This window comes from Xanthomonas populi (assembly GCF_002940065.1).
In the GTDB taxonomy this organism is placed as follows: domain Bacteria; phylum Pseudomonadota; class Gammaproteobacteria; order Xanthomonadales; family Xanthomonadaceae; genus Xanthomonas; species Xanthomonas populi.
In genome coordinates, this window is sequence record NZ_MDEJ01000011.1 from 1 (window position 1) to 53097 (window position 53097).

The 53097-nt window shown below is 63.1% G+C and carries 41 protein-coding genes, 1 other RNA gene and 6 pseudogenes; 21 read left to right on the plus strand and 27 right to left on the minus strand.

The window, feature by feature from the left end; translation table 11 throughout:
• Window positions 1-54: 54 nt before the first annotated feature.
• Window positions 55-825, minus strand: a pseudogene (locus tag XpopCFBP1817_RS03030) (integrase); the annotation flags it as partial.
• A gap of 309 nt (window positions 826-1134) precedes the next feature.
• Window positions 1135-1531, minus strand: a transfer-messenger RNA (tmRNA) gene (gene ssrA / locus XpopCFBP1817_RS03040).
• 131 nt (window positions 1532-1662) lie between these two features.
• Here ssrA and XpopCFBP1817_RS03045 point away from each other — a divergent pair.
• A pseudogene (locus tag XpopCFBP1817_RS03045) lies at window positions 1663-4114 on the plus strand (S8 family serine peptidase).
• 132 nt (window positions 4115-4246) lie between these two features.
• Here the strand turns inward: XpopCFBP1817_RS03045 and smpB are convergent.
• The gene (smpB, locus tag XpopCFBP1817_RS03050; RefSeq protein WP_128415931.1) at window positions 4247-4750 is read right to left on the minus strand and encodes an SsrA-binding protein SmpB; all 504 of its coding nucleotides are present in this window, start codon (window positions 4748-4750) and stop codon (window positions 4247-4249) included.
• A gap of 60 nt (window positions 4751-4810) precedes the next feature.
• Between smpB and XpopCFBP1817_RS03055 the strand changes: the two genes are divergently transcribed.
• Both XpopCFBP1817_RS03055 and XpopCFBP1817_RS03060 read left to right on the plus strand, forming a co-directional pair.
• On the plus strand, window positions 4811-5242 hold the full coding sequence (locus XpopCFBP1817_RS03055) for a type II toxin-antitoxin system RatA family toxin (protein ID WP_128415932.1): 432 nt from the start codon (window positions 4811-4813) through the stop codon (window positions 5240-5242).
• Between the two features lie 3 nt (window positions 5243-5245).
• Window positions 5246-5521: an RnfH family protein gene (locus XpopCFBP1817_RS03060; protein WP_128415933.1), complete on the plus strand. Its 276-nt coding sequence runs from the start codon at window positions 5246-5248 to the stop codon at window positions 5519-5521.
• A gap of 173 nt (window positions 5522-5694) precedes the next feature.
• On the opposite strand, the gene XpopCFBP1817_RS03065 is transcribed toward XpopCFBP1817_RS03060, so the two are convergent.
• Complete coding sequence (locus tag XpopCFBP1817_RS03065) at window positions 5695-6090, minus strand: outer membrane protein assembly factor BamE (protein WP_128415934.1); 396 nt, start codon at window positions 6088-6090, stop codon at window positions 5695-5697.
• A gap of 103 nt (window positions 6091-6193) precedes the next feature.
• Here XpopCFBP1817_RS03065 and fur point away from each other — a divergent pair, with 103 nt between their 5' ends.
• Entirely contained in the window at window positions 6194-6604 is a 411-nt protein-coding gene (fur, locus tag XpopCFBP1817_RS03070) for a ferric iron uptake transcriptional regulator (RefSeq protein ID WP_167393810.1), read from the plus strand.
• A gap of 112 nt (window positions 6605-6716) precedes the next feature.
• On the opposite strand, the gene recN is transcribed toward fur, so the two are convergent.
• The gene (gene recN, locus XpopCFBP1817_RS03075) at window positions 6717-8381 is read right to left on the minus strand and encodes a DNA repair protein RecN (protein ID WP_128415935.1); all 1665 of its coding nucleotides are present in this window, start codon (window positions 8379-8381) and stop codon (window positions 6717-6719) included.
• Window positions 8382-8518: 137 nt separating this feature from the next.
• On the opposite strand from recN, the gene hrcA reads away from it, so the two are divergent.
• The 6 genes from hrcA (at window position 8519) to XpopCFBP1817_RS03105 (ending at window position 15821) form a co-directional block, all read left to right on the plus strand.
• Window positions 8519-9550: a heat-inducible transcriptional repressor HrcA gene (hrcA, locus tag XpopCFBP1817_RS03080; RefSeq protein WP_167393811.1), complete on the plus strand. Its 1032-nt coding sequence runs from the start codon at window positions 8519-8521 to the stop codon at window positions 9548-9550.
• A 99-nt stretch (window positions 9551-9649) separates the two neighbouring features.
• A complete protein-coding gene (grpE, locus tag XpopCFBP1817_RS03085; protein WP_167393804.1) occupies window positions 9650-10168 on the plus strand; it encodes a nucleotide exchange factor GrpE in 519 nt (172 codons plus the stop codon).
• A 142-nt stretch (window positions 10169-10310) separates the two neighbouring features.
• On the plus strand, window positions 10311-12236 hold the full coding sequence (dnaK, locus tag XpopCFBP1817_RS03090) for a molecular chaperone DnaK (protein WP_128415938.1): 1926 nt from the start codon (window positions 10311-10313) through the stop codon (window positions 12234-12236).
• A gap of 159 nt (window positions 12237-12395) precedes the next feature.
• Window positions 12396-13523, plus strand: coding sequence for a molecular chaperone DnaJ (dnaJ, locus tag XpopCFBP1817_RS03095; protein WP_128415939.1), 1128 nt, complete (start codon window positions 12396-12398; stop codon window positions 13521-13523).
• Window positions 13524-13788: 265 nt separating this feature from the next.
• The gene (gene pdxY, locus XpopCFBP1817_RS03100) at window positions 13789-14697 is read left to right on the plus strand and encodes a pyridoxal kinase (protein WP_128415940.1); all 909 of its coding nucleotides are present in this window, start codon (window positions 13789-13791) and stop codon (window positions 14695-14697) included.
• On the plus strand, window positions 14694-15821 hold the full coding sequence (locus XpopCFBP1817_RS03105) for a prephenate dehydrogenase (RefSeq protein ID WP_128415941.1): 1128 nt from the start codon (window positions 14694-14696) through the stop codon (window positions 15819-15821). The genes pdxY and XpopCFBP1817_RS03105 overlap by 4 nt, the downstream gene beginning before the upstream one ends.
• Before the next feature lie 364 nt (window positions 15822-16185).
• Here XpopCFBP1817_RS03105 and XpopCFBP1817_RS03110 read toward each other — a convergent pair whose 3' ends face one another.
• The 15 genes and pseudogenes from XpopCFBP1817_RS03110 to XpopCFBP1817_RS03180 all read right to left on the minus strand — a co-directional run bounded on the left by XpopCFBP1817_RS03110 (window position 16186) and on the right by XpopCFBP1817_RS03180 (window position 36534).
• Window positions 16186-17589, minus strand: a complete 1404-nt coding sequence (locus XpopCFBP1817_RS03110; protein WP_128415942.1) for a TolC family protein — start codon at window positions 17587-17589, stop codon at window positions 16186-16188.
• Complete coding sequence (locus XpopCFBP1817_RS03115; RefSeq protein ID WP_128415943.1) at window positions 17586-18671, minus strand: efflux RND transporter periplasmic adaptor subunit; 1086 nt, start codon at window positions 18669-18671, stop codon at window positions 17586-17588. Before XpopCFBP1817_RS03115 ends, XpopCFBP1817_RS03110 begins: the two co-directional genes overlap by 4 nt.
• Window positions 18655-20343: an ATP-binding cassette domain-containing protein gene (locus XpopCFBP1817_RS03120; protein WP_128415944.1), complete on the minus strand. Its 1689-nt coding sequence runs from the start codon at window positions 20341-20343 to the stop codon at window positions 18655-18657. The genes XpopCFBP1817_RS03115 and XpopCFBP1817_RS03120 overlap by 17 nt, the downstream gene beginning before the upstream one ends.
• Before the next feature lie 88 nt (window positions 20344-20431).
• On the minus strand, window positions 20432-21331 hold the full coding sequence (locus XpopCFBP1817_RS03125) for a hydrogen peroxide-inducible genes activator (RefSeq protein WP_128415945.1): 900 nt from the start codon (window positions 21329-21331) through the stop codon (window positions 20432-20434).
• A 118-nt stretch (window positions 21332-21449) separates the two neighbouring features.
• Window positions 21450-23219, minus strand: coding sequence for an ABC transporter transmembrane domain-containing protein (locus tag XpopCFBP1817_RS03130; protein WP_128415946.1), 1770 nt, complete (start codon window positions 23217-23219; stop codon window positions 21450-21452).
• Window positions 23216-23818, minus strand: a pseudogene (locus tag XpopCFBP1817_RS03135) (IMPACT family protein). The gene XpopCFBP1817_RS03130 and the pseudogene XpopCFBP1817_RS03135 overlap by 4 nt, the downstream one beginning before the upstream one ends.
• A gap of 117 nt (window positions 23819-23935) precedes the next feature.
• Window positions 23936-24529, minus strand: coding sequence for an LOG family protein (locus XpopCFBP1817_RS03140; RefSeq protein ID WP_128415947.1), 594 nt, complete (start codon window positions 24527-24529; stop codon window positions 23936-23938).
• Window positions 24530-24676: 147 nt separating this feature from the next.
• Window positions 24677-26113: a dihydrolipoyl dehydrogenase gene (lpdA, locus tag XpopCFBP1817_RS03145; RefSeq protein ID WP_128415948.1), complete on the minus strand. Its 1437-nt coding sequence runs from the start codon at window positions 26111-26113 to the stop codon at window positions 24677-24679.
• Between the two features lie 260 nt (window positions 26114-26373).
• Entirely contained in the window at window positions 26374-27543 is a 1170-nt protein-coding gene (sucB, locus tag XpopCFBP1817_RS03150) for a dihydrolipoyllysine-residue succinyltransferase (RefSeq protein WP_128415949.1), read from the minus strand.
• Window positions 27544-27585: 42 nt separating this feature from the next.
• A complete protein-coding gene (locus XpopCFBP1817_RS03155) occupies window positions 27586-30414 on the minus strand; it encodes a 2-oxoglutarate dehydrogenase E1 component (RefSeq protein WP_128415950.1) in 2829 nt (942 codons plus the stop codon).
• Window positions 30415-30595: 181 nt separating this feature from the next.
• Window positions 30596-31528, minus strand: a complete 933-nt coding sequence (locus tag XpopCFBP1817_RS03160) for a GNAT family N-acetyltransferase (RefSeq protein ID WP_128415951.1) — start codon at window positions 31526-31528, stop codon at window positions 30596-30598.
• Window positions 31525-33048 carry a ribosomal protein uL16 3-hydroxylase gene (locus XpopCFBP1817_RS03165; protein WP_128415952.1) on the minus strand — a complete coding sequence of 508 codons (1524 nt, stop codon included), beginning with the start codon at window positions 33046-33048 and terminating at the stop codon, window positions 31525-31527. The genes XpopCFBP1817_RS03160 and XpopCFBP1817_RS03165 overlap by 4 nt, the downstream gene beginning before the upstream one ends.
• A 254-nt stretch (window positions 33049-33302) precedes the next feature.
• The gene (locus tag XpopCFBP1817_RS03170; RefSeq protein WP_128415953.1) at window positions 33303-33746 is read right to left on the minus strand and encodes a hypothetical protein; all 444 of its coding nucleotides are present in this window, start codon (window positions 33744-33746) and stop codon (window positions 33303-33305) included.
• A 37-nt stretch (window positions 33747-33783) separates the two neighbouring features.
• On the minus strand, window positions 33784-35151 hold the full coding sequence (purB, locus tag XpopCFBP1817_RS03175; protein ID WP_128415954.1) for an adenylosuccinate lyase: 1368 nt from the start codon (window positions 35149-35151) through the stop codon (window positions 33784-33786).
• A gap of 36 nt (window positions 35152-35187) precedes the next feature.
• Window positions 35188-36534: pseudogene (locus XpopCFBP1817_RS03180) on the minus strand (hemolysin family protein).
• 262 nt (window positions 36535-36796) lie between these two features.
• Between XpopCFBP1817_RS03180 and XpopCFBP1817_RS03185 the strand changes: the two are divergent.
• On the plus strand, window positions 36797-38203 hold the full coding sequence (locus tag XpopCFBP1817_RS03185) for a class II fumarate hydratase (RefSeq protein WP_128415955.1): 1407 nt from the start codon (window positions 36797-36799) through the stop codon (window positions 38201-38203).
• 126 nt (window positions 38204-38329) lie between these two features.
• Here XpopCFBP1817_RS03185 and XpopCFBP1817_RS03190 read toward each other — a convergent pair whose 3' ends face one another.
• The 7 genes and pseudogenes from XpopCFBP1817_RS03190 to XpopCFBP1817_RS03220 form a co-directional block, all read right to left on the minus strand.
• Window positions 38330-38752, minus strand: coding sequence for a hypothetical protein (locus tag XpopCFBP1817_RS03190; RefSeq protein ID WP_167393805.1), 423 nt, complete (start codon window positions 38750-38752; stop codon window positions 38330-38332).
• A 204-nt stretch (window positions 38753-38956) separates the two neighbouring features.
• A pseudogene (locus XpopCFBP1817_RS03195) lies at window positions 38957-39492 on the minus strand (DUF2884 family protein).
• Window positions 39493-39519: 27 nt separating this feature from the next.
• Window positions 39520-40350: a DUF4097 family beta strand repeat-containing protein gene (locus tag XpopCFBP1817_RS03200; RefSeq protein ID WP_128415958.1), complete on the minus strand. Its 831-nt coding sequence runs from the start codon at window positions 40348-40350 to the stop codon at window positions 39520-39522.
• 13 nt (window positions 40351-40363) lie between these two features.
• Entirely contained in the window at window positions 40364-41350 is a 987-nt protein-coding gene (locus XpopCFBP1817_RS03205; RefSeq protein ID WP_128415959.1) for an ABC transporter permease, read from the minus strand.
• Window positions 41347-42222 (minus strand): ABC transporter ATP-binding protein, encoded by an 876-nt coding sequence (locus XpopCFBP1817_RS03210; RefSeq protein WP_128415960.1) that lies wholly within the window; start codon window positions 42220-42222, stop codon window positions 41347-41349. The genes XpopCFBP1817_RS03205 and XpopCFBP1817_RS03210 overlap by 4 nt, the downstream gene beginning before the upstream one ends.
• Window positions 42219-42581 (minus strand): GntR family transcriptional regulator, encoded by a 363-nt coding sequence (locus XpopCFBP1817_RS03215; RefSeq protein WP_003483692.1) that lies wholly within the window; start codon window positions 42579-42581, stop codon window positions 42219-42221. The genes XpopCFBP1817_RS03210 and XpopCFBP1817_RS03215 overlap by 4 nt, the downstream gene beginning before the upstream one ends.
• A gap of 2 nt (window positions 42582-42583) precedes the next feature.
• A complete protein-coding gene (locus tag XpopCFBP1817_RS03220; RefSeq protein ID WP_128415961.1) occupies window positions 42584-42832 on the minus strand; it encodes a hypothetical protein in 249 nt (82 codons plus the stop codon).
• A 134-nt stretch (window positions 42833-42966) separates the two neighbouring features.
• Here XpopCFBP1817_RS03220 and XpopCFBP1817_RS03225 point away from each other — a divergent pair, with 134 nt between their 5' ends.
• The 10 genes and pseudogenes from XpopCFBP1817_RS03225 to XpopCFBP1817_RS03270 all read left to right on the plus strand — a co-directional run bounded on the left by XpopCFBP1817_RS03225 (window position 42967) and on the right by XpopCFBP1817_RS03270 (window position 52828).
• Window positions 42967-43524 carry a glutathione peroxidase gene (locus XpopCFBP1817_RS03225; protein WP_128415962.1) on the plus strand — a complete coding sequence of 186 codons (558 nt, stop codon included), beginning with the start codon at window positions 42967-42969 and terminating at the stop codon, window positions 43522-43524.
• Between the two features lie 90 nt (window positions 43525-43614).
• Window positions 43615-44586 carry an FKBP-type peptidyl-prolyl cis-trans isomerase gene (locus XpopCFBP1817_RS03230; protein ID WP_167393806.1) on the plus strand — a complete coding sequence of 324 codons (972 nt, stop codon included), beginning with the start codon at window positions 43615-43617 and terminating at the stop codon, window positions 44584-44586.
• Window positions 44587-44610: 24 nt separating this feature from the next.
• A complete protein-coding gene (locus XpopCFBP1817_RS03235) occupies window positions 44611-45960 on the plus strand; it encodes a UDP-glucose dehydrogenase family protein (protein WP_128415964.1) in 1350 nt (449 codons plus the stop codon).
• Entirely contained in the window at window positions 45953-46189 is a 237-nt protein-coding gene (locus XpopCFBP1817_RS03240; RefSeq protein ID WP_128415965.1) for a SlyX family protein, read from the plus strand. Before XpopCFBP1817_RS03235 ends, XpopCFBP1817_RS03240 begins: the two co-directional genes overlap by 8 nt.
• A gap of 18 nt (window positions 46190-46207) precedes the next feature.
• Window positions 46208-46945: a DUF2058 family protein gene (locus tag XpopCFBP1817_RS03245; protein WP_167393807.1), complete on the plus strand. Its 738-nt coding sequence runs from the start codon at window positions 46208-46210 to the stop codon at window positions 46943-46945.
• Window positions 46946-47187: 242 nt separating this feature from the next.
• Window positions 47188-48032, plus strand: a pseudogene (locus tag XpopCFBP1817_RS03250) (transporter).
• 96 nt (window positions 48033-48128) lie between these two features.
• Window positions 48129-49319 (plus strand): LacI family DNA-binding transcriptional regulator, encoded by a 1191-nt coding sequence (locus XpopCFBP1817_RS03255; protein WP_167393808.1) that lies wholly within the window; start codon window positions 48129-48131, stop codon window positions 49317-49319.
• A 13-nt stretch (window positions 49320-49332) separates the two neighbouring features.
• Window positions 49333-50643 carry an L-fucose:H+ symporter permease gene (gene fucP / locus XpopCFBP1817_RS03260; RefSeq protein ID WP_128415967.1) on the plus strand — a complete coding sequence of 437 codons (1311 nt, stop codon included), beginning with the start codon at window positions 49333-49335 and terminating at the stop codon, window positions 50641-50643.
• Window positions 50640-51626 carry a carbohydrate kinase family protein gene (locus XpopCFBP1817_RS03265; RefSeq protein WP_167393809.1) on the plus strand — a complete coding sequence of 329 codons (987 nt, stop codon included), beginning with the start codon at window positions 50640-50642 and terminating at the stop codon, window positions 51624-51626. Before fucP ends, XpopCFBP1817_RS03265 begins: the two co-directional genes overlap by 4 nt.
• The gene (locus XpopCFBP1817_RS03270; protein ID WP_128415969.1) at window positions 51623-52828 is read left to right on the plus strand and encodes an AGE family epimerase/isomerase; all 1206 of its coding nucleotides are present in this window, start codon (window positions 51623-51625) and stop codon (window positions 52826-52828) included. The genes XpopCFBP1817_RS03265 and XpopCFBP1817_RS03270 overlap by 4 nt, the downstream gene beginning before the upstream one ends.
• Window positions 52829-53097: the final 269 nt, after the last annotated feature.

The following is a 53097-nucleotide window of genomic DNA, read 5'->3' on the forward strand; positions in this document are numbered from 1 at the left end:
CTATCGACAACAGGCCGGCCGGTTACGCCGAAGCGGCGTGACTCAAACCAAACAGCCTCCCATATTCCCGGAGCGGTTCATGTCGTCGACATAGAGCTGGGCGACCTCATTGACCCGAGCACCGGTCGCAAATCCCAACAGCGTGCCAAACCACCGATGTGAATACTTGCTGGCCCAGGAAGTGAACGCATTCAGTTCAAGCAGCGCTTCAAGCTCGGCTTGGCTAAACGGATCACGACTCGGCTCATCGGTGAGCGACTTGGCGCGATTGAGGATGGCTTTGTGAGGCGCCTTGCTAATCAGGTCTTCGTTCGCCAAGGCGTTGAAGAAGGACGCAATACGATCCCGATGCTTTTCCTTGGTGCGCATGCTCAGCAGTTCATGACCACCTTGCCGCGCCTTGCTCAGGATTTCGACAGGGGTGAGGCCGGCGAACACCGCCTTCTTGGTGGCGTTGCTCGGGTAGTGTTCGAGGGCATCCAGGAACTTTCGGACATCATCGGTCTTGTAGTCCTCGACCGGTTTGTCGCCGACAAGCGCCACAAACAGACCCAGGCTGTGCTCGGTATCAAGCACGTTTTTCGCGCTTCGCCCCACGCGCCGCATTTCACTGATGTGGATGGTGGCGCGCTCTGACAGCAGCGGTCCGGCGCTCTTCACAGAAGCCAGTTGCTGAAGAGGGAGGTGTTTCAGTGCGTCCAGCAGCCGAGCATGATCGTCCGCTCCGTTGGCAGAGAGCTCCACGCCACCGACCTTGATGGTGTAGGGGCGGGCTTCGTTCCCTTGCAACGCGGCCAGCGCCTGGCTCAGCAAATCGTCCCGCATGCCCGCTCCTTGCCGCATCTGATCGAATGCTTCCGAGAGTGCCACAGCAGTTCGTGCCACGGCCAGACGGGCAGCATCACCAAAGGGTCAAGCGAACGGGACGGACAAGGTAGCGCGAGCCAATGAGGGCTTGCAGGTCGGTCGGGACGAAGAAGCGCACATACAGCCCAGCGGGGCGGCGCAGAAAATAAGGCTTCGGCACGGGGTTTGATACCTCGTTTGATACCTAATGCAGGCTCAAACTGAACATCAAACCCCGGGCCTAACCTTCGCAGAATCAAGCACTTACTGCTCTTTTCCGCGATCAGATGGTGGAGGTGGGCGGAATCGAACCGCCGTCCGGAAGCACTCCATCCCCAGCACTACATGCTTAGCCCCCCGTTAGATCTCATTTCCAGGCAGCACGGTTGGCAAAGCGCACCTGGAAACCAGCCTGCTTTATCTAACCGGTAGCTGACAGGCAGCCACTACCGACGGTTCCGTGATAATGACCCTACATCTACGAGCACGGGCACAAGTAGGTTCGGGGGTTCGCCTTAGGCGGCTATAGAACTAAAACTAAAGCCAGTTAAGCGGCGATAGCGTAGTCCGAACCGTAGTTGTCATCGTTGGCAACTAAAAGTTTGCTGCTGGATTAACGAGGAAAGCTGCCCCCTCGGCATGCGCCAAGCGACTTCGCGACCCCCGTCGAAACCAGTGCACCCCCCGGGGAAATCATCAAAACGCTGACATTTCAAGTGTAAGGATTGGCGCGCCCTGTCACAAGTGGTGATAGACGCAGCGCTTACAGTGGTTTCATTTCCGTACAGAAAAATCTGTAAATGAATGAGTTAAGCGATGGCGACCAGCAAGCCCCCACGTCCAAGGTCGGTGCGTGCAGCGCCCCGCAAACCAGCGACCAGCACCGATCAGCCCGCGCGCAAACGTACAGCGCGCATTGCGCAGCCGCAGGCCACTGCAAAGAGTCGCGTGCAAGGTACGGCGCGTACGGTGATCTACATCCATGGCATCGGCAACAAACCGCCTGGCGAGGTGTTGCGCTGCCAGTGGGACAAGTCCTTGTTCGGGCGGCCGATGGGCGAACGCACGCGCTTGGCGTACTGGGTCAATCGCGTGCGTTATCCGGTTGCCGAGCCGGGCAGCTGCGATGCGCGCGATGTCGGCCCTGCACTCAAATCAGAGCGTGCAGCGCGCCTTGAGTACGCTTGGGTTGGTGCCGGGCGAGCAAGATGTGCATCTGCTCGCCGACGCCTTGGCGCAGAGCGAGCAGGAACGCACCGATCTGCATCGGTTGCTGGACGAGTTAGACGCCGCGTCTGTCATCCCATCTGCGGGTGACGTGCAGGCGAAAGGCCCGATCGATGCGATCAACCGCGTGCTGCTGCGCCTGATCGCTGCCGCGCTGCTGCAGGATGTGCACGATCTGTTCTTCGTGCCCCAGCGTGCAGCTTTGATGCGTGAGAGCCTGGCGCAGCGCTTGCGCTCGGGCGGCGGGCCGTTTGTGGTGGTTGCGCATAGCCAGGGCTCGATGATCGCCTTTGATGTGCTGCGCCAGCTGCAGGCCGCAGACTGCAAGGTCACATTGTTTCTGACCATTGGCTCGCCGCTCGGCTTGCCGCAGGTACGCAGCATGTTCAAACGCTGGACAGGCACGCGCAAGCTGCCGTTTCCCGAGTGCGTGCTGCGCTGGATCAATGTTGCCGAAACACATGATCCGATCGCGCTGTACCCAGATCTCAGCGACGACATCGCCAATGCGAAGGGGCGTTTCGAAAACCTCTCGGGCGCGCACTTGAATCCGGATTGGCAGCACAACCCGCATTCGGGCTCGGGCTATCTGTCGATTCCGCAGGTGCGCGCGGCGGTGCGCGAGGCGGCGGGGGTTGGCTTCGATCAGCCGGTTTCCAACGCGGTGTTGATCAAGGATCTCAGCGAGCAACTCGAAGCACACGGGTCCGAGTATCGGCACGAAGTGTTGATCGAACTGGATCGACTTCTGCTGGGTAACGATCTTGCCGCGACACGTGCGCTGTTGTTGGCGCAGCTACGCGAGGCCGCTGCACGCAGCACTGGCTTGAGCGGCGAAGCGTTGGATGAGGCGATCGAACTGGAAGACGGCTTGCAGCGTTTTGTCTCTGCGCGGCTGACGCGCTTCGAGATCGAATCGCTGCAGGACCGCTACCGTACCTTGGGATTCCGGCGCGTGTGGCGCGATGCCGGCAAGCGCGCGCTGATCAACGTCTCCGGCAACGTCCTGCATGTCGATGCTGCGCGCACGGCGTACCGTGCGCGTGGGCAGCAGATCGGTTGGGCGGTGCTGGATACCGGCATCGCGGCCAGTCACCCGCATTTTTTTGTGCAGGGCGAGCGCGACAGCGTGGTGGCGCAGTGGGATTGCACGCGGCGTGGCGCAGCCAAGCGACTGACGCGCACAGAGGGCGACGCATTCGCCCGGCTGGATCGGCATGGGCACGGCACGCATATCGCCGGCATCATCGCCGGCCAATCTCGCGCAGTGATTCCGGATGCGCAGGGCGATCCCGGTAGGCCACTGGAGTTTGCCGGCATGGCACCCGACACCCAGTTGTACGGTTTCAAGGTGCTCGACGACACCGGAAACGGCCGCGATTCCTGGATGATCAAGGCGGTGCAGCACGTGGCGGAGATCAACGAACGCTCGGGCGAGTTGGTCATCCACGGCGTCAATCTGAGCCTAGGCGGTTACTTCGACCCGGAGAGTTACGGCTGCGGTTTTACGCCGTTGTGCAACGAGTTGCGCAGGCTATGGCGGCAAGGCGTGCTGGTGGTAGTCGCGGCCGGCAACGAGGGCATGGCGTGGTTGATGCGTAACGATGGCGATGCGTATCCGGCCAACATGAATCTATCCATCAGCGATCCGGGCAATCTGGAAGACGTCATCGTTGTCGGCTCGGTGCACAAGAGCAGCCCGCACAACTACGGCGTGTCGTACTTCTCTTCGCGTGGCCCGACCGCCGATGGCCGCGGCAAGCCGGATGTGGTCGCGCTGGGCGAAAAGATCCTCTCGGCCTATTACGACTTCGACCCGAACGATGCGGCCAGCCTGATGGTGGAGATGAGCGGCACCAGCATGGCGGCACCGCACGTCTCCGGCGTACTGGCCGGATTCCTCTCGGCGCGCCGCGAGTTCATCGGTTTCCCGGATCGGGTCAAAAAGCTGTTGCTGGAGACCAGCACTGACCTCCAACGCGATCGCTATGTGCAGGGGAGCGGTGTGCCGAATTTGATGCGTATGCTCGGGAAGACGTGAGGAATCGGGAGTGGGGAATCGGGAATCGTAAAAGCTAAGATGCCGCGCGCCGAGCCAGTTTGTGCTCGTGCAGAAGCTAAGTTAAGCCCGAAGCAGGCAGCAACCCAGCGCTTGCGATTCCCGATTCCCAATTCACGCATCACGGTTATGCCGCCGCATCACGCGCTGCTTGTCGCGCTGCCAGTCGCGGTCTTTGGCAGCGTCGCGCTTGTCGTGATTCTGCTTGCCCTTGGCCAGTGCGATTTCCAGCTTGACCTTGTTGTTGCTCCAGTACAGCGCGGTGGGCACCAGGGTGTAGCCATCGCGCTCGACGCTGCTCAGCACTTTATCGATCTCGTTCCGATGCAGCAGCAGCTTGCGGGTGCGGCGCTCCTCGGGGATCGTATGGCTGGAAGCCTGGAGCAGCGGGGTGATCTGCGCGCCGATCAGAAAAATCTCGCCGGACCGCACATAGGCGTAGCCGTCGATGATATTGGCGCGGCCGGCGCGAATCGCCTTGACCTCCCAGCCCTGCAGGGCCAGGCCGGCTTCGTAGCGGTCCTCAAGGTGATATTCGTGGCGCGCACGCTTGTTCAACGCGATGGTTTTCGTGGCCGTCGCGCGGTTTGCTTTATCCTTGGCTGGTTTCTTGCTCATGCTGCAATTGTCGCCGATTCGGTGTCTTCAAACGATCTTATGTCTTTCACAAGTTAGAGAATGCCTACCATCCGTCGCAGCGCACTGGTCGAACACAGCGCCACCCGCATGTTCGATCTGGTCAATGATATCGCCGCCTATCCGCGCCGTTTTGGCTGGTGCGACGCTGCCCATGTGCTTGAGCAGGACCAGGCGCATATCGTGGCGCGCCTGGATCTGGGGCTTGGTTCGTTCCGCACCTGGTTCACCACCGAAAATCTTCTTGAACGCCCGGAACGCATCGTCATGCATCTGCGCGACGGCCCGTTCAAGCGCCTGGAGGGGCTGTGGGAATTTCAGTCGCTGGGCGAAAACGCCTGCAAGGTCAGTTTGACGATGGAAGTGGAAACCAGCTCGCGCCTGCTGGGTCCGGCGCTGGCGCTGGGCTTTCAGGGTCTGGCCGATCGCATGGTCAACGACTTTGTGCGGGTTGCCGACCGCAGTGACGTGTAAGCCATGCAGGTCGAAGTAGTGCTGGCCTGGCCGGATCGCTACAGCGCGGCGCAACTGAATCTGCCTGACGGCGCTACGGTAGCCGAGGCAATTGCCGCTTCTGGTCTGGCGGTGGATCAGCCACTGGCAGCGCAGGCGATTCATGGGGTGATCGCGCGACCGGATCACGTGCTGCGCGATGGCGACCGGGTCGAATTGCTCAGGCCGCTGTTGCTGGATCCCAAAGAGGCGCGTCGTCGGCGCGCGGGGCCGAGCAAGAAGGCGGAGCGCAACGTTTAGCCATCGAAAGCCTTGAGGCAGCACCACGGCGAGGGCGCGCTTTGAGATAAATGTCCAACAATTCCTGCAGCTGCGCTTTCGCCAAGCAAAAAACACAGTCTGCGTCGTGACCCGCTAGTAGGTATCACTTTTGGGCGGCGGTCAGGCCATCGATCGACACCTGACCACACGCATCAACGGCCGCGCTGCTTCTTCTTCTCGCGTGCCAGATTACGGCCGAACTGCTTGGGCGCCGACTTGGCGAGCTGCTCGTCCTGGGCCGGGAAATAATCGCCTTCCCACCTTGCGACCTGCTCGTTTTCGAAGTAAACGACGAAATTCTTTACCTCGGTGTGCGCCAGACGGTCCACGCGCTGGGTGGAGGTGTAGTCCCAACGCTGTGCATGGAACGGGTCGGGGATCGAGGGGGTACCCAGCAACGCGTTGACCTGCTGCTTGCTCTGTCCGACCTGCAGTTGCTCCACGGCATTCTGTTTGATCAGGTTGCCTTGGTAGATCGGCTGCTTGTAGATAATGCCGCAGCCAGCGGTGGAAAGAACAACGGCGGCGACCAGCAGGAGATTGCGCATCGTGGATTAAGTGCTGAGGAAATCAGGCCGATGATACACTCCCGGCGGTCGCCGCGACCGTTTGAAGGCAGCTGGCGCTAAATCGCCAATGAACGGAGAACATATGGAAACCCACGACCTGCGCAAAGTCGGGCTCAAGGTGACCCATCCGCGGATGCGGATACTTGAATTGCTCGAACAAAAGAGCAATCACCATCACCTCAGCGCAGAAGACATCTATCGCCAGCTCCTCGACCATGGCGACGAAATCGGTCTGGCCACGGTGTATCGGGTGCTGACCCAGTTTGAGGCCGCCGGCTTGGTGCTGAAGCACAATTTTGAAGGCGGCCAAGCCGTGTACGAGCTGGATCGCGGCGGCCACCACGACCATATGGTCGATGTGGGTACCGGCCACGTGATCGAATTCGAAAGCGAAGAGATCGAGGCGCTGCAACGTCAGATCGCCGCTCAGCACGGCTACGAGTTGGAAGAGCACTCGCTGGTGCTGTATGTGCGTAAGAAGCGTCCGCGCTGAAGCTGCGTTGCAGCAACGGTGGCAACGATAAGGTGGCTTCGGCCACCTTGTTCGTTTGCAGACGGTAGCCGCCTAGACAATGCCGACGCGGGTCGCCCAGCAGTCAGGCCGATTACGCGCTCTGCAACAGCTTGCGTGCAGCCGCGCGGGCCTCTTTGCTGACTTCCACGCCGCCCAGCATGCGCGCCAGTTCTTCCTGGCGTGCCTGCGGGCCGAGCAGCTCGACCGCGCTCTGGGTCATGCCATCCACCGGCGCCTTGCTGACCCGGTAGTGCGCGTGGCCCTTGGCGGCGACCTGCGGCAAGTGGGTGACGCACAGCACCTGGCGCTCTTCGCCCAGGGCGCGCAGCTTTTGCCCGACGATATCGGCCACCGCGCCGCCGATGCCGGAATCGACCTCGTCGAAGACCATGGTCGGCACGCTGTCCAGCCCGAGTGCGGCGACTTCAATTGCCAACGAAATCCGCGACAGCTCGCCGCCGGAGGCGACTTTGCGCAGTGCGCGCGGTGGTTGCCCGGCGTTGGCGGCGACCAGAAATTCCACCCGCTCGGCACCGTTCGGATCCGGGCGCAGGGTTTCCTGCGGCTGCAACTGGATCAGGAATTGCCCACCGCACATGCCCAGCTCGCCGATCAGGGTGGTGGTGGCGGCCGACAAGGATTCGGCCGCGATGGTGCGGCTGGCGCTGAGGGTGGCCGCTGCGCTGCGCCAGGCCCCGGTTGCGGTCGCGATGTGCTTATCCAGCTGCTGCAGGCGTTCGTCTGCGCCGCGTAGGCTTTCCACTTCCAGGCTCATACGGTCGCGCTGCGCGGCCAATTCGTCCGGGGCCACGCGGTGCTTGCGCGCCAGATCGTGCAGGCGCCCGAGCCGGCGTTCCATGGCCTCTAACTGGGTCGGGTCGGCGTCTAGGTCGTCGCGTACGCGGTCAAGTAACGCCAGCGCTTCGTCGATCTGGATCGCGGCGCTGTCCAGCAGTGCGTCCACTTCGCCCAGGCGCGGTTCGTGTTCGGCGACGCGGGCTAGATCGTGGCGGCTGCCCTGCAACAGGCCCAGCGCCGATGCGCCATCGTCGCCGTTGAGGTGCTGGACGATGCTTTCGCAGGCGCCGATCAGCGCGGTGGCGTGCGCCTGGCGGCGGTGATTGACGTCCAGCGCGGCGATTGCGGCCGGGTCCAGGTCTTCGCGTTCTAGTTCGCCCAGTTGGTGTTCGAGGAATCCAATACGGTCGGAGACATCGCCCTGCGCCGACAGCGCATCGCGTTCGTCCAGCAGCGCCTGCCAATGCCGGCTCGCCTGACGCACCTGTTCGCGCTGCGCGCTGTTGCGTGCGTAGGCGTCAAGCAGCGTGAGCTGACTGTGGCGTGCCATCAACGCCTGGTGTTCGTGCTGGCCGTGGATTTCCACCAGCCGCGAGGCCAGTTCGGCCAGTTGCGAGGAGGTGACCGGGCGGCCATTGATCCAGGCGCGCGAGCCGCCATCGGCGCGGATGATCCGGCGCAGCTGGCATTGCGCGTCGTCGTCCAGCTCGTTGTCAACCAGCCAGGTCAGGCCCGGATGTTCGCTGGGCAGCTGGAATTCGGCCGAGAGCTCGGCGCGGTCGGCGCCGTGACGGACCACGCCGCTGTCGGCGCGCAGGCCGGACAGAAAGCCCAGCGCGTCCACCATCAAGGACTTGCCGGCGCCGGTTTCGCCGGAGACCACGGTCATGCCCGGGCCGAATTCCAGTTCGGTGGCGCGGACGACGGCGAAATCCTTGATGGAGAGGTGTCTGAGCATGGGATCGAGTGTGAACGCTTTGGGCAAGCTTAGGGTGATAGTGGCGGCGAGGGAATGAGGCGCTTGCCAAGCACGGGGCCAGAGATTATCTATGCCCAGTCTCACCGGATGATCCCATGCGCGCGTCACAGTCCCCAATGCTCGACCCCCGCGCACGCCAGCTGCTACGGACGCTGATTGCCCGCTATATCCGCGATGGCGAGCCGGTGGGCTCCAAGACGCTGGCTCAGCACGCGGGGCTGGATGTCAGCCCGGCCACCATCCGCAATATCCTGGCCGATCTGGAGGATGTGGGGCTGCTCAGCTCCCCGCACACCTCGGCCGGTCGTATTCCCACCGCACACGGATACCGGGTGTTCGTCGACAGCCTGGTGCAGATGCAGCCGCCGGGCGAGGAAGAGGTGCGCCGCCTGCGTGCGGAGCTTGCCAGCGGTAACGGCACTCAATCGTTGCTGGGCAGCGCCTCGCAGATGCTGTCGGCGATGAGCCATTTCGTTGGCGTGGTCAGCGCGCCGCGGCGCGAGCAGTTCGCCTTCCGGCATATCGATTTCGTGCCGCTGGATGCGCGGCGGGTGCTGGCGATTCTGGTATTTGCCGACAACGAAGTGCAGAACCGGGTGATCGAGCCGCGCCGCGCCTACGAGCCGGCTGAGCTTGAACGGGTGGCCAATTATCTCAATGCGCAATTTGCCGGGCGCGCGTTGTCGGACATCCGCGCCTGCCTGCTGCGCGAGCTGCGGATGGCCAAGAACGAAATGGAGCAGTTGCTGGCGCACAGCGTGGACCTGGCCAGCGAGGCGCTGGTGCCTGCCGAGGCGGACGACATGGTGATGGCCGGGCAGACCCGGTTGATGGGCGTGCAGGATCTGTCGGACCTGGACCGCCTGCGCGAGCTGTTCGAAGCCTTTGCCAGCAAGCGCGAGATCCTGCAGTTGCTCGAACGCACCATCCAGGCGCCGGGCGTGCGCATCTTCATCGGCGAGGAAACCGGCATGGTGTCGCTGGACGACGTTTCGCTGGTCACCGCACCCTATGTCGCCAATGGTCAGGTGCTGGGCGTGCTGGGGGTGATCGGGCACAAACGCATGGCGTACGACCGGCTGATTCCGCTGGTGCAGACCGCCGCGCAGGTGCTGGGCGCGGCGATGGAAACGCCCGCAACGCGATAACCGGCGTCGATCGGGGCGATCGTTTTGCTTGAAACGCGCGCACGCGCCCACATACGGGGTGACGTTGGGGCGGGCGTTCCGCTTGCCCGGGAACTGCACATGAACCAAGACCACTCCGAATTCGACTCCGAAGACCTGTCCCAGAACCCGCCCGAGACCGATCCGCTCAAGGCCGAGATCGAATCGCTGCGCAGCGAGATCGCACTGGTCAAGGCCGATGCCCTGCGCGAGCGCGCCGATCTGGAAAACCAGCGTAAGCGCATCGCCCGCGATGTCGACAACGCGCGCAAGTTCGCCAACGACAAGCTGCTGGGCGAGTTGCTGCCGGTATTCGACAGCCTGGATGCCGGGTTGACCGCCGCCGGCAGCCAGCCCAGCCCGCTGCGCGATGGCCTGGACATGACCTTCAAGCAGCTGCTCAAGGTTGCCGCCGACAACGGCCTGACCCTGCTCGATCCGGTCGGCCAGCCGTTCAACCCGGACCAGCACCAGGCGATCAGCCAGGGCGAGGCCCAGGGCATCGCACCGGGCCACGTGGTGCAGGTGTTCCAGAAGGGCTATCTGCTCAACGAACGCCTGCTGCGTCCGGCCCTGGTGGTCGTGGCCAAACACGACTGAACGCCGGTGCCCGGCTGAACTGCCGGGCGACCGCACGGAACGCAGATTCGCGCGGGTGGCTTGAACACCTGCGCACCACCCCCACATCTCAGCCAGACCCGGCGTCGCCGGAAACAGCTACAGAATCATCAGGAGCGTATCCATGGGCAAGATCATTGGTATTGACCTCGGCACCACAAACTCGTGCGTGTCGATCATGGACGGCGGCAAGGCCCGCGTCATCGAAAATTCCGAGGGCGATCGCACCACGCCGTCGATCGTCGCCTACACCAAGGACGGCGAAGTGCTGGTCGGCGCCTCGGCAAAGCGCCAGGCGGTGACCAACCCGAAGAACACCTTCTACGCGGTGAAGCGCCTAATCGGCCGCAAGTTCACCGACGCCGAAGTGCAGAAGGACATCTCGCACGTGCCGTACGGCATTCTTGCCCACGACAACGGCGATGCCTGGGTGCAGACCAGCGATGCCAAGCACATGGCGCCGCAGGAAATCTCCGCACGCGTGCTGGAAAAGATGAAGAAGACCGCCGAGGATTTCCTGGGCGAGAAAGTCACCGAAGCGGTGATCACGGTGCCGGCGTACTTCAACGACAGCCAGCGTCAGGCCACCAAGGACGCCGGCCGCATCGCCGGTCTGGACGTCAAGCGCATCATCAACGAGCCCACTGCCGCAGCCCTGGCTTATGGCTTGGACAAGAACGGCGGCGACCGCAAGATTGCCGTGTACGACCTGGGAGGCGGCACCTTCGACGTGTCGATCATCGAAATCGCCGAAGTCGATGGCGAGAAGCAGTTCGAAGTACTGGCCACTAACGGCGACACTTTCCTGGGCGGCGAAGACTTCGACAACCGCGTCATCGAGTACCTGGTCGACGAATTCAACAAGGATCAGGGCATCGATCTGCGCAAGGATCCGTTGGCGCTGCAGCGCCTGAAAGACGCCGCAGAGCGCGCCAAGATCGAGCTGTCGACCAGCCAGCAGACCGAAGTGAATCTGCCGTACGTCACCGCCGATGCGTCGGGCCCGAAGCACCTCAACATCAAGTTGACCCGCGCCAAGCTTGAAGCGCTGGTGGAAGACCTGGTCAAGAAGTCGATCGAGCCGTGCCGCACCGCGTTGAACGACGCCGGCCTGCGCGCCAGCGACGTTAACGAAGTGATCCTGGTCGGCGGTCAGACCCGCATGCCGAAGGTGCAGCAGGCGGTTGCCGATTTCTTCGGTAAGGAGCCGCGCAAGGACGTCAACCCGGACGAAGCCGTGGCCGTTGGCGCTGCGATCCAGGGCGGCGTACTGGCCGGCGACGTCAAGGACGTGCTGTTGCTGGATGTGACCCCGCTGTCGCTGGGTATCGAAACCATGGGCGGCGTGTTCACCAAGATCATCGAGAAGAACACCACCATCCCGACCAAGGCCTCGCAGACCTTCTCCACCGCCGAAGACAATCAGTCGGCCGTAACCGTGCACGTGCTGCAGGGTGAGCGCGAGCAGGCTCGCTTCAACAAGTCGCTGGCCAAGTTCGACCTGTCCGGTATCGAGCCGTCGCCGCGCGGCATGCCGCAGGTGGAGGTGTCTTTCGATATCGACGCCAACGGTATCCTGCACGTGTCGGCCAAGGACAAGAAGACCAACAAGGAACAGAAGGTCGAGATCAAGGCCGGTTCGGGTCTGTCGGACGAAGAGATCCAGCGCATGGTCGCCGACGCGGAAGCCAACCGCGAAGAAGACAAGAAGTTCCAGGAGCTGGTGCAGACCCGCAACCAGGCCGATGGCCTGATCCACGCGACTCGTACCTCGATCACCGAGCATGGCAGCAAGGTTGGTGGCGAGGTGATCGGCAAGGTTGAAGCGGCGCTGTCAGATCTGGAAAAAGCCATGAAGGGCGACGACAAGGCGCAGATAGAAGCGCGCAGCAAGACCCTGGAAGAAGCCGGCCAGTCGCTGTACGCGGCCGCCGCTGCGTCAGAACAGGGTGGCGCGGCAGACGCCAACAGCGGCAACGCGCAGGCTTCCAAGGCCGCCGATGACGTGGTGGACGCCGAGTTCACCGAGGTCAAGGACGACAAGAAGTAAGCCGTGATTTGGGAGTCGGGAGTGGGGATTCGCATGCCGCTGTGCGTGTGAGCCCCACCCCCGATATCTCCACGCGTCGCGTCGCCAAGGCGGACCAGCACAGGCTGTCCGCTTTCGTGTTTCAACGAATCTCAAATCACGAATCCCAAATCCCCGCTTATGAGCAAACGCGATTACTACGAAGTGCTGGGCGTGGCCCGTGGCGCCAGCGACGAGGAGCTGAAGAAGGCGTATCGGCGCTGTGCGATGAAGCACCACCCGGACCGCAATCCAGGCGATGCGGCTGCCGAGGCGACCTTCAAAGAGTGCAAGGAAGCCTATGAAGTGTTGTCGGACGGCAACAAGCGCCGCGCCTACGATGCGCATGGTCATGCGGCGTTCGAGCACGGCATGGGCGGTGGCGATGGGCCGGGTGGCCCAGACATGGGAGATATCTTTGGCGATATCTTCGGCAATATTTTCGGCGGTGGCGCAGCCGGTCCGCGCGCTGCGCGACGTGGCGCCGACGTCGGTTACGTGTTGGAACTGGATCTGGAAGAAGCCGTCGCCGGTATCGAGCGACGCATCGAGATTCCTACTCTGATCGAATGCGATCCGTGCAACGGCAGCGGTTCGGAAGACGGCAAGGTGCAAGTGTGCGGCACCTGCCACGGACGCGGCCAGGTACGTATCCAGCGCGGCATCTTTGCCATGCAGCAGAGCTGCCCGCATTGCGATGGGCGCGGCACGCTGATCCAGAATCCGTGCAAGGTCTGCCACGGCGCCGGCCGCGTGGAAGAAGACAAGGTGCTGTCGATCAAGGTGCCGGCCGGTGTGGACACCGGTGACCGAATCCGTCTGGCAGGCGAGGGCGAAGCCGGCCCTGCCGGCACACCGCCGGGCGATCTGTATGTGGAAGTGCGCGTGCGTGAGCATGCGATCTTTCAGCGCGATGGCGACGATCTGCATTGCGAAGTGCCGATCCGCATTTCGCAGGCGGCACTCGGCGACACCGTACGTGTGGCCACGCTTGGTGGGGAGGCGGAAATCCGCATTCCGGCAGAGACTCAGACCGGCAAGCTGTTCCGTTTGCGCGGTAAGGGCGTGCGTTCGGTGCGCAGTCGCACCGAAGGCGATCTGTATTGCCGCGTGGTGGTCGAAACACCGGTGAATCTGACTGCCGATCAGCGCGAGTTGTTGCAGCAGTTCGAGTCCACCTTTACCGGTGAGGATGCGCGCAAGCATTCGCCCAAGTCGGCCACGTTCATCGATGGCGTCAAGGGGTTTTGGGATCGGATGACGTCCTGATTCAGGCGTTCTGATGCAACCATGGCACGGTGTGCAGCAAGCTGCATGCCGGGCCATTTTTATTTTTGAGATGCGTGCATTGCAGGCTAGAATGTGGTGTTGCGCTGCTTCTGCATTGCGCTGTTCGATGTCGTTCCGGCTTAAACCGTGCCATCTTCCAGCTTGCGGTTCTGGTACGTGCGCTTTCTGCAGCTTGGCGTATCTACAGCATGCTTCCTAAGTTGCGCGGATAATGATGGCATCTCCTTCGACGATGGCAGCCACCATGAGCGATGCAACCGACAGCCACCTCGTACACGGTCGCCGCCAGCGTCCGGATGGTCCTTCGCCGATCGATGTGATCTCGGTGCAATCGCAGCTGGTTTATGGTCATGCCGGCAACAGCGCTGCGGTGCCGCCGTTGCGTGCGCTCGGGTTGCGCGTGGCGGAAGTGCCGACCACGCTGCTGAGCAATGCGCCGTTTTACGCCACCTTGCGCGGCCGTATTCTGCCGGCCGATTGGCTGGCCGACTTGTTGTTGGGTGCGAGCGAACGCGGCCTGCCGCAACGCGCGAGGATTCTGGTGTCGGGCTACTTCGGCAGTCTGGCCAATGGCGAGGCATTCACCGACTGGCTTGAGCAGACCTTGCCGCAGGCGCCTCAGTTGCGTTACTGCCTGGATCCGGTGATTGGCGACACGCACACCGGCCCGTATGTGGAGGCCGGATTGGAATGCGTGTTCGCCGAGCGGCTGTTGCAGCATGCCTGGCTGGTGACACCGAATGCGTTTGAGCTGGGGCGACTGACCGGATTGCCGAGTCTTGAGCAGGACGACGCCATCGTTGCCGCTCGCGTGCTGCTGGCACGTGGTCCACAGTGGGTGCTTGCACACAGCGTTGCCGGTGCGGCTGGCGAGCTGGTGACGTTGGCGGTCAGTAACGCGGCGGTGTATCGCTGGGCCACGCCGCATCTGCCGGTGGATGTGGCCGGCACCGGCGATGTGCTGATGGCGTTGTTGATCGGTTTCTTGCTGCGCGGTGTGCCGTTCGAGCAGGCAGTAGGGCATGCGCTCAGCGGTGTGCATAGCGCGTTGGAAGCGACACTGGCTGCGGGCTTTGAGGAGTTCGAGGTGCTGGCCGCTGCGCCGGCCGCGCTCGCGGCTGCGCCACGTTTCGCAGTCGAGCGATTGGCATGATTGCGCAGCCGGTGGTCGGTATCGTCGGCATTGCCGGCGCCTACGGTCGATGGTTGGCGCAGTTTTTGCGGGTGCGCATGCGGCTGGAGGTGATCGGCTTTGACCCGGCCGCGGTTGGTAGCATGGACGAGGCGACCCTGGCGCAGCGTGCGGATGTGCTGATTTTTTCTGCGCCGATTCGCCACACCGCGGCGTTGATCGAGCGTTATGTCACCCTTGCAGGCGCGCGCGCCGCTTCGCAGTTGTGGATGGATATCACCTCGATCAAGCAGGCGCCGGTTGCCGCGATGCTGGCATCCCAGGCCGAGGTCGTCGGCCTGCACCCGATGACTGCACCGCCCAAGTCGCCGACCTTGAAGGGACGGGTGATGGTGATCTGTGAAGCGCGTCTGCGGCGTTGGTCGGCGTGGGTCAAGACGCTCTCTAGCGCGCTGCAGGCCGAGTGCGTGTACGCCACACCCGAGCACCACGACCGCGTGATGGCCCTGGTGCAGGCGATGGTGCAAGCCACCCATCTGGCGCAGGCCGGCACCTTGCGCGACTACGCGCCGCTGCTCGGCGAACTGCGTGCGTTGATGCCGTATCGCTCGGCCTCGTTCGAGCTGGATACTGCGGTGATCGCGCGCATCCTCTCGCTCAATCCGTCGATCTACGAAGACATCCAGTTTGGTAATCCATACGTGGGCGAGATGCTCGATCGCCTGCTAATGCAACTGCAGGAATTGCGCGCCTTGGTCGCGCAAGGCGACGACGCGGCGCGAGCGCAGTTTCGCAGCAGATTTTTGGACGACAACGCAAAGGCGCTACAACGTGAGTCGCTGGCGGCGGGCAACTACACCTATGAGCGCGTGGGTTACTTGTTGGCCGATCTCACCGAGCCGCTGACCTTGAACGTGTATCTGCCGGAAGATCAACCGGGCTCGCTGCGCGCGCTGCTGCATGTGTTCGAGCAGCACGGGGTGAATCTGTCGTCCATCCACTCCTCGCGCACACCGGTGGGCGAGCTGCATTTCCGGATGGGATTCGAGCCGAACAGCAACCGTGCTGCGTTGGCGCAGGCTGCCAGTGAGATCGATATCAGCGGCATCGGGCGGGTGCTGGAGCGGTCTGATCGCGTTGGGTAACAGCAGTGCAGGGCATGCGTGCAATTGCGCGATGTCGATGTTGGTATCAGGCTGCAGATGTGTAAGCAGCAACTACGTGTTGCCTGATTGAAATCGCATGTGATGCGGCGACGCTAAAAGTAGCTTTCGCTTGGCGCAATGTCGAGCTGACACGACATCCATTTCATCAACACAAGGTGTGGATGAAATTTGCACAAACAGGTGGATAACTGTGTGCGGCCATTGCGCTGCAACGGCTGCAGCATGGATGGTCAAAAAATGACCAGCATCATCTCAGGACGTCGAAAGCCTTAACTCGCCACCATTGGTGAAGAAGCGCTTGCTTTTCACGCATCCGCTGCGCGGCGACCCCGCACCCAGACACTCAGCGACTCAACTTCAACGCCTCCCGATCCGCCGTTGCCGCTGCCAATTCCGCGCGGGCCGACGCAATGCGCGCCTGCGCATCGATCAGGCGCACGCGCGCGTCGTTGGCGGTTTCTTCGCGCTGATTAACCAGGAAGAAATCGCCCGATCCCAACTCGAAGCGGCGCCGTTCTGCTGCCGCAAGACGGTCGGCCAGGCTGCGCTCTTCGCCGGCGATCTTTGCTAGACGCTCGGCTGCGTTGAGCGAGATGACGACCGACTCGACCTCCACCGAGATCTGGTCGCGCAAAAAACGGCTGCGTTGATCCAGCGCTTCGATCTCGGCGCGTGCTTCGGCAACGCGGCCCTTGGCGGAGCGGTTTTCCAGCGGCACGCTGAAACGGAAGCCGATGATGGCATCGGTCGGTGAGCGGTTCGGGCCACCCACACCTGGTGCACCCAGATCCTTGCTGACTTCGAGGCTCACATCCAGGCGCGGTTTCAGATCGTTCTGCGCCAGCATCAGCCGCGCGGTCGCTTGGTCGATGCGGGTCAGCACCGCGCGGTAATCCGGGCGCTCTACCGGCGCAGTGATCTTGCTGGCGCCGGCCAGACCTTCCAACGCGGACGTATCGGCTGGAAGGCGCTCAGTGGAAACGATCAACGGCATGCCGACCTTGTCGCGCAGATACAGCGACAGCGCATTTGCCGCGTTGGCGAACTCCTGTTCCGAGCGCACTACCAGCGCGCGTCGACGTACCAGGTTCTGGTCGTTTTCGGTCAGCAGGATGGTGGGCCGCGCGCCCAGCGTCACCTGCCGGGAAATCGCGTTGCGGCGTTGCTCGGCCAATTGCAGTAGATCGTTATACGCGCGCAGTTTCAGGCCAGCTGCAACCCAGCTCTGATATGCGTCCACCGCGCGGCGTTGCACGCCAATGGCCACCATCTCCGCTTCGTACTGGGCGACATTGATATCGGCACTGGCAACGCTGCGGCGGGTACGGCGCTCGTCGACCACGCGGTCGCGCAGCAGCGCATACAGCGCGCCCACTTTCACTTCGCCGCCGCGGTCGGTGTAGGACTTGTCTTCGTAGACCGGAAATGCGCCACGCGACGAGCGATAACCCCCGTAGTAATAGCCGCCGTTGTTATCGAACGGTCGCTTGGCGGTGCTTTCGATCGCGCTGCCGTCGTAGTAGCCAGCTTCGCGTGAGCGGGCGTCGATATCGAACACGGTGTCGAACGCGCCATCGGCCGATATGCTTTTGCCTTCGGCCTGATGGACCTTGGCCAGCGATTCGACAATCTGCGGCGCGGAGCGGGCCGAGGACTGCAGCACTTCGTCTAGGGTCAGTGGCATGGTTTGGGCAGTGGTCACGCCCGGCGCGAGTGCGATCAGCAGCACGACAAGACGGCGAATCATTTCTTGCCCGTCGCGTCGTCTTCGGCCTTGGACGCTGCCGGTTTGGCCTTGCCTTCGTCCTGCGTCGCCGTTGCCGGGCGCCGGCCGAATTCCAACGGGAAGTTATTGAGCTGCCGCCACAATTCGTAGCCCACCTTCACCGTTTCGCCCTGCACCCAGCCGCGCACCTTGCCGCCCTGACGGGCGAATTCCTGCGCCGGCCAGGCCGGCTTGCCCGGCTGCGGTTCGACCAGGATGCGTAACAAGCCATCGGGCGTGGCATTGGGGTCGATCGCGCGCACGCGGCCATCGAACATGCCATGCGCCACCGACGGCCAGCCGCTGAACTGGATCGCCGGCCAGCCTTCGAATTCCAGCCGTACCGGACGGCCGGGGCGGATCAGCGGCACGTCGCGGCCGTTGATATACAGCTCCACAGCGCGCTCCACCCGCTCCGGTGAGATCACCGCCAGCACCGTGCCAGGCGAGACCATCGCGCTACCACTAGCCGCGTTGAGTTGCTGCACGCGGCCGTCGCGCGGTGCACGCACCAGCTGCGCTGACTGGCGGTTCAACTGGATGTCGATGCGGGTCAGCTTGGCGCGCGATTCGGCCAGCTTGGCGTCGGCTTCGGCGACCTTGATCTGGGTCAGCTCAAAGTCGCGGCGGCCGGCCAGGCCTTCGGCGAGCAATTGCTTGCTACGCGCCACGTCGATGCTGGCAACCGCGCGCGATTGCTGGATGGCAGCGATTTCCGCCTGCACCTGGGCACGTTCGCTGGCCAGCCGAGTGAGCAAATCCGGATCCAGGTCGCCGACGCGTGCGATCGGATCGCCGCGCGATACATGCTGGCCGTCGTGCACATACCAGCGCTCGACGCGGCCGGGCACGAAGGCGGTGACCTGTTGCTGGCGGTCGCCCGGATCCAGCGCCACCACATGGCCCTTGCCGCTGGCGGTCTGCACCCACGGCGCCAGCGCGAGAATCGCGCCGGCAATGGCAATACCGATCCACAGCATCCATGCCAGCGCCTTGGCGATGCTGGGCGGGCGCATTGCAGCCAGGGTGGGGAAGTGCGCGTGGCGATCAGGAGCGTGCTGCATCGTTTGCCTCCTGCGTCGATGCGATCAATTCGGCGCGCGTGACAAAGCGCTGCTGCTGCTCGGGCTGCAGATGGAACCAGCCATCCAGGGAGATGTCTTCCGGCCTGGCGGTGCACAGCAGCACCGTGGTGTCGGCCTCTTTCAGGCGACGCAATACGTCGACTAGACGATCGGCGGGAATCAAATCGTACAACTGCGACAGCATCAGCACGCGCGGGCGCACCAGCAGCGCATTGGCCAGCTTCAGCGCCATCACTTCGCCGATCCACAGCGGGTAACCGGACGCGGCAAGCCGCGTATCAAGACCGTGCGGAAGCGCGGCGATGCGGCCGTGTAACCCCACCGCATCGATCGCTTGCAGCATCGCTTCGGAGCTCACATCGGCCGATGCCAGCGCCAGATATTCGCGAATGGTGACTTCGATAATCGTCGGTCTGTCCAGCACCGTCACTTCCGAGCGCAGCAGATACATGTCGAAGGTGGCCATGTCTGCGCCGCCCACCATCACCAGCCCGCGGTCGGGCACCACGTGGCGCTTCAGGATCATCGCCAGCAGCCGCTCCGCATCACTATCGGCAATCGTCACCAGCTGCTCGCCTGCGGCCAGCGAAAAGTCGAAACGTGCGCCGTCGATCACCACACCATCCAGGCGCACCGCGCTGTTTCCGGGCGTTTTGCCACGTGCGACGACAGCGCGTTCCTGCGGAATTGCAAACAGCAGCGACAGCTCTTCGGAGCTCGCCACCAGATCGTAAAAGGCGTCCAGATATCCACCGAGTTGCGAGATGCCGTAGAAGACCGCGTTGAGGATAAGTTCGGCGGCGACCAGCTGGCCGATCGACAGCTCGCCGCGCAGGATCAGGTTGCCACCCAGCGCCAGCAATGCCGCGCTGGCAACCGCGTAGACCAGCAGAAACGCAACCGTCTGATTGAAGCTGTAGCGGAAATGGCGCTGATGCCGATCGACATACGCAGCGGTGACTGCCTCGGAGCGGTCCATCGCGAAATTGAGATGGCGGCTGGATTTATAGAAACCGTTCGAGCCGCCGACACTTTCCAGCCAGCGTGCGGCCTCGTGCTTGGCATGGCTCAGATCGATCGCGGTGCGGATCGAGCCACGCGACCAGATCATCCAGATGCCGAAGATGACAAGTAGCAACAATGCGTTGAAGCCGAGGAAAAATGGGTGGTAGAAACTGGTGAGTATCAGCCCGACCGCCGACTGCAGCACGATGGTGAAGGCGCCGATCGCCAGGCTCGGCACCGCTTTCTGCACTACCACCAGATCGAAGTAGCGATTGAACATGTCGCCGCGGTTTTGATCGGCGAAGAAAGGATTTTGCGCATGCACTGCGCGCACCGTGATCTCAGACACCACGCGCGCAAACAGCCGGCGCTCGAACAGCGCCATGATCCACACCCGTATCGCGCTCAGGCCGGCAACTAACATCAGCAGGCCCAGCAGCAGGCCCGACAGCGTCCACAGCGGCGCAGGCAGCGCAGTGTTGGCGACGCTGTTGATCAGCAACTGAACCGAGATCGGTGTGGCCAGCGACAGCAGGCTGATCGCCACGCCGTACACCATGGTCAAACGCACATAGGGCATGTCAGGCCCGACAATCTCCGCCAGCCAGGCTCCCGCTTCCCGCCATCCGATCTGTTTACCAGCCATTCGATTTCCGTTGATGAGTTCGATGAAGCATTAATGAGTTGCGGATAACGAACAAGGCCAAAGCGCTTATTCGACGCATAGGATTTTCCTATGCGGCCACCGCACGCAGTATGTTGGCGATCAAAGCGAAGGCCGGCGCGCGTCCTGCACCCTGCCGCCACAGCAGCCCGATCTCTCTATAGTAGCGTCCGCCTTTGATCGGCCGAACGACGACATCGTCGCCCTCGCGGATTTCCTGGCGCACATACAGGTCTGGGAGCAGTGCAAACCCCATACCCATGCCGGCCATTTGACGGATCGCATCCAGGCTGGTGCCTTCGTAATCGCGCAAGACATTGGCGCCGACGTCCACGGCGATCGCTGCGACCTGTTCGGCCAGGCGGTACTCGGGCATCAAGGTCAGCAGGTTGGCGCCGCGCAGATCGGCTGGCGTAATGAACGTTTTGGCACGCAATGGGTGATCGGCGGCCATGGTCAAGTGCAGCGGTTCGCGGAACAGCCGCTCGCTGTGCAGGCCGCGCCCGGCTACCGGCAATTGCGCAAGGATCAGATCGTGCACGCCGCTGGCTAGGCCTGCGGCGAGCATCGTCGGCAAGCCTTCGCGCACATGCACGCGCAGCGCCGGGTGCTCGCGGTGCAGGCGCGCGACCAGGCTCGGCATCAGATACCCGCCCAGCGTGGGCGACACACCGAGCCGGATGGTGCCGATCAGCGTGTCGGCCGAAGTGGCGCGCAGCTCTTCCAGGTCGCTGATGTCGAGCACGATGCTGCGCGCGCGGTCTAGCAGATCGCGCCCCAGCGGCGTCAGAATGGCCGGTACGCCGCGTTCGAACAGCGCTGCACCGACGATGGTTTCGAAGGCACGAATCTGCTGCGACAGCGAGGGTTGCGACACGCCCATCTTTTCGGCGGCGCGGGTGAAGCTTCCGGTATCGGCGAGGGCGACGAAATAACTGAGCTGGCGGATGGTGGTTCTAGGGCGGGGCATGCGTCACTTCGTTACCGTCACAGCGTTACTTCAGGAGTGCTCGGAGCGCACCACCGGCAAGGCGCCGGTGAGCGAAACGTACAGCCAGGTTACTCAGGCAACAGGTGTCATCCAGGCGTCATTGATCGATGAATTGCAGGCGCGCCAGTTCAGCATACAGGCCGCCTTCGGCGATCAATTGCGCGTGCGTGCCCTGCGCGACGATGCGGCCGGCATCCATCACCACGATGCGGTCGGCCTTGAGCACGGTGGCCAGGCGATGCGCGATGACCAGCGTTGTGCGTCCTTCCATCAGCCGGTCCAGCGCCTGCTGCACTGCGCGTTCGCTCTGTGCGTCAAGCGCGCTGGTGGCCTCGTCCAGCAGCAGGATCGGCGCGTCCTTGAGCAATGCGCGCGCGATCGCGACACGTTGCTGCTGGCCGCCGGACAAGCGCGCACCGCGTTCGCCGAGTTCGCTGGCGTAGCCCCGTGGCAGGGCGCGCAGGAAACCATCGGCTTCGGCGGCAGCGGCAGCGGCTTCCACTTGCGCATCGCTCGCTTCCAGGCGCCCATAGCGAATGTTGTCAGCGGCACTGGCGGCAAACAGCGTGGGTTGCTGCGGCACCAAGGCAATGCGTTCGCGCAGCAGCACCGGGTCGGTGTCGCGCAGGTCCACATCGTCGATGCGCAGCTTGCCGCTGACCGGGTCGTGGAAACGTAGCAGCATCGACAGAACCGTGCTCTTGCCGGCGCCGGAAGGACCGACCAGCGCAACGGTTTCGCCCGGATGCACATGCAGATCGAAGTGATCCAGGGCAGGCGCATCTGGGCGCTGCGGATAATGAAATACGACTTGATCGAAATGGATCGCACCGCGCAGCGGTTGCGGCAATGGCTGCGGCATGGCCGGCGCGACGATCGCCGGCTGCTCGTCGAGCAATTCGCCCACCCGGCTCATGCCGCCGGCAGCGCGCTGCAATTCGTTCCAGACCTCGGCCAGTGCGCCGACCGAACCACCGCCGATCAATGCGTACAAGACGAACTGTCCCAGCGTACCGGGCGTCATGCGCCCGCCGATCACATCGTGCGCGCCCAGCCACAACACCCCGACGATCGCACCGAAGATCAGCATGATCGCCACCGCAGTGACGGTAGCCTGGGTACGAATGCGCAGCCGCGCGGTTTCGATTGCCGCCAACAAGGCCTGGCTGAAACGGTGGCTTTCGTAGCCTTCGCGCGAATGTGCCTGCACGGTGCGCACCGCGCCCAGCGTTTCGGCGGCAAGCGTATTGGCGTCGGCCACACGATCCTGGCTTACGCGCGAGATCTTCTGCAGGCGGCGTGCGCCCAGCACGATCGGCAACACCGCCAACGGAATGCCGATCAGCGTGAAGCCGGCCAGCCGCGGGCTGGTGACGAACAGCATCACCATGCTGCCGATCACCGTGACCGAGCTGCGCAACGCCACTGACATGGTCGTGCCGATCACCCCGCGCAGCAGTTCGCTGTCGGCCGACAGGCGCGACACCAGCTCGCCGCTGCGGCTGCGATCATGAAAGCCGGCATCCAGCGCGATCAGATGCGCATACAACCGGCCGCGCAGATCGGCGACGACTTTTTCGCCCAGCAATGCGACGAAATAGAAGCGCGCGGCCGTAGCCAACGCCAGCACCACGGCCACTGCAAACAACAGCGCGAATGCCTGATCGATCTGCGAACCGCCGGAGAAGCCGTGGTCGATCATCTGCTTGACTGCCGCTGGCAGGCTCAACGTGGCGGCCGAGGAAATGGCCAGTGCGATCAGCCAGGCGGCAAACAACCCGCGCTGGCGTTGCACGAACGGCCACAAGGTGCGCAGGCTGCCGAGCTTCCGCAATGGGTTGGAGCGAGCGGCGGCTGGCTGGTTCATGCGGCTTCCGGTGTTGAGAGGTCGACACGGTTGCGAGTGGCGTCGCACAGGTGCGTTTTCAAGCCAGCCAATTGATCTGCAGGCAATTGCACACGTAGCGCGGCGCCATTGGCGTCGAAATGTTCATCCAGCTTGTCGGCGTGCAAAGCGCTCAGTGCAGCATGCACCAGGCCCAGGTCAGCGAACTGACACTGCAGTTCGAGCAGCGATAACGCAACCAATAGCTGTCGTGTCGCCAGCCGCATGCATTCGGCCGCTGCGCCACCGTAGGCACGGACCAAGCCGCCAGCGCCGAGCTTGATACCGCCGTACCAGCGCGTGACAACGACCACCACGCGGTCGTAGCCCTGGCCATCGATGGCGGTCAGGATCGGCCGCTCGGCGGTGCCGCTGGGCTCGCCCTCGTCGCTGGAGCGGTACTCCTGCCCGAACCGGTACGCCTAGCAGTTATAGGTGGCATCTGCAACAGACACGCGCTGCGAGATCTCCCGCGCGTGCGCGGGAGGGTCCAATGCAGCAGCGTTGGCCAAAAAGCGACTGTGCTTGATGTCCAGGCTGTGGTGCGCGTCAGCGGCGAGGGTATCGAGCATCGTCGCCATTCTATGCGAGCCGGTGATGCCAATCGCTGCGGCCAGTGTGACTACGGTTGCAAGCTGGCAGCTTGCGGGCACATGCACTGCACAACACACCTCGTGCAACCCGATCAAAGCAGTCGATTACACCAGTGTAGAGCGGCGCTTCTCGTCGATCCACTTAGACGCCTGCGCCGGCGTGTAGTGCTGCATCCACGCTAGCATCTGTTCGATATCGTTGCCGTACCACAGGTCGGTGCGCTGGTCCGGATGCAGGAAGCGCTCTTCCACCATGCGATCGATCATGCCGATCAGCGGTGCGTAAAAGCCTTCGATATCCAGGAACGCACATGGCTTGTTGCCGATGCCGAGCTGACGCCAGGTCAGCATCTCGAAGATCTCCTCCATGGTGCCGAAGCCGCCAGGCAGGGCGACGAAGGCATCGGAGAGCTCGAACATGCGCATCTTGCGCTCATGCATGGAGCCAACGATTTCCAACGTGGTCAGCCCGCGATGCGCCACTTCCCAATCGGCCAACTGCTGCGGAATCACCCCGGTGACTTCGCCACCTGCCGCCAGCACCGCATTGGCGACGGTGCCCATCAACCCAACGTTGCCGCCGCCATAGACCAGCCGCAAGGCTTGCTCGGCGATGCGCTTACCTAGCGCAGTGGCGCGCTCGGCATACGCGGGTTTGTTGCCTGCATTGGAACCGCAGTAGACGCAAATGGATTTCATGAGAACGGGAATCGGGAGTTGGGAATGGGTCAAAGCAAACGCAGAAGCCGGAATGCATGACGCCGGACCTAGGTCCGGCGTCAGCATGAGGAGTGAAGTGATAGGAACGCTTCTACAAGTCCCGATTCCCCCCTCCCGATTCCCGGCTTAATTCGCCTTGTGGATCGCCCGCTTGCTCACCGCCATCGCGGCATCGTGAATCGCTTCGGACAGCGTCGGATGCGCATGGCAGATGCGGGCCAGATCGTCGGCCGAGCCGTTGAACTCCATTGTCAGCACACCTTCGTGCACCAGCTCGGAGACGCCCACGCCGACCAGGTGCATGCCCAGCACGCGGTCGGTTTCGGCATCGGCGATGACCTTGACGAAGCCGGCCGGCTCGCCCATGGCTACCGCGCGGCCGATCGCCGCGAACGGGAAGCTGCCGGCCTTGTAGGCGACGCCTTCGGCCTTCAACTGCTGCTCGGTCTTGCCGACCCAGGCAATCTCCGGCTCGGTATAGATGACCCACGGAATGGTGTCGAAGTTGACGTGGCCGGGCAGGCCGGCGATCAACTCGGCGACCGCGATGCCTTCCTCGAAGCCCTTGTGCGCCAGCATCGGGCCGCGCACGCAGTCGCCGACCGCCCACACGCCATCCACACCAGTGTGGCAATGCGCGTCTACTTCAATCTGGCCACGCTCGCTTATCTTGACGCCGGTGCCGTCGGCCAGCAGGTTCTTGGTCGCCGCCTTGCGGCCCACCGCCACCAGCAACTTGTCAACGGTGAGGGTCTGCTCGCCGGCCGCGTCGGTGTAGCTGACCACCACCTGCTTGGCATCGCCGCTGCCGGTGATCTCGATCTTGCTGACCTTGGCGCCGAGCTTGATGTCCAGACCCTGCTTCTTGAATTCCTTCAATGCGGTCTTGGCGACTTCGGCGTCGGCCAGTGCCAGGAAGTCCGGCAGCGCTTCGAGGATGGTGACCTCGGCGCCCAGACGCTTCCACACGCTGCCCAGCTCTAGGCCGATCACACCGGCACCGATTACTGCCAGACGCTTAGGCACTGAAGTGAAATCAAGGCCGCCGACGTTGTCTACAATGGTGTCGCCTTCGAACTTGGCGAACGGCAGCTCGATCGCCTCCGAGCCTGCTGCCAGGATCACGTTGGTGCCTTTCAGCTCGATCTCGCCGCCTTCATGCTGGGCGACCTTGACAATATTGCCCGGCAGCAGCTGGCCGAAGCCGTAGTAAGGGGTGATCTTGTTCGCCTTGAACAGCATCGCGATGCCACCGGTGAACTGCTTCACGATCTTGTCCTTTCGGCCGATCATGGTGGGCACGTCCATCTTTGCGTCGTTGAAGCTGATGCCGTGGTCGCCGAACAAGTGGCCCATGTTCCAGAACTGGCGAGAGGAATCCAGCAGCGCCTTGGACGGAATGCAGCCCACGCGCAGGCAGGTACCGCCCAGAGCAGGCTTGCCGTCCTTGCCGATGGCCGCGTCGATGCAGGCGACCTTCATGCCCAGTTGGGCCGCGCGGATGGCGGCGTGATAACCGGCCGGACCGGCACCGATGACGACGACGTCGTAGTTTTCAGCCATTTCTAAAGTCCTTTGCCTTTCCCTTTTCCTACGGGACAACGTGTCCTTGGGGGAAGAAGGTGGCGCGTAGCGACGGATGAGAGTGCGCTGTGGTCGCCTGTCCGGTATTCCCGATTTAAAGCGAGCCACTGCGAAATGGAGTAAGTGAACAGCCGATGGTTCGCCTTCGTGGCTCGCGGCGGCTCGTTCATCATTGTTGAGCCGGACACGGTTGCCTGGCGACCCCCACCCCTCTCCCGACGGGAGAGGAGCTTTGAGGCTTACAGACCGAACAACATCCGGCCCGGGTTTTCCAGCTGATTCTTGATGTCCACCAGGAACTGCACCGAGTCCTTGCCGTCGACGATGCGGTGGTCATACGACAGCGCCAGATACATCATCGGGGCGATCACGACCTGGCCGTTTTCGGCGATCGGACGTTCCTTGATCACGTGGATGCCAAGGATGGCGCTCTGCGGCGGGTTGATGATCGGGGTGGACAGCAGCGAGCCGAAGGTGCCGCCGTTGGTGATGGTGAAGGTGCCCCCCTGCAGGTCGTCCAGGCCCAGCTTGCCGTCGCGCGCCTTCTTGGCGTAATCGGCGATGCCCTGCTCGATCTCGGCGAACGACTGGCGCTCCACATTCCGCAGCACCGGCGTGACCAGGCCCCTCTCGGTCGATACGGCGATCGAGATGTCGCTGTAACCGTGATAGATCACGTCTTCGCCGTCGATTGAGGCGTTGACAAGCGGGAAGCGCTGCAACGCGTTGGCGGTGGCCTTGACGAAAAAACTCATGAAACCGAGCTTGATGCCGTGGGCCTTCTGGAATTCGTCCTGCAGTTCCTTGCGCGCAGCCGACACCTTGGCGAGATTGACCTCATTGAAGGTGGTCAGCATCGCGGTGGAGTTCTTCGACTCCATCAGGCGCTTGGCGATGGTCTTGCGCACGCGGGTCATCGGCACGCGCTCTTCCGGACGGGCCCCGGACGCCTTGCCCACGCCGCCGGCTTTGGCAAAGTTGACGATGTCTTCCTTGGTCACCGCGCCGCGACGGCCGGTGCCCTCGACTTGGGCCGGATCCACGCCCTGGGTGATCGCAGAAAAACGTGCACCCGGGGGCAGCGCATCGCCAGCCGACTTCGAGGCAGCTGCAGGCGCCGGTGCGTCAGCCTTCTTCCCGTCGGCCGGCGCAGCCACAGCCACAGCCACAGCGCCTTCTTCGATGATCGCCAGGATCTGGTTGCTGGTGACCGTGCTGCCGGCTTCGAACTTGATTTCCTTCAGCACGCCGTCGACGGGCGAAGGAACTTCCAACACGACCTTGTCGGTTTCCAGGTCGACCAGATTCTCGTCGCGCTTGACTGCTTCACCAGCCTTCTTGTGCCAGCTGGCGATGGTGGCGTCGGAAACGGATTCGGGCAGTACCGGAACTTTGACTTCGGTGGCCATTCGGGGAGCGTCCTAGGGTTTGCATTCTTTGGGGAAGAGGAGTTATTCAGCGACTTGGTCGTTGAACGGATTGAGGAGCGCATCGGCGACCAGCTTCTGCTGTTCGACGATGTGGTCGGCCATGTGGCCGGCGGCAGGCGAGGGCGAACGGACACGGCCGGCGTAATGCAGGCTCTGGCCGCTGGTCAGGCAGAAGTTGAGGTGGTGGCGGATCTGGTACCAGGCACCCTGGTTCTGCGGCTCTTCCTGACACCACACCACGTCGGTGGCGTTGGCATAGGCCTTGAGCTCGGACGCCAGCTGCGCACGCGGGAACGGATACAGCTGCTCCACGCGCAGGATGGCGACGTCGTCCTGGCCACGCTTGATCTGGTCTTCAAACAGGTCGTAATAGACCTTGCCCGAGCACAGCACCACGCGCTTGATCTTGCCGGGGTCGGCCTTGGCATCTGGAATCAGGTGCTGGAACTCGCCCTCGGCCAGTTCTTCCAGGCTCGACACCGCCAGCTTGTGGCGCAGCAGCGACTTGGGCGTCATCACCACCAGCGGCTTGCGGGTGGTCATGCGCATCTGACGACGGATCATGTGGAAGCACTGCGCCGGGGTGGTCGGCACGCATACCAGCATGTTCTCCAGCGCGCACAGCTGCAGGAAGCGCTCCAGACGCGCGGAGCTGTGCTCCGGGCCCTGGCCTTCGTAGCCGTGCGGCAGGAACAGCGACAGGCCCGCGATGCGGCCCCACTTGGCTTCACCGGCGGCGATGAACTGATCGATCACCACCTGCGCGCCGTTGGCGAAGTCGCCGAACTGCGCTTCCCAGACGCACAACGCGTTCGGGTCGGTGGTGGAATAGCCGTATTCGAAGCCCATCACCGCTTCTTCGCTGAGCAGGGAGTCGATCACGGTGGCGTGTTCGGGGTTTTCCACCAGCTGGCGCAGCGGCATGTAATAGCTGTCGCTCTTCTGGTCATGCAGGATTGCGTGACGGTGGAAGAACGTGCCGCGGCCGGCATCCTGGCCGACCAGACGCAGCTTGTGTCCTTCTGCCAGCAGCGTTGCATAAGCCAGGTTTTCGGCAAAGCCCCAGTCGCCGGCCTGCTGGCCGGAGGCCATTTTGACGCGGTCGTCGTAGATCTTGGCCACGCGTGCATGCAGCTCCACGCCTTCCGGAATCGTGGTGATCAGCTTGGCCAGGCGGTCCAGTTGCTCGCGCTTGACGCGCGTATCGACCGGGTCGGCAGCGGTGCCGACCAGATACTTCGACCAGTCGATGGCGAATTCGTCCGGCTTGCGCGTGGCCAATTCGGTTGTGTACTCGCCCGAATCGAGCTTGTTGCGGTAGCCGTCGACCAGCGCCTTGGCTTCGTCGGCGCTCAGCACGCCATCGCTTTCCAGCGTGTTGGCGTACAGCTCGCGAGTGGTCTTGTGCTTGCGGATGGTCTGGTACATCACCGGCTGGGTCGCTGCCGGTTCGTCGGCCTCGTTATGGCCCCAACGGCGGTAGCAGACCAGGTCGATGACCACGTCCTTCTTGAACTGCTGGCGGAATTCGTAGGCCAGCTTGGACACGAACATCACCGCGTCCGGGTCGTCACCGTTCACATGGAACACCGGCGCGCCGATCATCTTGGCGACGTCCGTGCAGTACAGCGTGGAACGGGCGTCGTCGCGGGCACTGGTGGTGAAGCCGATCTGGTTGTTGATGACGATGTGCACGGTGCCGCCGACGGCGAAACCGCGCGCCTGCGACATCTGGAACAACTCCATCACCACGCCCTGGCCGGCGAATGCGGCATCGCCATGGATCAGGATCGGCAGCACTGTCTTGCGCTCTGCATCGCCGAAGCGTTCCTGACGCGAGCGCACGCTGCCTACCACGACCGGGTCGACGATTTCCAGGTGCGATGGGTTGAACGCCAGCGCCAGATGCACCTGCTTGTCGCTACCGACGGCGATGTCGGCCGAAAAGCCCATGTGGTACTTGACGTCGCCAGTGTGCGCGCGGTCGTCGTGGGCATGCTCGAACTTGCCTTCGAACTCGTCGAACAGCTTGCGCGGATTCTTGCCCAGCGTATTGACCAGCACATTGAGGCGGCCGCGGTGGGCCATGCCGATCACGATGTCCTTCACCTGATCGTTGCCGGACTGGCGAATGATCTCGTCCATCATCGGAATCAACGCATCGCCGCCTTCCAGCGAGAAGCGCTTCTGACCGACGTACTTAGTGTGCAGGTAGCGCTCCAGGCCTTCGGCGGCGGTGAGCCGCTCCAGCGTGCGCTTGCGGCTGGAAGCGTCGCCTGCGATCTTGCCGCCGGCATCTTCCAGGCGCTTGTAGATCCACTGGCGTTGGTCGAATTCCTGGATGTGCATGAACTCTGCGCCGATGGTGCTGGCGTAGGTCGCCTTCAGGCGGGTCAGCAGGTCCTTCAGCTTCATCCTCGGCTGACCACCGACACCGCCGGTGCTGAATTCGCTGTCCATATCCGCCTGCGACAGGCTATGGAACGGCAGGTCCAGATCGGGCGGATTGACTGGGGGGGTGAGGCCGAGCGGGTCGAGCTGCGCACCGAGGTGACCACGCGCACGGTAGGCGGTGATCAGGCGACCGACGTTGCGCTCGCGCTCGTCATTGGCACCGGCGCCGTTCCCGGCATTGGCTGCCTGCTTGGAGGCAGTGATGATGTGGGCGATGGCGGCCGAGTGCGGCACATCCCCGGCATCGCGACCTTTGAAGTCGTCGAAATAGCTCTTCCACTTCGGATCGAGACTGTCCGGGGCGACGAGGTACTGCTCGTACAGATCCTCAATGTAGGCGGCGTTGCCGCCGGCGAGCTGCGATGACTCTGCGAACTGCTTTAGGAGATTATCCACGATGGTAAGTCGGGTCTGCTGTGAGGGATGATTGTGCGGAGGCGGCGGGGCGAGATGCCCGATCGGGCGGTATCAAAGCTCACAAAATTATACCCCCTTGCGCTAGTGAGGGGGCGTCTGCGAGCTGATCGGACGGGTAGGTCGACCGACCTCGCACCTACGTGCGAAGGACGCTGCGCCATCAGATGCCGAGCGCGCGCGGTTCGCTCCAAAGTCCGCTGCGCTCCCATATCTGCGCGAATTCCCGCTCCAGCTGGCGACTGCGCGCGGCGCCCGACAGCCAGGTTTCGCCGTCGTCGAAGCGATGGCCTGTTGGACGAAAGTAGTAGGCGTCATCGCCCACCACATAGGCCGATGCATAGCTGCTATCGACCGGGTCGCTGACCGCGCGGAAGCGAAACACGCTGGGCAGACGCTGGGCCAGCCGCAACATCGCGCTGCCACTGGCGTTGGCGCTTGCGGTGCCCTGCACCAGCACATGCACGCGTTTGTCGTGACGGGCGGTGGCGAAGCGACGCAGCGCATCGAGTGCCGCCGCGTTGTCGAACAGTGGCGGATCCAGTGCGCGCGTGTAGATCAACACTTGCCGGCGTGCGGCGCACAGCAGGCCGGTGGTGGCGGCCAGGGCTGCGCTCAGATTCTCGACTGCCATCGGGCCGTCAAGGCGGCGATACAGGGCAATGGCTGGTGCGCCACTCGTATCGAGGGCGCGATCAGGATGAAATTCAGGGGATGCTTCGGGCAGAAAGCCGAGGCGTGCGAACACAGCCTGCGCATGTGAGTTGACGCGTGCGCTCAGGCTAGGCCAGCCGCGTTGGCGGGCGTTGTCCACTGCGGCTGTAAGCAATTGGTCGGCAATGCCACGGCGACGCCAGTCGTGGAGCACGCCGAGCCTGTCGATGCGACGGTCGGGTGTGAGCCGCACCGCGGCGATCAGCTGGCCGTCGTCGGTGCGCATGGCCAACTGCAGGCTGATGGGATCCAGTGCGTCCCATGCGGCATCGCGGGTGGTGCCAACAGTGCCGGTGGTGCACGCCAGGCGTAGCGCACGCAGGGCCGCGGCGTCGAGCGCCTGATCCAGCGAGACGGTCTGCGGCCTGGCGTGGTGGTTCATGCGCGCTTGGGAGATGCGTCGGTGTCGCCGGCGTCGTCGCCAGCGTCCGATGCCTCGTCGTCGCGATCGTCGCGATCGTCGTTCTGATCGGCGTCTTCGTCTTGCTCGGCGTCACCCGCTTCGGCCGGGCCGTCCGCGGCGTCTGCGACCTTCTCGACGTCTGCCTCGGCGTCGATCTCATCGTCCGCATCCTGCGTGTTGGCCTCGACGTCGGCATCGTCACGGTCGGCCGACAGGCTCAGTACGTGTGCCTGGTCGTCGTCGATGTCTTCGAAGTCGTCGTCCGCTTCGTCACGGGCGCGCTGGTAATGGCCCTGCGCCAGCAGTTCCAGCACCACTTCGCGGCCGCGAACCGACAACTGCGCATACAGCGCGCCGTCGATTTCTTCGGCGGCGGACAGGCGCGCGGCGTCCTTGGCCGACAACGCAAATCCCAGGCCGCTGCAAAACAGCGTGGCGCCGCGCTTGGCACGCCGCCATGCCAGCCGCGACCACGGATGGCGATGCAGCAACACACCTTCTTCCAGCGCCTGCTCGAGCGCCTCGCGCGGAATGCGCTCAGGCGCAGGCACCACGTTGCCGGAGGCGCGGTAGGTGGTCATGAAGCGGCCGAACCAGTCGCCCAGGCGATCAGGGTCGTTGATGCGCAGCGCGTTGAGCGCTTCGACTACGCGGTTCATCGCGGTGACGTCGATCTCGTAAGGGTCGGCCGGCACTTTCAGGTCTTCGTCGTGATAACGCACGGCTTCGTCGGCATCGGCGATCAAGGTGTCGAGATAGTCGCCGATCAGCTCGGCCGAGGACGGCGCGCGGGTGCCGATGGAGAAGGTCAGGCAAGCGTCTTCGGCCACGCCGTGATGCGGCACCAGCGGCGGCAGATACAGCATGTCGCCCGGGCCCAGCACCCAGTCGTGGGTGGGCTTGAACGTGCTGAGCAGCTTGAGCTCGACATCGTCGCGGAACGCCAGCGGCGCGGCCTTGCGGCCCTGTTGTGCGCGCGCGTCGATCTGCCAGCGGCGGTGGCCCTGGCCCTGCAGCAGGAACACGTCGTAATGGTCGACATGCGCGCCGACCGAACCGCCGGTAGCGGCGAAGCTGATCATGATGTCGTCCAGGCGCCAGCGCGGCAGGAAGCGGAACTGCTCCAGCAACGCGCGCACGTCGGCGTCCCACTTGTCCACATCCTGCACCAGCAGGGTCCAGTCGTGATTGGGCAGGCCGGGGAAGTCGGTTTCCTGAAACGGGCCAGTACGCACGTTCCAGTCGTCGGTGGCGCGGTCGTGGCTGATCAGTCGCGCCAGCACGCCGTCTTCGCAGGCCAGGCCGGCCAGATCTTCCGGCTGCAGCGGCGATTGGAAGTCTGGGAACGCGTTACGGATCAGCAGCGGGTGTTTGTGCCAGTAGTTGCGCAGGAAGCGCTCGACCGGCATCCCCAGCGGCTGGTCGCGGGTGGCATGGATCTCGAAAGGCAGCGGCGCGCCTTTTCTGGCGACTGTCTTTTTTGCGGCGGTCTTGTTCATCGTGTGGCGGGTCCTACTGGAAAAGCCGGTGCTGTGCGGCCGGCGAAGTTGCCTATTGTCGCCCAGCCCGCTGCGCGATGCCTTGCTGGCGGATGTCGCAGTAAGGTTTCAGTGCAAGTGTCTCTGCTACCCAAGGTATTGCCGGGTATGCGCTGGTCGCGCTGGTTGGTAGCGGGCGTCAGCGGCTTAGAGTGGCTAACAACATGGAGCGAGCGCCGGTCTGGCACTGAGCGCAGTCGTTCTGTTAGCCGTTTTTAGCGGGTGGAGAGCTGGTTGTCGCTGCCGTCATCATTGACTACTGCGGTGCCGGACTGCTGGGTGATGGGGTTGTCGCGGCCGTGCACTGTGGCCGCAGCGATCGCCTGCGCCTGATTGTCGTCACCAGGCACCAGCAGCGTGTCGATGCGTCCGGCCTTGAGCGTGGACTTGCGGCTGAACAGTTCGATGGTCTTGGCATCGCCAGCCAGGGTGACCTCGGCAGCGTCGCCAACGATGCGCGCCACTTCGGCGCGCTCGATCTGGACGATCGCATGATCGCCCAGTACGGCGATCGTGCCGCAGGCGCCCTTGAAGATCAGATGGGCGTTGTTGCCGGTCAGGTCGAGGTGATGCCCGTCGCAGCTGACCGTGCCGCTGGTCGAGGTGACCATCAGTGTCGGCCGCTCGCCACTGCTGGCGAACTGGGTGGTGCCGTCCATGCTAACGTCGTGATGCCGGTGGGTTGGGTGCAGATTGTTAGATCGCGCGCGCCAGCTGCTCGGCCAGACCGGTGTAGGCGCCCGGGGTCAGCGCACGCAGACGCTGTTTGTCTTCTTCCGGCAACTGCAGGCTTTCCACAAATGCCTGCATCGATGCGGCGGTGATGCCCTGGCCGCGGGTCAGTGCCTTGAGCTGCTCGTAAGGATTGGGCAGGCCGTGGCGACGCATCACGGTCTGCACGGCTTCTGCCAGCACTTCCCAGGCAGCGTCCAGATCGGCGTTTAAGCGCTCCGGATTGATGGTGAGCTTGCCCAAACCCTTGACCAGTGAATCCAGCGCGACCTGGGTATGGCCGAACGCGGTGCCGAGCGCGCGTAACACGGTGGAATCGGTGAGGTCGCGCTGCCAGCGGCTGATCGGCAACTTGGCGGAAAAGTGCTCGAACAGTGCATTGGCGATGCCGAAATTGCCCTCTGCATTTTCGAAGTCAATCGGGTTGACCTTGTGCGGCATGGTCGAAGAGCCGACTTCGCCTTCCTTGAGCTTCTGCTTGAAGTAGCCCAGCGAAATGTAGCCCCAGATATCGCGCGACAGGTCGATCAGGATGGTGTTGACGCGGCGGCTGGCATCACCGATTTCGGCCACGTTGTCGTGCGGCTCGATCTGAGTGGTATAGGGGTTGAACACCAGGCCCAGGCTTTCGACGAAACGCTGCGCGAACGCGGCCCAGTCCAGGTCCGGATACGATACCAGGTGCGCGTTGTAATTGCCGACTGCACCATTGATCTTGCCGGTCAGTTCGACCGCGGCGATCTGCTTGCGCTGGCGCTCCAGCCGCGCGACCACGTTGGCGATTTCCTTGCCCAGCGTGGTGGGAGAGGCGGTCTGGCCATGCGTGCGCGAGAGCATGGGCTGGCCGGCCTGGGCATGGGCGAGCGTGCGCAGCGTGGCGGTGATGCCATCCAGCGACGGCAGCAGCACCTCGCGGCGTGCCTGTTCCAGCATCAGCCCGTAACTGAGGTTGTTGATGTCCTCGCTGGTGCAGGCGAAATGCACAAATTCCAGCGCCGGGGCCAGCTCCGCATCGTCCTTGAGCTGTTCCTTGATGAAGTACTCCACCGCCTTGACGTCGTGGTTGGTGGTGCGCTCGATCTGCTTGACCCGCGCGGCGTGGGCCACGCTGAAGTCGTCGGCCAGCCGGCGCAAGGTCTGCGCGGCGGCGGCCGAGAACGGCGCCAGTTCGGCGATGCCCGGCTCGGCGGCCAGTGCCAGCAGCCATTCGATTTCGACCTTGACCCGTGCCTTGATCAGGCCGTATTCGGAAAAGATCGGGCGCAGCGCATCCACCTTGGAGGCGTAGCGGCCGTCGAGCGGGGACAGGGCGAGCAGGGCGGAATCCGACATAGGCAGGGCACTGGGAGGCTGGCGGGGGTGGGTATTCTACGCCGCCCCGGCGCCGGCTTCGCCCATCGGTCGGACCGTGACCGCCTGGATCCGGTGCCCGGCCATGCGCCGCAATGTCAGGTCGTGGCCGTCCAGCTGCAGGGTTTCGCCTTCTTCGGGCAGCCGCTGCAGCCTGTGCACGATCAGGCCGCCGACCGAATTGACGTGGTCCGGGGGCGCTCAGATCGCGGCCGAGCAGGCGTTCCAGGCGGAAGATCGAGGTGCTGCCTGCCACCAGCAGCGAGCCGTCCTGGCTGCGGATCGGGGCGTCGCGCACCACGTGGCGGTGCGCGTCCTCGATCTCGCCGACCACTACTTCCAGCAGGTCCTCCAGGGTGAAGAAGCCCAGGATGCGGCCTTCGTCCTCCACGCACAGCGCCAGATGCGTGGTGCCGGTGCGGAACTCTTCCAGCGCGCTGGGAATCGGGGTTTCCAGGGTCAGCAACGTGGCCGGGCGCAGCAGCGGGCGCAGATCGTCCAGGTCCTGGCCGCGCGCCATCGCCACCAGCAGATCCTTGGTATGCAGGATACCCAATACCTGCTCGCCATCGGCGTTAAACCACGGGTAGCGGCTGTAGCGCGATTCGCTGAATTCGGCCAACACGGTTTCCATCGTCATTCCCTCGCGCAGGCTGCGCATGTGCTCGCGTGGGCGCATGAGATCGCCGCGACCAGGTCGGGAAATTCCATCGCGTGGCTCATCAAGGCCAGCTCGTGATCGGGCGTGGCCGCGTTGGGATCCTTGCGGCCGACGATCAGCATCAGTTCTTCGCGCGAATAGCGATGCGATTGGTGTTCCACATCGCCCCAGCCCAGCACGCACAGCAACCGGTTGGCGCTGTTGTTGAGCACCCAGATCGCCGGATACATGACCCAATAAAATACGTAGAGCGGCGTGGCGGTCCACAGCGACATCAACTCCGGACGGTGAATAGCCATGGTCTTGGGCGCCAATTCGCCCAGCACGATGTGCAGAAACGAAATCAGGCTGAAAGCAATTGCTAATGCAGTGAATTGCGCAGCTTCCGGCGAGAGGCCGAGCACGTCGAACACCGGCTGCAGCAGATGCGCAAACGCAGGTTTACCGACCCAGCCCAATCCGAGTGAGGCCAGGGTAATACCAAGCTGGCATGCCGACAGATACGCATCCAGATGTGCATGCACCCCGAGCAGCAAACGCCCGCGCCATCCGTTGTGCTGCGCCAGGCCCACTGCTTGCGTGTGGCGCAACTTTACCAGCGCGAACTCGGCGGAAACGAAGAAGCCATTCAACAGCACCAGCAGTAATGCGACGAACAGCATCAGCACGTTACCGAGCATAGCGTGCGCCTCGCTGGTGTGCATCGGCGGTAGGTCTACGCATCAGCTGCTGCGCGCGCGCGGTGGTGCGGTGTGCAAAAAAAGAGGCACGTGATGCGTTTCTACAGTCAGGGTCGTCGCCCACGGCGGCTTGGTACCTCGTATTGATCAATGGGCAGTATAGCCCACAGTCTCCGACGACACGGTCGCAACGCCGCGAGCGAGTATCGTAGGCAGCCTCGCCAGCGTGGGCACGCCCCCTACCAGCCATCCATCACCACAAACCAACCATGTGCGGAGAGTGCAGATGAGCGAACGTTTCAGGACCGAACACGACAGCATGGGGCAATTGCAGGTGCCCGCCGATGCATTTTGGGGCGCGCAGACCCAGCGTGCCGTGCAAAATTTTCCGGTGTCCGGTCAGCCGATGCCGCGTGGCTTCATTCGCGCGCTGGGCCTGATCAAGGCAGCCGCAGCCGGCGTCAATGCCGAGCTTGGATTGCTGCCCAAGTCGATCGCCAAGACGGTGCAGGACGCCGCGTTGCAGGTGGCTAAGGGCACGTTTGATGCGCAATTTCCGATCGATGTCTACCAGACCGGTTCGGGCACCTCGTCCAACATGAATGCCAACGAGGTGATTGCGACGCTGGCTACGCGCGCCGGCAAGGAAGCGGTGCATCCCAACGATCACGTCAATCTGGGGCAGAGTTCCAACGACGTGGTGCCCACTGCGATCCGCGTCTGTGCGTTGCTGGCGGTGCAAGAGCACCTGCAGCCCGCGCTCAAGCATCTGCGCAAGACCATCGACAAACGCGCCAAAGGCCTGAGCAAGGTGGTAAAGACCGGGCGCACGCATCTGATGGATGCGATGCCGCTGACCTTCGGTCAGGAATTCGGCGCGTGGTCGGCGCAGTTGAGTTCGGCGCAGGAGCGCATCGACGATTCGCTCAAACGCTTGCGCCGTCTGCCGCTGGGCGGCACCGCGATCGGCACTGGCATCAATGCAGATCCGCGTTTTGGCGGTAAGGCGGCCAAGGCCTTGTCGAGCTTGAGCAGATTCAAGTTCGAGAGTGCGGAAAACAAGTTCGAAGGCTTGGCCGCGCAGGACGATGCAGTGGAATTGTCCGGTCAGCTCAATGCACTGGCAGTTGCACTCATCAAGATTGCAAATGATTTGCGCTGGATGAATGCCGGGCCATTGGCGGGGTTGGGCGAGATCGAATTGCCGGCGCTGCAGCCGGGCAGCTCGATCATGCCAGGCAAGGTCAACCCGGTGATTCCCGAAGCCACCGTGATGGCGTGTGCACAGGTCATCGGCCACCACACCGCGATTACCGTGGCTGGGCAGACCGGCAATTTCCAGTTGAACGTGACGCTGCCACTGATCGCCTACAACCTGCTGGATTCGATCACCTTATTGGGCAATGTGTCGCGGCTGCTCGCCGATACCGCAATCGCCGGACTGAAGGTGCGTCAGGAGCGCGTGCGCGAGGCGCTGGAGCGCAATCCGATCCTGGTCACTGCGCTCAACCCGATCATTGGCTATGAGAAGGCCGCCGCCATCGCCAAGCGTGCTTACAAGGAGCAGCGCCCGGTGCTGGACGTGGCCATGCAACACAGCGGGCTCAGCGAAGCGGATCTGCGGCGTTTGCTGGATCCGGCTGCGCTGACGCGTGGCGGCATCCAGGCCGGCAGTCGTGGGGGCGGTGGCTGATCGCTGCTTTGTTTAGGAGCGCACTGGTGCGCGATGTGCCGTTATCGATAACGCCTCATCGCGCACCAGTGCGTTCCTACCGGGGCTCGCGTGACTCCGCGGTTTCCACGCAGCTTCGCGCGCTCGTCAGTGCCGTTCGGCCTGCACATTGCCGAAGCTCTCACGATATGGCTGCAGCGGCGGAATTTCATCCAGCAGTTCGCCACTGATCTTCTGGATTTCCGGGGTGGCGGTCAGCTTGATCGACTTGTACTCCGGGTCGGCGCCGGCATCGTCGACCGCCTGCTGACGCAGCATCTGCAAATGCCCGAACAGCAGCTGCAACTTGGCGCGTGTCGGGTCTTTTTGCGGCAGCGCGATATCGTCGATCTTGAGTGTGCCGTCCGGGGTGATTTCCGCATTGGCGGCCGGTTGGCGGCGGATCATTACCGACTGGGTGGTGACCGCAACGCGCGGCTTGCCACGTTCGGCACGACGGGACGACTGGTCGCCGCAGGCGGCGAGCGTGCAGAGCAATAGCGCCATGCAAAGCATCACGAACTTGTTCATGGGGTCGCTGGGTCGAGGTGAGCGCACTAGTGTAATCCCGCGCAGGTCAGGCGGTCCGGGCCGGCGGCACATGGCATGGCTGACAAAATGTCGCAGGCCAAGGTAGCGCTCAACTTGCGCGCAGGAATCGGCATGGTCATACGCTCCATCTGATTCGGGAAGCCGCTGCCCTACCAACGACGGCGCAGCGGCTGTCACGGCGGCTTACTTGCGGCAATCGTCGACGTCGTGTTGCGTGAGGGTGGAGTAGGGCGCGAACGCCGGCACCAGTTGCGCAGCGCCATCTTGCGCGTTGCGCAGCTTGGCCAGCTGATCGCAGAGCTGCATGGCTTTGTGCTTGAATGTTTCCGACTCGGCTTCGATCTTGTCGCCGATCTGGTCGGTGTTGCCGCTGAGCACGCCCTTGAGCGCTTCGCCCGCCGCATGCGCACCGAACGCCGCGCCCTGGGTGCCGATGTCGACGCCTTTTTCGGCCACACCCTGGATCTGCGCGTAGAAGCTGCGCATCGCCTGCTGCTGCGCATCGTTCAAGGTCACCGGCTTGCCGTCAATGCTGAGCGCGCCATCCACACCGATGGTGGCTGCAGGCAGACCATCACGCTTGAGCGTCGCGCTCTTGCCATCGAAGGTCACCCCGCTCCCGTTGGCCTGGCCCGATACGTTGACCGTTGGCTCGGACTTACCGCAACCGACAACAGAGCGCTCGCCAATACCCCAGTCATCAACAATTGCATCAGCAGTTCCACCTTCAAATCGTCAATGAGTGATTATTTTTCGGCCGGCACGCGGGTGGTGCCGGTGACATCGCTGACGTCGATATCGCCGCTTCCCTTGCGCGCCACGCTGACGTTGCCGCGCACCTTGCGCACACTCAGTGCGCCGGAGTTGACCGCTTCCACGCTCACATCGCCTTGCACATCGTCGATGTCGACATCGCCGGAGCCGATCGTGCCGAGTTTGACGTTGCCCGCAACGCCGCGCAGTTCGACGTCACCCGAGCCGACCTTGCCGACCTCCGTGGCGCCACGCACGTGCGTGGCCTTGAGATCGCCCGAGCCCACGGCCAACACGCGCAGTGCGCCCATCTCTTCCAGCTCGATATCGCCGGAGCCGACCTTGGCAGTAACGCGGCCCTTGGTGCGAAGAATCGCCATGTCGCCAGAGCCGACGTCGGCTCTGACCGCTGCCGCACCGGAAATCTCCGCATCGCCGGAACCCACGTCAAATTGCACCGGCAGCGTGTCGGGCACGCTGCCGCGCAGATCCAGGTACGCGTAGCTCTCACCGATAGAGATGCGCATGCTGCGGTCATCGTCCAGCGTTACCACCAACTTGTCGCCGACGCGCTTCTGGGTGACGGTCAAGCCTTTGAGCAGATTGGCTCGTGCAGCGCAGGCGCGGCCGCTCAGACGCCCGCCGCTGCCGGGCGAGGCGTCCAGATGCAGGTCGTTGGAGGCGACCTCGAACAACACCGACTTCACCCCGGTCAATTGCAATTGCAGCTTGCGCGGCTCAGAGAATGTGCATTGCTCCTGGGCAAACGCAGCGCCAGGCAACGCGAACACAATGGCCAGACTCAGAGGCAGGTGCGAACGCATGGGTGTCCTTTACTCAGGCTTCGGAGCGCCGACGGCGCAGATAGATGGAGGCGGCGATCAGTGCGACACCGATGGCGGCGCCGATCCAGATGTCGGGGTTGCCATAGACCAGCCGGCTGTCGGTGTGCTGCAGCACCCACTGCACCAGATCGCTGGGGTCCTGCATCGCGCTGCTATCGAGGTGTCCGCTGACCGCGCGCGGCGACCAGGTGCCGGGCAGGGCGCTGAGCAGGCCGCGGTAGCCGACGATGTACCAGATCCAGCCGATCGGCAGCGACACACCCGGCATCGCGGAGAGAATGCTCAGCATCACGCAGGCCAGTAGCGGAAACAGCACCGCCCACAAGAACGGCTTGCTGGTGGCCCGGGCCGAGCAGAACATCAGCCAGCCCACGGTCGGCAGCGACCACAGCAAGCTCATCGGCACGGTCTGCAGCATCAGCCACAACAACGAAAACGGATGCGAGTGGGTGGCCAGCCCCCATGGATTGGGGACGCCGGCGATCAAGGCGCCGCCGATGGCGATCAGCCACAGTGCCAGGCCGACCAGCACGCCGATCACGATGGCGATCAGCGGCGCCAGCAACAGCGCCCAGGCGGCTTTGGACAGCACCGTCTGCACGTCGGACACCGGCAGCGATTTCCAGAACAGCACGCTGCGGTCGCGGCGATCGTCGTACAGGCTGGCCAGTGCATAGAAGAACACCACGAATGCAAGTACCACCGAGGCGATACCGATGCCGCCCAGCAGCAGGCCGTCGCCGACCTGTCCCAGTGTGCGGGTGTACTCGGCCATGTCCGACATCGACAGGGTGTCGCCGATCATGTTGCGGCGTGCGCTGATCGCTCCGATCACCGCGCCCAGCAGTGCGAAGAACACCGCGATGCCGCCAGTGATGATCTGCGCCCAGACGAAGCCGCCACGGTGTTCCCAGTACTCGCGTTTGAGTAGCCAGCCGAACGTGCGTGCGGGAGAAGCTTGGTGGGTGAGTGCATTCATGCGTAGGTCCCCTTCATGACCGCAACGAACAGGTCGGCAAGGCCGGGATTGCGGATTTCGCCAAAACGGGCGAGCTGCGCTTTCGGCACACCATCGAATAGCATCACGGTCTTGCCGAACGGCAGGCTGCGCTCGTCGATCGGCTTGACGGCTCTGGCTGCGTCGAGATGCTCGGCATTGATCAGCACTTCGGTGTAGCGCTCGGCCACGTTTTCCATGTTGGCGGTCAGCACGATGCGGCCGTCGCGGATGAACATCACATCTGTGAGGATGTGTTCGATCTCTTCGACCTGGTGGGTGGTGACGATGATGGTTTTTTGCTCGTCGAAGTAATCTTCCAGCAGCCGCTGGTAGAACTGCTTGCGATAGAGGATGTCCAGACCAAGCGTGGGCTCGTCTAGCACCAGAATGCGGGCGTCGATGGCCATCACCAGCGCCAAATGCAGCTGCACGATCATGCCCTTGGACAATTCGCGCACCCGCGATTTGCGGTTGAGCTGCGTGTTGGCCAAAAAGCGCTCGCACTTGGCGCGATCGAAGCGCGGATGCACGCCGGCAACGAAATCGATCGCCTCGCCAACCCGCAGCCAGCGCGGCAGCACCGCCACGTCGGCGATAAAGCAGACCTCGTTCATCAGCGCGTTGCGCTGGGTGCGCGGGTCCATGCCAAGCACGCTCAACTGGCCGTCGAAATCGGTCAGCCCCAGCACGGCCTTGAGCGCAGTGGTCTTGCCGGCGCCGTTGGGGCCGATCAATCCGACGATGCGCCCGGCGGTAATGGTGAAGGTTGTGTTGTCCAGCGCGAGCCGATGCTTGTAGGCCTTGCGCAGGCCACGTGCGTCGACCACATGGTCGGAGGAGACGGCGGTCATGGTGTTTTTCCCTGTGGCAACAGATCGTCGATGGACAATCCCAGGCGCTGGATGCGTTCCAGCACCGCGGGCCATTCTTCATTCAAGAAACGCTCGCGTTCGCTACCGCGCAATTTCTGCGCGGCTTCCGGGGTCATGAACATGCCCAGGCCGCGGCGTTTCTCCACCAGGTTCTCGTCGGCCAGTTCCTGGTAGGCGCGCGAGACGGTGATGGGGTTGAGTTGGTAATCGGCCGCCACTTGCCGCACCGAGGGCAGGGCGTCGCCAGGCTTGAGGATTCCATCGAGCATCATGGCAATCACCCGTTCCTTGAGTTGACGGTAGATGGGAGCGCCGTCGCTCCATTGAATGTCGTTCATGGTCAGCTCCGTGGGCGCAGACCCTGCGCGAAGGAGAAATAGGGCATCGACAGCCAAGCGCGCAGATGCCGGCTGGGCCGGGTGCCCGCCTCGGAGGGAGTTGTCGCGTTTTCCGTAACCGCCTCCGACACGCCATAATCGGTGCCGGACTGCGTGACCTGACTGAAAGCGGCTCCCAGGCAACCAATGGCGAACAGGGTGCTGCCGAACAGCAGCAATGGAGCTGGTCGCGTGAAGCGTGTGCTGTTCATGCTTTTCCCTGTGTTGGATGACTGGTGTTGTATTAAACTATAACGCCTAAACGCAGGCAGTCAACTGCCTGTCATACCCAACCGATGGAACCCCGCACCCGCGGGTGGCCTGAACCTAACGAAGGGGATCGCGCATGTTGCTCAATCGTCTGCTGGTCGTTCTATTTGCTGGCTTTTTTTCTGCCTCGGCGCTGGCGGCAGGCACCTCGGTGCTGGATCTGGACTACCGGCCGCTGGCTGGCAAGGCGCCAATCAACCTGAACCTTACCTACGGAGGCAAGGTGCTGATGGTGGTCAACACCGCCAGCAAATGTGGCTACACCCCGCAGTACGAAGGACTGGAAGCGCTGAACAAGCGCTTCGGTAGCCGCGGTTTTTCGGTGCTGGGCTTTCCCTCGAACGATTTTCAGGGGCAGGAACCCGGATCTGAGAAGCAGATCCAGGAATTCTGCACGCTGACCTATGGCGTCAAGTTCCCGATGTTTGAGAAGGTGCATGTGCTGGGTGCGCAGGCCACGCCGTTGTATCAGCGATTGACGCAAGCCACGGGCGTTGCGCCGGGTTGGAACTTTCACAAGTATTTGATTAGTCGCGATGGACGCGTGGTGGCGCAGTTCCCCAGCAAGATCAAGCCGGACGATCCGAGCGTGTTGGCGGCCATCGAACGGGAGCTCAAGCCGCCGTCGCGCTGAGCGCGGCGCTCGCAACGCCGCGCGCACATGCGACAATGCGCATTCAGCGCCGGCGTCGGCGTGTCTTTTCACTTTCTGGAAGTGCATCGAATGAAGATGGGAAAGCGCGGCGCGGCGGCGTCGCTACTGATGGTGGCACTGTCGGCAGCGATGCCGGCGATGTCGCAGCAACCGGCCGCAGCGGCCACCAAGGAGAAGTCAGTTTTGAATGCATCGTCTGAGAATAGCGCTCGCGACAACGTTAGCTACGCCATCGGTATGGATGTAGCGCGCTCGTTCGAGCCGATTGCCCAGGACATCGATGTAAGCGCACTGCAACGCGCCATCGAAAATGCATTCAAGGGTGGCAAGCCGTTGTTGTCGGATGAGCAGACCCAGGCCACCGATACCGCACTGCGCACCGCGCTGGCGGCGCGTAACGGCCAGCAGGTACCAGGCGTTGCGCCGGGTAGCACGCCTGCAGCGCCGTCCAAGGAAAACGTCGGCCTGATGTTGGGCGATCGCGCCGTCGGTCCGTCGCTGGCCGGCATCAAGGACGAGATCGATCTGACCATCCTGATGGAGGCCGTGCGTACCGTGTTCGCCAAGGGCACCACGCGTCTGACCCAGCAGGAAGCCGCAGCGACGATGCAGGCCTTTGCCTCTGCCAAGCAGGGCGCTGCCGGTGCCAAGAATCGCGAAGAAGGCAATGCTTTCCTCGCCAAGAACAAGACCGAAAAAGGCGTGATCACCACGGCCTCAGGCTTGCAGTACACGGTGTTGCGCCAGGGTAGCGGCGAGCGTCCGATGCCCACCAACACGGTGCGCGTGAACTACGAAGGCAAGCTGCTCAACGGGCAGGTGTTCGACAGTTCCTACCAGCGCGGCCAGCCGGCCGAGTTCGGTCTGAATCAAGTCATTGCAGGTTGGACCGAGGGCGTTGCGTTGATGCCGGTCGGTTCGAAATATCGTTTCTGGATTCCATCCAACTTGGCATATGGCCCGAACGGCACGCAGGGGGGGCCGATCGGACCAGACGCAACGTTGACGTTCGATGTCGAACTGATGGGTATCCTTCCCTGATCCCCCCACAGGAGTATCCCCCCCATGCGCGTTGCGATCTTTGGTACCGGCTATGTTGGTTTAGTCACCGGTACCTGTCTGGCTGAAGTAGGTCATCACGTTATCTGCGTGGATATCGACCAGGCGAAAGTTGATGGTCTCAATCGAGGGGTGATCCCCATCTATGAACCCGGCCTTGAGCCGATGGTGAAAGCCAACCACGCCTCTGGCCGGTTGCGCTTCACCAGCGACGCTGCCGAGGCGATTGCGCACGGCGAAATCACTTTCATCGCCGTGGGCACGCCACCGGATGAAGATGGCAGTGCTGACCTGCAGTACGTGCTGGCGGTTGCGCGTACCGTCGGTCGCCATATCGAGGCGCCGTCGGTGGTCGTCAACAAGTCCACGGTGCCGGTCGGTACCGCCGACAAGGTGCGTGCGGCGATCCAGGAAGAGCTGGACGCACGTGGCGTGGAGCATGAGTTCGACGTCGTCTCCAATCCTGAATTCCTGAAGGAAGGCGACGCGGTTGCCGACTGCATGCGTCCGGATCGCATCGTGATCGGTGCGACCAAGCCGGCAGCGATTGCACGTATGCGTCGTCTGTATGCGCCGTTCAATCGCAACCGCGATCGCATCGTCGAAATGGACGTCAGCTCGGCCGAGCTGACCAAGTACGCGGCCAACGCGATGCTGGCGACTAAGATCAGTTTCATGAACGAGATCGCCAACATTGCCGAGCGTGTCGGTGCCGACGTCGAGCACGTGCGTAACGGTATCGGGTCGGATCCGCGCATCGGCTGGCACTTTATCTATCCCGGTGCCGGTTACGGCGGTTCGTGCTTCCCCAAGGACGTGCAGGCATTGGCCAAGACTGCCGAGCAGTACGGCATGCAACCAACCCTGCTCAACGCGGTGGAAAGCGTCAACAACGCGCAGAAGGGTCACTTGTTCGAACTGGTGCAGCGTCATTACGGCGGCGACGCCGGCGGCAGCCTTGCCGGCAAGACCTTCGCGGTGTGGGGTCTGGCGTTCAAGCCCAATACCGACGACATGCGTGCGGCCTCCAGCCGTCGCTTGCTGGCGCAGTTGTGGGAAGCCGGCGCCACGGTGCGTGCCTACGACCCAGAAGCCACCCACGAAGCCAAGCGCATCTTCGGTGAGCGCGACGATCTGACTTTCTGCGACGAAGCCTTCGCTGCCCTGGAAGGCGCCGATGCATTGGTCGTGGTCACCGAGTGGAAGCAGTTCCGCAGCCCGGATTTCGGCAAGATCAAGCAGGCCTTGAAGGACGACGTGGTGTTCGACGGTCGTAACCTTTACGACCCGCAGGAAATCGAAGCTGCAGGCCTGGCTTACTACGCCATCGGACGAGGCCGTTCGTTGCATGCATGAGCAACTCTCGCCGCGCGACCAGGAACTGGACGCGCGGTTGGTTGAACTGGAAACGCGCCTCTCCTTTCAGGAGCACGCGCTCAATGAACTGAGTGAAGCGCTTGCGGACGCCCGTTTGACGGGCGCCCGCAATGCCGAACTGATCCTCCACCTGCTCGAGGATCTGGGCAAGGTGCGCTCCACGTTGTTTGCCGATGCAGCGGATGAACCGCCGCCTCCGCACTATTGATTGCAGATTGCCACCGCCATGAGCGATACCTTACGTGACCAGTTGCTTGGGTTGGGCTTCAAGTCCGCGCCCAAGCCCGAACGCAAACCCGACGCACGGCCTGCCGCGCGTCCACATGGCAACGGTGGCAGGCCAGCGCCCGGCGGTAACAAGCCGGGTGGCCAGGGCAGGGGACCGCAGCGGCCGCATGCCGCTGCGGCGACCGATGGCAAGAATGCGCGCACCAGCGATGGCGTGCCTGATCGCACTAGCGATCGCAAGCCCGCTCCGTCGCCACGTCCTCAGCATTCCAATGCGGATCGACGCGGCCCCAAACCGGCACGCACGTGCGAAGACATCGACCTGGCCAAGGCCTATGCGATCCGTGCGCAGCGCGAGAAGGACGAGCGTATCGAAGCCGAGCGACTGAAGCAGGAAGAAGCACGCCTGCGTCGTCAAGCCAAGGCCAAGCTCGAAGAATTGCTCAAGGACAAGGGCCTGAATCATGCCGATGCCGATATTGCCCGGCATTTTCCGTATGGCGGCAAGATCAAGCGCATCTATGTGACTGCCGATCAACTCAAGGCGCTCAACGCAGGCGAGCTGGGTGTGTTGCAACTCAACGGCCGTTATCTGTTGGTCACCGCCGAACTGCTGGCCGAAGTCGAAGCCGTATTCGCAGCTTCGGTCGCATTGAAGGTGGATCCGAATGCACCGGCAAACGAAGACCCCTATGCGGACCCTCAGTATCAGGTGCCCGACGGCCTGGTCTGGTAACGCTGCGTGGCAGATTTTTGTTGAAACATGGGCACCTGATCTGTGCCCATGTTTGTTCGAGCAGTTGGCCTTGGTGTTGCGCATTGGGATCGTTGCTTGCGCGCGTGCGGGTTGAGCGATGCAGCAAAGGCGCGGCTGGCGATACACAGGCCGGTCAAGGCGCGCGCGGCACCATTCGCGGCGTGGTTGGTCGACGCCGCTCCGGGCATGGTGTCCGCTGCGTCGCAGTTCACTTCCTGCCGGTGGTGCCGCGTCTATCCATGTCTTCGAATTCACTGTCATCTTGCGCTAATGCGTTGGAGCTCCAGCCGTGCGCCGTGTTGTGCACATGCGTGCGCGCCGCAACGGTGTGTCGGTTGGAGTAGTGCTCATGCTCTGCGCGATCAGTCAGCAAGCGATTGCGCAGGCGGACGAGGCGCCGGCATTCGACTGGCCTGGGATTCCGTTCGCTGCCGAAACGCTACAGCCGGGTGTGTTTGCTTGGGAGCAGGGCTTGCCGGATGCGAGCACCGACCGCGCCGATGGGCAGCGGACCACGCAATACACCGCCGATGCGGTGCTACGTCTGGGCCTGTTGCAGAACGTGGAGCTGCAACTGGGTAGCGACAGTTACAACTGGCAACACGGGGGTGGCGCGCGCGTACATGGTAGTGGCGACAGCCTTGTGGGATTGAAGGTCGCATTGCCGTCGCGTTCGGACAGCTTTCATTAGGGCGCCCTCGGCAGCTACAGCGTGCCGAGCGGCAGTCCCGCGTTCAGCGACGGCTACGCGCGGGAGCTGGGTGTGACCGCGTCGTGGGATCTGGCCCAGAAGCGCGCGCTGGCGCTGTACGTCAACTATGCCCGCGACAACGACGGGTACACCTGGACCTTCTCGCCCAATTACACGTTCTTTTCCGGCGAGCGTTTCAGCAGGTATGTGGAAGCGGGCTTCGACACCGGCAGCGAGCATTCACGTGAGGCCGGTGCTGGCGGCGCCTGGCAGCTTGCGCACGCGATGCACCTGGAGGTGTCATTCCTGCGCGGGCTGACGTCCGAGGGCCCAGACCGGCAGGCCGGGATCGGCTTGTCGATCGCGTTTCAGTAAAGTGCCGATGGTCGCTGATCGCGGGCAACGGTTAGTTAGGTAGCGCCCGCCATATGCTGCACTGCCGCATGCATTGATGGGCCGGAAAAGGCCTAATTGGATCGATCCAATCGACGCCAGACGCATGTGCATTTCTTCCACTGCAAGGCCGGCTACGTGACGCTTGCCAAGCCGACGCCGTCCGCCCCGGATGACGGCGATGCATGCCGCATCCGACGCAGTGCAGTGACGTTGCGCGATATCGCCGGCGCCATCGGTGTCTCACGCGCAACGGTGTCTTTGGTGTTGCGCGGCAGCCCGCTGGTGCATGCGAGCACGCGTGCGCGCGTGGAGGCCGAGCTGGATCGGCAGAACTACGTTTACAACCGTGCCGCCGCCAATCTGCGTTGCCGCACGTCGTCCAGCATTGCGCTGGTCATCAACGATCTGTCCAATCCGTTCTTTGCCGAGTTCGCCGCAGGCGTGGATGAGGCCTTGGGCGCGGCCGGCTACGTGACCTTGCTCGGCAGCACCGGCGAATCCACGCAGCGCCAGCAGGCGGTGCTGACCTCGCTGATGGAACATAAGCCCGCCGGCATCATCCTGTCGCCGGCCGAAGGCAGCCAGGCGCAGGCGCTGACCCAAGTGATGGGGCGCCAGCACAACGTGGTGTTGTTCAATCGCCAAGTGGAGGGTGCGCGCTGGGATCTGCTGGCGCTGGACAACGAACAAGGCGCGTTTCTGGCCTGCGAACATTTGATCGCGCAGGGCCATCGTCGCATCGTGTTTTTCGGTGGCCATGCCGAATCCAGTTCTTGCCGCCAACGCCGCGCCGGCTACACGTGCGCGATGACGAACGCCGGCCTGACTGTGCACTACGTCGAATCCGCGCCGACTCGTCAAGACGCCGCGCAGTGCGGCACGCGCATGCTCGAGGGCGCCGACCACGCTGCAACCGCTGCGGTTTGCTACAACGACAGCGTTGCGCTGGGCTTGATGGCCGCATTGGCGATGCACGGCATCGTGCCGGGCCGCGACTTCGCAGTGACCGGCTTCGACGATATCGCTGAAGCCGCCTTGTTTACACCCGCGTTGACCACATTGGCTGCAGATCCGCGTGCGCGCGGCAGGCAGGCCGCGCAATTGGTGCTGCAGCGTATCGGCAGCCCGGAGCGCGCGTCGCAGCGACTGACGGCCGCCGTCGAACTGAACATCCGCGCGAGTAGCGCCTGCTCGCCATCGGTGCTTACGCGTCATCCCCCAAGCGATTCCCCCGTCCATTCCCCCACCAAGGCCTCAGGCCGCTGACCAGGCAATTCCTATGGTTTCCCTTTCCACGCAATCCACTGTGCCAAGCGGCAATAAGGCGCCGGTCAACAACGGCGTTGCGTTGTCGGTCGTCACCACGATCTTTTTCATGTGGGGCTTTCTCACCTGCCTCAACGACATTCTGATTCCGCATCTGAAGGCGGTGTTCGAACTCAACTTCGCGCAGGCGATGCTGGTGCAGTTCACCTTCTTCGGTGCGTATTTTTTGATGTCGTTGCCGGCCGGTTGGCTGGTGGACAGGCTCGGCTACAAGCAAGGCATCGTCGCCGGGCTGGCGGTTGCTGCGGTCGGTGCGCTGGGCTTCTGGCCTGCGGCAGAACTGCGGGTTTACGGGGCATTTCTCGGCGCGCTGTTCGTGCTTGCCACCGGCATCACCATCCTGCAGGTGGCGGCCAATCCATATGTTGCATTGCTGGGTCCGGAGCGCAGTGCGTCCAGCCGTCTGACGCTGGCGCAGGCGCTCAATTCGTTAGGGACCGCGATCGCGCCGCTGTTCGGTGGCTGGCTGATTCTGTCCAACACCGTGATGAGCGGCGATCAGCTCAAGGTGCTGCCCGAGGCCGAGCAACTGGCCTATCGCGTAGAGGAAGCGCAGGCCGTGCAAGGGCCGTACATTGGCCTCGGTATCGTGCTGTTTCTGCTGGCGATCTTCGTGTTTCTGTTCCGGCTGCCGGCACTGACCGATGCGGGCGCGCAGAAAGACGAAAGTAAACATTCGCTGCTGGATGCGTTGCGTCATCCGCATGTGCGCTTTGGTGTGCTGGCGATCTTTTTCTATGTCGGCGCCGAAGTGGCGATCGGCAGCCTGATGGTCAATTACTTCTCGTTGCCGCAGATCGGTGGTTTCACCGAGCGTGAAGCGACCAATTACGTCTCGGCATACTGGGCGCTGGCGATGATCGGCCGCTTCATCGGCTCGGCCTTGCTGGCCAAGCTGTCGCCACGCGTACTGTTGTCGGTGTTTGCTGCGATCAATGCACTGCTGTTGGGCCTGACCATGGCCAGCGGCGGCATGTTGGCGGTGTATGCGCTGGTGGCGATCGGTCTGTTCAATTCGATCATGTTCCCGACCATCTTTACGCTGGGCATCGAGCGGCTTGGTCCGTTGACCGGTCGTGCATCGAGCCTGTTGATCATGGCCATTGTCGGTGGCGCCATCGTGCCGTATCTGCAAGGTCTGCTGGCCGACAGCATCGGCTTGCATGAGTCGTTCATGCTGCCGCTGATGTGCTACCTGTACATCGTGTTCTACGGCACCTGGGGCTCGCGTCTGCGCGGCGCACTGGCGGAGGCGCGCGCATGAGTGCTGTCAAGAATCAGGTCATGTGTTTCGGCGAGGCCTTGATCGACATGCTGGCGTTGCCGTCGGCCGGTGCGGATGAGCCGCGCACGTTTGCGCAATACGCCGGTGGTGCGCCAGCCAATGTCGCTGTCGCCGTGGCGCGGCTGGGCGGTGCGGCGCATTTTGTCGGCATGCTGGGGCGCGACATGTTCGGCGATTTTTTGCTGCAGAGCCTGCAGCAGGCCGGCGTCGCCACCGATGGTATCGTGCGGACCGATCAAGCCAAGACCGCGCTGGCATTCGTCGCACTGGATGAAGCCGGCGAGCGGAGTTTCAGTTTCTATCGCCCGCCTGCAGCGGATCTGTTGTTCCGTACGGAGCACTTCGCTGCCGACGGCTTCAAGCAGGCTGCTGTGTTGCATGTGTGCTCCAACAGCATGACCGAGCCTGCGATCGCCCAATGCACGCTCGACGGCATGCGTCGCGCACGCGCCGATGGCGCCATCGTCAGCCTGGACCTCAACCTGCGCCCGATGTTGTGGCCGCAGGATGTGGACCCGGCATCTCTGCTGTGGGAGGCGTTGGCGCTGGCTGATGTGGTCAAACTCTCGCGCGAAGAACTCGATTACCTGGCCGGCACGCTCAGTGGCGATGCCAGCGCGGTCATCCAGAAGTTGTGGCAAGGCAAGGCCAGCTGGTTGCTGGTCACCGATGCCGGCGGGCTGGTGCGTTGGCAGACGCGGAACGATTCCGGCCAGGTGCCGGCCTTCCGCGTGCAGGTGCGCGATAGCACTGCGGCCGGCGATGCGTTCGTCGGTGGTTTACTGTTTCAGCTGGCTGCGCGCGCGTCCACGCTTGAGCAGTTGCGCGGCGATGCCGCTGCGATCACCGAGGTAATCCGCTTCGCCGCGGCGGTCGGTGCACTGGCGGTAACGCGCAAGGGCGCGTTCGCTGCGATGCCGAGCGTCGATGAAGTCCATTCTTTGATCCAGGAACAATCATGAGCCGTTTGCCTGCGACCCCCGCACCCGATTTCCGCTCGGCCGATGTGCTGCGTCAGCATATCGCCGACACCATGGCGTTCTACCACCCGCGCGCAATCGATCCGGCGGGCGGGTTTTTCCAGTATTTCCGCGACGATGGCTCCATCTACGACGCCGTGCATCGGCATCTAGTCAGCAGCACGCGCTTCGTCTTCAACTACGCGATGGCGTACCGCGAATTTGGCGATGCCCAGTACCTGCAGGCGGTACGTCACGGCCTGGACTATCTGCGCAACGTGCATCGCAATGCGGCCACGGGTGGCTATGCGTGGACCTTGCGCGATGGCGTGGTCGAAGACGACATGAATCACTGCTACGGCGTGGCTTTCGTACTGCTGGCGTATTCGTGCGGTTTGAAGGCCGGCATCGAAGAGGCGCGCGCATGGATGGACGAGACCTGGCAGCTGCTGGAAACACATTTCTGGGAGCCCGAATTCGGGCTGTATCGCGACGAAGCCGATGCGCAGTTCAGCTTCACCAGCTACCGCGGCCAGAACGCCAACATGCATATGTGCGAGGCGATGATCGCCGCGTATGAGGCCAGCGGCGAGCAACGCTATCTCGACCGCGCCCTGGCGCTGGCCGACACCATGACCCGGCGTCAGGCAGCCAAGGCCGATGGCCTGGTCTGGGAACACTACGATCTGCAGTGGAACATCGACTGGGACTATAACCGCGATGACCCGAAGCATCTGTTCCGCCCGTGGGGCTTTCAGCCGGGCCATCAGACCGAATGGGCCAAGTTGTTGATGCTGCTGGACCGCTACGCACCGGCCGATTGGTTGTTGCCGACCGCGCAGCATCTGTTCGATGTGGCAGTGCAGCGCTCATGGGATGCGCAGCGCGGCGGGCTGTATTACGGATTCGACCCCGGCGGCAAGGTCTGCGACGGCGATAAATATTTCTGGGTCCAGGCCGAATCGCTGGCGGCAGCGGCGTTGTTGGCGCAGCGTAGCGGCGAAGACCGTTATTGGCAGTGGTACGACAAGCTTTGGGATTACTCCTGGAAGCACATGATCGACCATCGTTATGGCGCCTGGTATCGCATTCTGGATGCGAAAAATCGCAAGTACAGCGATGAAAAAAGCCCCGCCGGCAAGACCGATTACCACACCATTGGCGCGTGCTATGAAGTCCTGAACGTGTTGCGGCCGGCTGCGTGATGCGACACGGTCGGCGAGGTGTGCCGACCCTGGAGCGGGAATCGCCGGGTCGTGCCCGGCGATCTGTCGTTAGCGTGCGTGGCCAAGATGGTCGCATCGGCGCGCAGCTTGCGAGCGACCGCCACAGCCCCTGTAGGTACCCCATGGGCGCGCTTGTTCGGGTGTCTTCCCTGTTCGCTCAAGGGTGGTCCTGCGTCTGAGGTATCCCCACGTTTTTCAGCCCATGACCATCTGGTTGTAGACGTGTTCGGGCAGTGTGCGTAATCGCT

Bases quoted from the DNA above. Each gene is read 5' to 3' on its own strand.
- smpB (WP_128415931.1), bottom strand. From the start codon at position 4,750: ATGAGCAAGAAACCAGCCAAGGATAAAGCAAACCGCGCGACGGCCACG.
- XpopCFBP1817_RS03055 (WP_128415932.1), top strand. From the start codon at position 4,811: ATGCCTACCATCCGTCGCAGCGCACTGGTCGAACACAGCGCCACCCGC.
- XpopCFBP1817_RS03060 (WP_128415933.1), top strand. From the start codon at position 5,246: ATGCAGGTCGAAGTAGTGCTGGCCTGGCCGGATCGCTACAGCGCGGCG.
- XpopCFBP1817_RS03065 (WP_128415934.1), bottom strand. From the start codon at position 6,090: ATGCGCAATCTCCTGCTGGTCGCCGCCGTTGTTCTTTCCACCGCTGGC.
- fur (WP_167393810.1), top strand. From the start codon at position 6,194: ATGGAAACCCACGACCTGCGCAAAGTCGGGCTCAAGGTGACCCATCCG.
- recN (WP_128415935.1), bottom strand. From the start codon at position 8,381: ATGCTCAGACACCTCTCCATCAAGGATTTCGCCGTCGTCCGCGCCACC.
- hrcA (WP_167393811.1), top strand. From the start codon at position 8,519: ATGCTCGACCCCCGCGCACGCCAGCTGCTACGGACGCTGATTGCCCGC.
- grpE (WP_167393804.1), top strand. From the start codon at position 9,650: ATGAACCAAGACCACTCCGAATTCGACTCCGAAGACCTGTCCCAGAAC.
- dnaK (WP_128415938.1), top strand. From the start codon at position 10,311: ATGGGCAAGATCATTGGTATTGACCTCGGCACCACAAACTCGTGCGTG.
- dnaJ (WP_128415939.1), top strand. From the start codon at position 12,396: ATGAGCAAACGCGATTACTACGAAGTGCTGGGCGTGGCCCGTGGCGCC.
- pdxY (WP_128415940.1), top strand. From the start codon at position 13,789: ATGAGCGATGCAACCGACAGCCACCTCGTACACGGTCGCCGCCAGCGT.
- XpopCFBP1817_RS03105 (WP_128415941.1), top strand. From the start codon at position 14,694: ATGATTGCGCAGCCGGTGGTCGGTATCGTCGGCATTGCCGGCGCCTAC.
- XpopCFBP1817_RS03110 (WP_128415942.1), bottom strand. From the start codon at position 17,589: ATGATTCGCCGTCTTGTCGTGCTGCTGATCGCACTCGCGCCGGGCGTG.
- XpopCFBP1817_RS03115 (WP_128415943.1), bottom strand. From the start codon at position 18,671: ATGCAGCACGCTCCTGATCGCCACGCGCACTTCCCCACCCTGGCTGCA.
- XpopCFBP1817_RS03120 (WP_128415944.1), bottom strand. From the start codon at position 20,343: ATGGCTGGTAAACAGATCGGATGGCGGGAAGCGGGAGCCTGGCTGGCG.
- XpopCFBP1817_RS03125 (WP_128415945.1), bottom strand. From the start codon at position 21,331: ATGCCCCGCCCTAGAACCACCATCCGCCAGCTCAGTTATTTCGTCGCC.
- XpopCFBP1817_RS03130 (WP_128415946.1), bottom strand. From the start codon at position 23,219: ATGAACCAGCCAGCCGCCGCTCGCTCCAACCCATTGCGGAAGCTCGGC.
- XpopCFBP1817_RS03140 (WP_128415947.1), bottom strand. From the start codon at position 24,529: ATGAAATCCATTTGCGTCTACTGCGGTTCCAATGCAGGCAACAAACCC.
- lpdA (WP_128415948.1), bottom strand. From the start codon at position 26,113: ATGGCTGAAAACTACGACGTCGTCGTCATCGGTGCCGGTCCGGCCGGT.
- sucB (WP_128415949.1), bottom strand. From the start codon at position 27,543: ATGGCCACCGAAGTCAAAGTTCCGGTACTGCCCGAATCCGTTTCCGAC.
- XpopCFBP1817_RS03160 (WP_128415951.1), bottom strand. From the start codon at position 31,528: ATGAACCACCACGCCAGGCCGCAGACCGTCTCGCTGGATCAGGCGCTC.
- XpopCFBP1817_RS03165 (WP_128415952.1), bottom strand. From the start codon at position 33,048: ATGAACAAGACCGCCGCAAAAAAGACAGTCGCCAGAAAAGGCGCGCCG.
- XpopCFBP1817_RS03170 (WP_128415953.1), bottom strand. From the start codon at position 33,746: ATGGACGGCACCACCCAGTTCGCCAGCAGTGGCGAGCGGCCGACACTG.
- purB (WP_128415954.1), bottom strand. From the start codon at position 35,151: ATGTCGGATTCCGCCCTGCTCGCCCTGTCCCCGCTCGACGGCCGCTAC.
- XpopCFBP1817_RS03185 (WP_128415955.1), top strand. From the start codon at position 36,797: ATGAGCGAACGTTTCAGGACCGAACACGACAGCATGGGGCAATTGCAG.
- XpopCFBP1817_RS03190 (WP_167393805.1), bottom strand. From the start codon at position 38,752: ATGAACAAGTTCGTGATGCTTTGCATGGCGCTATTGCTCTGCACGCTC.
- XpopCFBP1817_RS03200 (WP_128415958.1), bottom strand. From the start codon at position 40,350: ATGCGTTCGCACCTGCCTCTGAGTCTGGCCATTGTGTTCGCGTTGCCT.
- XpopCFBP1817_RS03205 (WP_128415959.1), bottom strand. From the start codon at position 41,350: ATGAATGCACTCACCCACCAAGCTTCTCCCGCACGCACGTTCGGCTGG.
- XpopCFBP1817_RS03210 (WP_128415960.1), bottom strand. From the start codon at position 42,222: ATGACCGCCGTCTCCTCCGACCATGTGGTCGACGCACGTGGCCTGCGC.
- XpopCFBP1817_RS03215 (WP_003483692.1), bottom strand. From the start codon at position 42,581: ATGAACGACATTCAATGGAGCGACGGCGCTCCCATCTACCGTCAACTC.
- XpopCFBP1817_RS03220 (WP_128415961.1), bottom strand. From the start codon at position 42,832: ATGAACAGCACACGCTTCACGCGACCAGCTCCATTGCTGCTGTTCGGC.
- XpopCFBP1817_RS03225 (WP_128415962.1), top strand. From the start codon at position 42,967: ATGTTGCTCAATCGTCTGCTGGTCGTTCTATTTGCTGGCTTTTTTTCT.
- XpopCFBP1817_RS03230 (WP_167393806.1), top strand. From the start codon at position 43,615: ATGAAGATGGGAAAGCGCGGCGCGGCGGCGTCGCTACTGATGGTGGCA.
- XpopCFBP1817_RS03235 (WP_128415964.1), top strand. From the start codon at position 44,611: ATGCGCGTTGCGATCTTTGGTACCGGCTATGTTGGTTTAGTCACCGGT.
- XpopCFBP1817_RS03240 (WP_128415965.1), top strand. From the start codon at position 45,953: ATGCATGAGCAACTCTCGCCGCGCGACCAGGAACTGGACGCGCGGTTG.
- XpopCFBP1817_RS03245 (WP_167393807.1), top strand. From the start codon at position 46,208: ATGAGCGATACCTTACGTGACCAGTTGCTTGGGTTGGGCTTCAAGTCC.
- fucP (WP_128415967.1), top strand. From the start codon at position 49,333: ATGGTTTCCCTTTCCACGCAATCCACTGTGCCAAGCGGCAATAAGGCG.
- XpopCFBP1817_RS03265 (WP_167393809.1), top strand. From the start codon at position 50,640: ATGAGTGCTGTCAAGAATCAGGTCATGTGTTTCGGCGAGGCCTTGATC.
- XpopCFBP1817_RS03270 (WP_128415969.1), top strand. From the start codon at position 51,623: ATGAGCCGTTTGCCTGCGACCCCCGCACCCGATTTCCGCTCGGCCGAT.